At 70.0% G+C, this 57,671-nt stretch carries 30 protein-coding genes (2 of these 30 running past the window's edge); 21 read left to right on the forward strand and 9 right to left on the reverse strand.

Annotated elements, in window-relative coordinates; all coding sequences use genetic code 11:
* The 5 genes from PKF00_RS09825 to PKF00_RS09845 form a co-directional block, all read right to left on the reverse strand.
* On the reverse strand, positions 1-4,826 hold the 5' portion of the coding sequence (locus PKF00_RS09825) for a non-ribosomal peptide synthetase (protein ID WP_271217101.1). 787 nt of this gene lie to the left of the window's left edge; the window shows 4,826 of its 5,613 coding nt (coding positions 1-4,826); the start codon lies at positions 4,824-4,826; its stop codon lies beyond the left edge, outside the window.
* Between the two features lie 18 nt (positions 4,827-4,844).
* Positions 4,845-17,108: a non-ribosomal peptide synthetase gene (locus tag PKF00_RS09830; protein WP_271217102.1), complete on the reverse strand. Its 12,264-nt coding sequence runs from the start codon at positions 17,106-17,108 to the stop codon at positions 4,845-4,847.
* A gap of 468 nt (positions 17,109-17,576) precedes the next feature.
* Positions 17,577-20,768, reverse strand: coding sequence for a non-ribosomal peptide synthetase (locus tag PKF00_RS09835; RefSeq protein ID WP_271217103.1), 3,192 nt, complete (start codon positions 20,766-20,768; stop codon positions 17,577-17,579).
* The gene (locus PKF00_RS09840) at positions 20,765-27,058 is read right to left on the reverse strand and encodes a non-ribosomal peptide synthetase (protein ID WP_271217104.1); all 6,294 of its coding nucleotides are present in this window, start codon (positions 27,056-27,058) and stop codon (positions 20,765-20,767) included. The genes PKF00_RS09835 and PKF00_RS09840 overlap by 4 nt, the downstream gene beginning before the upstream one ends.
* Positions 27,055-29,001 carry an ABC transporter ATP-binding protein gene (locus tag PKF00_RS09845; RefSeq protein WP_271217105.1) on the reverse strand — a complete coding sequence of 649 codons (1,947 nt, stop codon included), beginning with the start codon at positions 28,999-29,001 and terminating at the stop codon, positions 27,055-27,057. Before PKF00_RS09845 ends, PKF00_RS09840 begins: the two co-directional genes overlap by 4 nt.
* A 327-nt stretch (positions 29,002-29,328) precedes the next feature.
* On the opposite strand from PKF00_RS09845, the gene PKF00_RS09850 reads away from it, so the two are divergent.
* The 8 genes from PKF00_RS09850 to PKF00_RS09885 all read left to right on the forward strand — a co-directional run bounded on the left by PKF00_RS09850 (position 29,329) and on the right by PKF00_RS09885 (position 41,656).
* Complete coding sequence (locus PKF00_RS09850) at positions 29,329-31,476, forward strand: acyltransferase family protein (protein WP_271217106.1); 2,148 nt, start codon at positions 29,329-29,331, stop codon at positions 31,474-31,476.
* A 115-nt stretch (positions 31,477-31,591) separates the two neighbouring features.
* Positions 31,592-32,839, forward strand: a complete 1,248-nt coding sequence (locus PKF00_RS09855) for a sensor histidine kinase (protein WP_271217107.1) — start codon at positions 31,592-31,594, stop codon at positions 32,837-32,839.
* A gap of 466 nt (positions 32,840-33,305) precedes the next feature.
* Positions 33,306-34,118: a PIG-L deacetylase family protein gene (locus PKF00_RS09860; protein WP_271217108.1), complete on the forward strand. Its 813-nt coding sequence runs from the start codon at positions 33,306-33,308 to the stop codon at positions 34,116-34,118.
* A gap of 39 nt (positions 34,119-34,157) precedes the next feature.
* Positions 34,158-35,762 (forward strand): ArnT family glycosyltransferase, encoded by a 1,605-nt coding sequence (locus tag PKF00_RS09865; protein WP_271217109.1) that lies wholly within the window; start codon positions 34,158-34,160, stop codon positions 35,760-35,762.
* A 161-nt stretch (positions 35,763-35,923) separates the two neighbouring features.
* Complete coding sequence (locus PKF00_RS09870) at positions 35,924-36,622, forward strand: ABC transporter ATP-binding protein (protein ID WP_271217110.1); 699 nt, start codon at positions 35,924-35,926, stop codon at positions 36,620-36,622.
* On the forward strand, positions 36,622-39,015 hold the full coding sequence (locus tag PKF00_RS09875) for an ABC transporter permease (protein ID WP_271217111.1): 2,394 nt from the start codon (positions 36,622-36,624) through the stop codon (positions 39,013-39,015). The genes PKF00_RS09870 and PKF00_RS09875 overlap by 1 nt, the downstream gene beginning before the upstream one ends.
* 501 nt (positions 39,016-39,516) lie before the next feature.
* Entirely contained in the window at positions 39,517-39,978 is a 462-nt protein-coding gene (locus PKF00_RS09880; RefSeq protein ID WP_271217112.1) for a methyltransferase domain-containing protein, read from the forward strand.
* An 88-nt stretch (positions 39,979-40,066) separates the two neighbouring features.
* Positions 40,067-41,656 carry an MBL fold metallo-hydrolase gene (locus tag PKF00_RS09885; protein ID WP_271217113.1) on the forward strand — a complete coding sequence of 530 codons (1,590 nt, stop codon included), beginning with the start codon at positions 40,067-40,069 and terminating at the stop codon, positions 41,654-41,656.
* A 325-nt stretch (positions 41,657-41,981) separates the two neighbouring features.
* Here the strand turns inward: PKF00_RS09885 and PKF00_RS09890 are convergent, their stop codons facing one another.
* Entirely contained in the window at positions 41,982-43,607 is a 1,626-nt protein-coding gene (locus PKF00_RS09890) for an FAD-binding oxidoreductase (RefSeq protein ID WP_271217114.1), read from the reverse strand.
* A 279-nt stretch (positions 43,608-43,886) separates the two neighbouring features.
* Here PKF00_RS09890 and PKF00_RS44640 point away from each other — a divergent pair, with 279 nt between their 5' ends.
* The 13 genes from PKF00_RS44640 (at position 43,887) to PKF00_RS09945 (ending at position 54,807) form a co-directional block, all read left to right on the forward strand.
* Positions 43,887-44,189 carry an alpha-hydroxy-acid oxidizing protein gene (locus tag PKF00_RS44640; RefSeq protein WP_369011168.1) on the forward strand — a complete coding sequence of 101 codons (303 nt, stop codon included), beginning with the start codon at positions 43,887-43,889 and terminating at the stop codon, positions 44,187-44,189.
* A gap of 22 nt (positions 44,190-44,211) precedes the next feature.
* Positions 44,212-44,637: an acyl-CoA thioesterase gene (locus PKF00_RS09895; protein WP_271217115.1), complete on the forward strand. Its 426-nt coding sequence runs from the start codon at positions 44,212-44,214 to the stop codon at positions 44,635-44,637.
* Between the two features lie 58 nt (positions 44,638-44,695).
* Positions 44,696-45,925 (forward strand): 3,5-dihydroxyphenylacetyl-CoA synthase DpgA, encoded by a 1,230-nt coding sequence (gene dpgA / locus PKF00_RS09900; RefSeq protein ID WP_271217116.1) that lies wholly within the window; start codon positions 44,696-44,698, stop codon positions 45,923-45,925.
* A gap of 11 nt (positions 45,926-45,936) precedes the next feature.
* Positions 45,937-46,587 (forward strand): enoyl-CoA-hydratase DpgB, encoded by a 651-nt coding sequence (gene dpgB / locus PKF00_RS09905; protein WP_271217117.1) that lies wholly within the window; start codon positions 45,937-45,939, stop codon positions 46,585-46,587.
* Positions 46,584-47,888 (forward strand): (3,5-dihydroxyphenyl)acetyl-CoA 1,2-dioxygenase DpgC, encoded by a 1,305-nt coding sequence (gene dpgC / locus PKF00_RS09910; RefSeq protein WP_425582142.1) that lies wholly within the window; start codon positions 46,584-46,586, stop codon positions 47,886-47,888. Before dpgB ends, dpgC begins: the two co-directional genes overlap by 4 nt.
* Positions 47,885-48,718, forward strand: coding sequence for an enoyl-CoA-hydratase DpgD (gene dpgD / locus PKF00_RS09915; RefSeq protein ID WP_271217119.1), 834 nt, complete (start codon positions 47,885-47,887; stop codon positions 48,716-48,718). The genes dpgC and dpgD overlap by 4 nt, the downstream gene beginning before the upstream one ends.
* Before the next feature lie 48 nt (positions 48,719-48,766).
* Positions 48,767-49,228 (forward strand): cation:proton antiporter domain-containing protein, encoded by a 462-nt coding sequence (locus PKF00_RS09920; RefSeq protein ID WP_271217120.1) that lies wholly within the window; start codon positions 48,767-48,769, stop codon positions 49,226-49,228.
* Between the two features lie 179 nt (positions 49,229-49,407).
* Complete coding sequence (locus PKF00_RS09925) at positions 49,408-50,694, forward strand: aminotransferase-like domain-containing protein (protein WP_271217121.1); 1,287 nt, start codon at positions 49,408-49,410, stop codon at positions 50,692-50,694.
* A 216-nt stretch (positions 50,695-50,910) separates the two neighbouring features.
* Positions 50,911-51,981, forward strand: a complete 1,071-nt coding sequence (gene hppD / locus PKF00_RS09930) for a 4-hydroxyphenylpyruvate dioxygenase (protein ID WP_271217122.1) — start codon at positions 50,911-50,913, stop codon at positions 51,979-51,981.
* A complete protein-coding gene (locus PKF00_RS09935; protein WP_271217123.1) occupies positions 51,974-53,152 on the forward strand; it encodes an alpha-hydroxy acid oxidase in 1,179 nt (392 codons plus the stop codon). The genes hppD and PKF00_RS09935 overlap by 8 nt, the downstream gene beginning before the upstream one ends.
* Before the next feature lie 166 nt (positions 53,153-53,318).
* On the forward strand, positions 53,319-53,507 hold the full coding sequence (locus PKF00_RS44645; RefSeq protein WP_369011162.1) for a DUF2786 domain-containing protein: 189 nt from the start codon (positions 53,319-53,321) through the stop codon (positions 53,505-53,507).
* Between the two features lie 170 nt (positions 53,508-53,677).
* The gene (locus PKF00_RS09940) at positions 53,678-54,040 is read left to right on the forward strand and encodes an antibiotic biosynthesis monooxygenase family protein (RefSeq protein ID WP_271217124.1); all 363 of its coding nucleotides are present in this window, start codon (positions 53,678-53,680) and stop codon (positions 54,038-54,040) included.
* A 116-nt stretch (positions 54,041-54,156) separates the two neighbouring features.
* Positions 54,157-54,807 carry a DsbA family oxidoreductase gene (locus PKF00_RS09945; RefSeq protein WP_271217125.1) on the forward strand — a complete coding sequence of 217 codons (651 nt, stop codon included), beginning with the start codon at positions 54,157-54,159 and terminating at the stop codon, positions 54,805-54,807.
* 92 nt (positions 54,808-54,899) lie between these two features.
* On the opposite strand, the gene PKF00_RS09950 is transcribed toward PKF00_RS09945, so the two are convergent.
* From PKF00_RS09950 to PKF00_RS09960, 3 genes are all read right to left on the reverse strand, one after another.
* On the reverse strand, positions 54,900-55,490 hold the full coding sequence (locus tag PKF00_RS09950) for an MFS transporter (protein ID WP_271217126.1): 591 nt from the start codon (positions 55,488-55,490) through the stop codon (positions 54,900-54,902).
* Between the two features lie 154 nt (positions 55,491-55,644).
* Entirely contained in the window at positions 55,645-57,024 is a 1,380-nt protein-coding gene (locus PKF00_RS09955) for a cytochrome P450 (protein ID WP_271217127.1), read from the reverse strand.
* A 270-nt stretch (positions 57,025-57,294) separates the two neighbouring features.
* On the reverse strand, positions 57,295-57,671 hold the final stretch of the coding sequence (locus tag PKF00_RS09960; RefSeq protein WP_271217128.1) for a hypothetical protein. It continues 514 nt past the right edge of the window; 377 of the gene's 891 nt are visible here — the last part of the coding sequence; the start codon falls outside the window, past its right edge; its stop codon occupies positions 57,295-57,297.

The raw sequence follows: 57,671 nt of genomic DNA on the forward strand, positions 1-57,671 counted from the left end.
CCACTTGATCGCCGCCGCTCGCCGACGACGATCAGAGTGCCCGCGGATGACCAGCGGGCGAGCAGGCCCGTGGGCAGCATGCGCCGCCCGGTGGCCCCGAAGGGGCAGGCCGTCGTCCGGTCGTCCGGACCCGCGTCCACCGCAGGACCAGTGAGGTAGAGATCTCCGACACCCCCGGCGACGGCGGGGTGCAACTGGTCGTCGAGCACGAGCGCGCCGAGCGGACCGCCCTCGGCCAGGTCGGCGGCCACCGGGGGCACCGCCCCGGACCACTTCGCCGGCGCCTCGGCCGGACGTCCGCGTTCGGCGTCGTCCAGAAGGACGTCCAGGTCGCTGACGCGCCGCCGGGGATCCTCCGCCACCTGCTCCAGGACGCTGACCAGCCGCCGTGCCAGCGACTCGGCCGTGGCCTGGTCGAAGAGGTCGGCGGCGTAGTGGAGGACGCCCTCGATGCCGTCCTCGTTGTCGTCCTCGTCGCGGCGCTCGGTGAGCCTGAAGGCGAGATCCAGCTCGATGGCCTCCGGCCCGGCAGGTTCGACGCTGGTGCGCAGGGCGGGCAGCTCCGTCGCGTCCCACGCGCCGATGTCCTCCTCGTGCACCTCCAGTCCCACCTGGAACACGGGATGGCGAGAGAGCGAGACCGGCAGGTCGAGCAGCTCGGTGATCCTGGCGAAGGGCACGTCCAGGTGCTGGCGCGCGGACCGGATCGCCTCCTGCGCCCGGGTGACGACCTCCAGGAAGTCCGGGTCGCCCGAGACGTCCGTGCGCAGGGCGAGCGGGCGGGCGAACGGCCCGATCATCGGCTCCAGGTCGATGAGGTCGTCGTCTCGCGGCAGCGTCGTGCCGATCACCAGGTCGTGGCCCGCCCCGAGTCTGGTCAGCAGCATGGCGAGCGCGGCGTGCACGATCTGGAACGTGTGCGCGCCGGCCGAGTCCACCGCCTCCACCAGCCTGGCGTGCGCGCCGGCGTCCAGTCGCAAGGAGACCGTGCCAGCCCGCCGCGACGAGACGGCCGACCGGGGGCGGTCGAACGGCAGCACCGTCTCCCCGTGGATGCCCGCCAGATTGTCCCGCCAGAACACGATCTGCTCGTTGATCAGGCTGTCCTCATCGCGCTCGCCCTCGAGCAGGCGCCGCTCCCAGATCGCGTAGTCGGCGAACTGCAGTGCCAGGGGCGCACGCTCCGGTGCCCGGCCGGCGCGCCGCGCGCCGTACGCGGCCGCCAGGTCCCGGAGGAACACGTTCAGCGAGTCGTCATCGGCGAGGATCCGGTGCACCATCAGGTGCAGGATGTGCTCCTTGTCGGAGAGTTCGAACAGGTCGCTCCGCCACGGCACCTCCCGGGTGAGGTCGAAGACCGACTCGCGCAGCCCGGCGAGCAACCTGGGGAGATCCTCCTCGGTGGCCGGGACCGGGGTCAGGTCTACCGGCAAGGCGTCGTGGATGTGCTGGTGAACGCTCTGCGCGTGCCCGGGGAAGGTCGTCCGGAGGATCTCGTGCCGCGCCGCGACGTCGCCGAGCGCCGCTTCGAGCGCGAGCACGTCCAACCGGCCGCGCAGGCGCAGCGCGACCGAGGCGTGCAGGCCGGCGGCCTCCTCCCCGGGGCTCGCCAGCAGCCAGGTGCTGAGCTGCCGAGCGGTGACGGGCACCCGGCCCGGCCGTTCGGCGGGTTCCAGCGCGGGGCGTGACTTCGCGGCCAGCGCCCGGGCGATGCCCGCGGGTGTGGCCGCGGAGAACAGCTGCCGGATGGGCAGGTCCGCGCCGAGCTCCTCACGGATGCGCGCGATGAGCCGCATGGCCAGCGCCGAGCTTCCGCCGAGATCATGAAAGGCGTCGTCGACGCCTACCCGGTCGACGCCGAGGATCTCGGCGAAGAGCGCGCACAACACCTTCTCGGTCTCGCTCTCCTGCGCCTTGTCCGACGCACGTCCCACGAGATCCGGTGCGGGCAGGGCCCGGCGATCCACCTTGCCGTTGGGCGTGACAGGCAGAGCGGGCAGGGCGACGACTGCCAGCGGAACCATGTACGCGGGCAGGACCAGGGACATTCGCCGCCGGATCTCCGCCGGCCCCGCATCGGTTCCGTCGGAGATGAAGTAGCCGACCAGGCGCTTCTCCCCCGGCTGGTCCTCCCGCGCCATGACGACTGCCTCGACCACCCCGCGCTGGGCCGCCAGCACGGCCTCCACCTCGCCCAGCTCCACCCGGTAGCCGCGGATCTTCACCTGGTCGTCGGTGCGGCCGACGAACACCACCTCGCCGTCGCGGTTCCAACGCGCCAGGTCGCCGGTGCGGTACATGCGCTCACCAGGAGAAGAAGGGGCCACGGAGGCCGGCACGGCCACGAACCGCTCGGCCGTCAGGTCCGGTCGGCCGAGATAGCCGCGGGCCAGCCCTGTGCCTGCGATGTACAGCTCGCCCGTCACCCCCGGCGCGACCGGGCGCAGGAAGGCGTCGAGGATGTAGATTCTGCGGTTCGTCATGGGACGGCCGATCGGCAGTTCCCGCCCGACCGTCTCACCGGGCTCGATCGGCTTCCACGTCGCGCACAGGGTGGTCTCGGTCGGTCCGTAGGTGTTGCGCACCCGCAGGCCGGGCAGGGCCCGCCGCAGGTTCTCCACGGACTGCGCCGGAACCACGTCGCCACCGGTCCCGATCTCGACCAGGCCCGCGAAACACTCCGGGGACGATTCCGCGAGGGCGCGGAAGGTGCCGGCGGTGAGATGGACGAAGTTCACGCCTCGTTCGACGGCCTGTCTCACGCCGCGCGCGTCCAGCACTCCGGGCTCGGTGAGCACGACCCGGCCACCCATGGCGAGCGGCACCCACATCGCGTAGAGCGAAGGGTCGAACACGTGCGTCGCGTGCATCAGCACGCCGTCGCCCGGGCCGATCTGCCAGCCCTCGTCGCCCGCCAGGCCGGCCACGGCCCCATGGGGGATGCCCACGCCCTTCGGCAGGCCGGTGGAGCCCGAGGTGTACATCACGTACGCCAGGTCGTCGGCGCTCAGCCGGATCTCCGGCGGCGTGGCGGCGCATCCGTCCACGGCCGCGCGGGTCTCCGGCGCGTCGAGGACGATCGCGTTCTCCGGCGCCACTCCCCTGGTGGCCTGAGTGCACAGGACGGTCGAGACGCCGGAGTCGGCGAGAATGTACGCGATCCGCTCGGCCGGGTACTCGACGTCCACCGGCACGTACGCGGCGCCCGCCTTCCAGATCGCCAGGAACGCGATCAGCAGGTCAGACGACCTGTCCATGGCCACGCCGACGCGGTCGCCACGGCCGACGCCACGACCGGCGAGGTGGCCGGCCAGCCGGTTCGACGCCTGGTCGACCTCGGCGTAGGTCAGGTCCGTGCCGCCGGCGTCGGTGATCGCCACCGCGTCCGGCGCCGTGGCCACCCGCCGCCCGAACATCTCGATCACGGACTTCCCCGGCTCGGGTCCCGCCGTCGCGTTCCAGTCCTCCACCACCAGGGCGAGCTCGGCCTCGCTCAGCAGCGTCAGACGGCCGACGAGGACGTCGGGCTCGGCGACCAGCCGCTCCAGCACGCGGGCCAGCGCGCCCACGACCGATTCCGCGGCCGCCTGGTCGAAGAGGCCCCGGTCGTAGTCGAGGATGAGCGGCATCTCCTCGCCGGGCCCGGTGATCAGGGTGAACGGGTAGTGCGAGGAGTTGCGTCCCCGCCGCACTGGGCGCAGAGTCAGGCCGCCGTTCTCCTCCGCCCGGCCGAGTCCCTGGCGGGGGAAGTTCTCGTAGATGACGAGCGTGTCGAAGACCGCCCCGGGTCCGACGGCGGCCCGTACCTCCTGCAGGCCGAGATGCTGGTGGGCCATGAGCGCCGACTGGCTGCGCTGCAGCTCGGCGAGCAACTCGACGACCCGTCGGCCGCCTTCGAGCCGGACACGGACCGGCAGGGTGTTGAGCAGCTGTCCGACCATCGACTCCACGCCGGCCAGCTCGGCGGGCCGCCCCGAGGCGGTCGCGCCGAACACCACATCGGTGCGGCCGGCCAGCTGCGACAGGACCATGGCCCACGCACCCTGGACGACGGTGTTCACGGTGAGGCCGTGGCCGCGCGCCAGCCGCGCCAGCTGGTCGGTCAGCTCCGTGGAGAGCTCGATCACCGCGGTGCCCATGTCCGGCACGCGGGCCGGATCGGCCGGGGCGACGAGAGTGGGCGTGTCCAGTCCGGCGAGTTCCGCTCGCCAGGCCGCCCGGCCCGCCTCCTTGTCCTGCCGGCCCAGCCAGGCGAGGTAGTCCCGGTAGGACACGGCGGGAGGCAGTCCGGACGCGTCGCCGCCCGCCGCGTAGATCGCGGCCAGCTCGCGGTGCAGGATCGGCATCGACCAGCCGTCCAGCAGGACATGGTGCAGGGTGTGCACGAGCCGGTGGCTCGCCGGGCCGAGCCGGATGAGGTGCAGCTTCATCAGGGGCGCCGCCTCGATGGGGAGACGCTCGGCCAGCTCGTCCGCCGCCAGCCGGTCCGCCTCGCTGTCGAGGACGTCGTCCGGCAGCCCGGACAGATCCGTCTCGCGCCATGGGATCTCGGCGTCCCGCGCGATGACCTGCACCATCTGCGCGCCGCTGACATAGCGGAAACAGGCTCGCAGGGCGGCATGCCGGTCCACGAGCGCCTGCCACGACGCCCTCAGCCGCCCGGCGTCCAGCGGACCGTCGATGCCGTACACGGTCTGCACCGTGTAGGTGTCCGGCCCATCGTCGTCGAGGGCGGTGTGATAGAGCATTCCCTCCTGCAGCGGCGAGAGGGGCCAGACGTCTTCCACGCTGGAACGCGGCTTCGCACAAGTATCGTCAATGGTCACGATCTGCTCCTTATGGAGTCATCCGCCGGCCGGTCCGGCCTCGAGTTGGTCCAGCTGATCAGGCGAAAGATCCACGAGCGTGCCGCCCGGAGGCTCCGGTTCCCCGGCGCCCTCGCCGGCGGCCGGGAGCTCCTTGACGACCGCCGCCAGCCGTTCCGCCGTCTTCTCGTCGAACACCTGCCACGGGTTGAGGTCCAGCCCTTTCCGGCGGGCCAGGGCCGACAGCTGCATCGAGGTGATCGAGTCGCCGCCGAGCTCGAAGAAGCTGTCGCCGGCGCCCACGCTGTCCAGTCCGAGCACCTCCGCGAACAGCTCGCACAGCTTCGCCTCCATGGCCGAGCGCGGGTCGCGTCCGGACGACGACCTCGCGACATCGGGGGCCCGCAGCGCCCGGTGATCGACCTTGCCGTTCGGGGTCAGGGGCATCGCGTCCAGCGGGACGAATGCCGCCGGCCTCATGTGCTCCGGCAGGCGTCCGGCCGCGCTCTCGCGGAGGGCGGAGATCAATGCGCCGTCCTGCCCGGCCTCGGCGGGCACCTGCTCGGTCGCGGGGACGACATACGCCACCAGGTGCTTCTCACCCGGACCGTCTTCGCGGGCGACGACCGCCACCTGGGCGACCCCCGGATGGTCCGCCAGCACGGCCTCGATCTCACCCGGCTCGATCCGGTATCCGCGCACCTTGACCTGCGCGTCGGCCCGCCCGGTGAAGACCAGCTCACCTTCCCTGGTCCAGCGGGCCCGGTCGCCGGTGCGGTACATGCGCTCACCAGGACGCGCGGGGTTCACGGAAGCCGGCACCGCGACGAACCTCTCCGCTGTCAGGCCCGGACGTCCGAGGTAGCCGCGTGCGAGCCCGGCCCCCACGACATACAGCTCGCCGGTCACACCTGGCGGCACCGGCTGCAGGAAGGCGTCGAGCACATAGGCCCGCATGCCGGTGATCGGGCGGCCGATGGGGACCGCGTCGCGTCCCGGAGACAGCGGGGAGCTCATCGTCGCGCATACGGTCGTCTCGGTGGGCCCGTAGGCGTTGATCATCCGGCGACCCGGCGACCAGCGGTCCACCAGCGCGGGCGGGCATGCCTCGCCGGCCACGACCAGGGTCTCCAGGCTGTCCGGCAGGTCGTCCTCGACGGCCAGCACGCTCGGCGGCACGGTGACGTGGGTGATGCCCCACCGGCGTACCGCGTCGCCCAGCGACACCCGGGGCGGCATGCTCTCCGCGTCGGCCAGCACGACGGTCCCGCCCGACAACAGGGCCACGCACAGCTCGGAGACGGCGGCGTCGAATCCAAGAGCGGCGAACTGCAGGATCCGCGAGGCGGACGTGACGCCGAAGCGCTCGATCTGCGCGCTCGCCAGGTTGCCGAGCCCGGTATGGGTGACAAGGACCCCCTTGGGCACGCCCGTCGACCCCGATGTGTAGATCACATACGCCCCATCACCGGCCTCCACCCACGGCAGCGCAGTCCGCGGATCGGCGGCGAGCGGCCCGTCCAGCACCACCACCGCGCCCGCGAACTCCTCCGGGACGGCCTCCCGGGTCTCCGTCGTGCACAGCAGCACCTCTGGCGCGGAATCCGCCAGGATCCAGGTGATGCGCTCGCCCGGGTAATCCGGGTCCACCGGAACGAACACCCCGCCCGCCAAGGACACCCCGACCAGTGCCACCACCAGCTCGGCCGACCGCCCCACGAGCACGCCCACCCGCGTCTCGCGCCGCACGCCCAGCACCGCCAGCAGCCGCGCCAGTGTCTCCGTCTCGTCCAGCAATCCGCCGAACGACAGGCTCCGGGCCGCGTCCACCACCGCCACCGCGTCCGGCGACCGCTCCACCTGCCGGCGGAACAGCACCGGCACCGACTCCGCGGCAAGCGGCACGCCGGTCCGGTTCCACTCCTCCACCACCAGGCGGCACTGCTCCGGACCGGTCAGGCCCACGCGCCCGACCGGCACGCGCGGCTCGGCCACCACCTGTTCCAGCGCCCGGAGGATCGACGCGAGCATCTCCTCGGCCTCGGTCCGATCGACCACGTCCGGCCGGTAGATGAACTCGCCATGGACGCGGCCCGCCACGGACGCGCGCATGGACAGCGGATAGTGTCCTGTGTCGTTCGGGATTCCCGCGGGCCGCATGACGAGCGCGTCGGGGCCTTCGGGCCGGGGCGCCGGGGGCGGGTAGTTCTCGAACACCACAATCGTGTCGAACGCCGCGCCCGGACCGGCGAGCTGGTTGATCTCGCTCAGCCCGACGTGCTGGTGCGGCATGCACGCGACCTGCCGTTGCTGCAGGTCCGCCAGCATGTCGAGGAACGGTTCCGCACCGGCCAGGCGGGCCCGGACCGGCAACATGTTCATGAACAGGCCGACGGCGGACTCGACGCCGGGGATCTCGGGCGGGCGCCCGGCCACCGCGGCGCCGAAGACCACGTCGTCGCGTCCGGTCAGCCGGGCCAGGTGCAGGGCCCAGATCCCCTGGAAGAGGGTGTTCGCCGTCACGCCGTGACGGCCGGTGAACTCCACCACGCGCCGGCTCAGCTCGTCGTCGAGTTCGAACCCGACGCGTTCGGGCTCCAGGGGTGTAGTGATCGTTTCCGGCGGCACGACGTGGGTCGCCTCGTCGAGACCCGCGAGTTCGGTCCGCCACGCCTCCCGGGCGGCCGCCTTGTCCTGGCGAGCGATCCAGGCGAGATAGTCGCGGTACGACGTCGCGGCCGGAAGCGCCCGGCCGTCACCGCCGGATTCGTACGCGCTCAGCACGTCCCCGATGATCAGCGGCAGGGACCAGCCGTCGGCCACGATGTGATGGGAGGTGAAGACCAGCCGGTGCCGGCGTTCGCCGAGGCGCACCAGGTGCAGCCGCAGCTGCGGTGCCCGGGTCAGGTCGAACCGCTCGGCGTGCAGCTGCTCCGCGAGCCGGTCGAATTCGGCGAGCGCCTCATCCTCGGGCAGATCGGACAGATCGGTCTCCCGCCAGTCCAGCGTCGCCTCGCGGGCGATCACCTGGACGGCCGCGCCGGACCCGAGCTGGTGGAAGCTCGCCCGCAGGGCGGGGTGCCGGTCGAGCAGGACATGCCAGGAGGCGCGGAAACGGGCGACGTCCAGCGGGCCGTCGAGGGCGAGCTTGCGCATGCCCGCGTAGACGTCCGGACCGCGCTCGTCGGCGGCGTGGAACAGCAGGCCCTCCTGGAGCGGAGACAGCGGCCAGACGTCGAGCAGGTCCGGTACGGCGGCCTCGACCTCCGCCACGTCCGGCTGCGTCAGCGAGACGAGCGGGAAGTCGGAGGGCGTGTGCCCGCCGGCGCCGGCCTCGCCGACGTGTGCGGCGAGGCCGGTCAGCATATCCAGCCATGCCTTCGCGAGCGACTCCGCCTCGGCCTCGCCGAGAATCCGCCCGGCCCAGGTCACGGTCAGGCTCAGCTCAGGTCCGTCCGCGCCGTCCAGCACGGCCGCGTCGATCTCCACGGCGTGCCGCAACGCCGTGTCCGGCTCCGTCGTGCCGCCAATGGTGCCCAGCAGCTGCCAGGGCTCCGCGGCGCCCTCGGACCGGGACGGGAAGCGGCCGAGGTAGTTGAACCCGATCTCCGCCTTCGGCAGCGCCGCGAGAGCCTGCCCCGTCTCGGCGTTGAGATAACGCAACATCCCGTAGCCGAGCCCGCCGTCAGGCACGGCCCGCACGTTCTCCTTGACCTGCTTCAGCAGGCGACCGGCCGCGCCGCCACCCGCGATCACCTCGGCCGGATCGATCCCCGTCACCTCCAGCCGGAGCGGATGCACGTCGGTGAACCAGCCGACCGTCCGCGACAGGTCCATCTCGTCGATGGGCTGACGGCCGTGACCTTCGACGTCCACCACGACCGTGGTGCCGCCGCGCCGTTGGGCCACCGCGCCTGCCAGCGTCGCCAGCAGCACCTCGTGGACACCGCAGTGGAAGGCCGAGGTGGCCTTTTCCACGAGCGCGCCCGTCCGGTCATGCGGCAGCGTCCACGACCTGCGTCCCGCGGTCGAGACGGTGTCGCGCGCCGGGTCGAGCCCGCCCGACCGCGGTCGCGCTCCGTCGAGGATCTCCGTCCACGTCTCCAGCTCCGTGGTCCGGCCCACCGCCTGATCGGCCAGCGTGCGCGCCCAACGCCGGAACGAGACGTCGACGGGATCGAGCACTGGTTCCCGGCCGGCGGTCACGGCCTCACATGCCGCTTGCAGGTCGGGCAGCAGGATTCGCCACGACACGACGTCCACCACGAGATGGTGCGCCGCCACGACGAGCCGTCCCACCCGTCCTGGTCCCGCGTCCACCCAGACCGCCCGGATCATCACGCCGGCATGGGGATCCAGCCGTGCGGCCGCGTCGTGGGCGCAGCGATCCGCGATCTCGTCCACGTCACCGGTGCCGGCCTCGACCCGTTCGACCAGCGTCGCCGCGTCCACCGTTCCGCGCTCGGCCACGACCAGCCGGGGCTGCGCGGCCTCGGCCGGAGCGATCCGGCTGCGCAGCATGTCATGTGCGTCGATCACCGCGCCCAATCCGGCCGCCAGCGTCTCCACCGACAGGTCGCCGGGCGCACCGGCGGTCACCCACTGCGCCAGGGCGCCCCGGGTCATCGCGTGAGGATCGCGTTCGAGCAGTGCCCGCATCACCGGCGTCAGCATCACCTCGCCGACGCCGTCGGCGACGCCCGCCCGCCTCTCACCGCCGCGCTCGGCGACCACCGCGATCCCCGCGGGCGTCTTGCGCTCGAAGACGTCCTTCGCGCCGAAGACGAGATCCTCGCGTCGCGCGCGGGCGGCCAGCCGCATCGAGAGGATCGAGTCCCCGCCCAGCTCGAAGAAGCTGTCTCCGGCCCCGACCCGCTCCACGCCCAGGACCTCGGCGAACAGTCCGCACAACACCCGCTCGGCCTCGGTACGCGGCTCCAGGCCCGCCGCCTTCCCTGCGAACTCGGGGACGGGCAGAGCGGCACGGTCGACCTTCCCGTTGAGCGTCAGCGGGAGGCCGTCCAGCGGCACCACCGCGGCCGGCACCATGAATTCCGGCAGCCGTCCCGCGAGGTGCCCGCGTACCGCATCGGGATCCAGTCCCGAGCCCTCTTCCGTGGTCACGTAGGCGATGAGCCTCTTCTCGCCGGGACGGTCCTCCCGCGCCACGACGACTGCCTGCGCGACGTGGGGAACCTCGGCCAGCGCCGCCTCGATCTCCCCGGGCTCGACGCGGTAGCCCCGGATCTTCACCTGCGAGTCGGCCCGCCCGGCGAAGATCAGCTCGCCTTGGTCCGTCCAGCGCGCCAGGTCGCCGGTGCGGTACATCCGCTCGCCGGAGGCCGAAGGATCCACCGAGGCGGGCACCGGGACGAACCGCTCCGAGGTCGCTCCGGGGGCGCCCAGATAACCGTGGGCCAGGCCCGCGCCGGCGATGTAGAGCTCACCGGTGACGTCCGGTGCCACCGGCTGGAGGAAATCATCGAGGACGTACACCTGCCGGCCGGCCAGCGGACGGCCGATCGGCAAGGTGCCGCCCGTTTCGGCCCACGGCTCGATGAGGTGCCAGGTGGCGCAGAGGGTGATTTCGGTGGGGCCGTACAACTGCCGGACCCGGACCTCCGGGCATGTCCGGCGCACCCGTGCGACGGACTCGAGCGGAACCACGTCCCCGCCGGTGAGGACTTCGCGCAGCCCGCTGAAGGAGTCCGGCGACTCCTCTGCCAGCACCCGGAAGGTCCCTGCCGTCAGATGGACGGTGGTCACGCCCCGTGCGATCGCTTCCCGCAGCCGCTGCGCGTCGACCGCGCCCGGTTCCGCGACCGTCACGCAGGCTCCGCTGACCAGCGGCACCCAGATCTCGAGCAGCGAGGCGTCGAACGCGTGCGACGCGTGCATCAAGACGCGATCGCCGGCGCCCTGCGACCAGCCCGGGTCGCCGGCCAGCGCCGCGACACTTCCATGCGGCACCGCGACGCCCTTCGGCACCCCGGTCGATCCGGACGTGTACATCACGTAGGCCACGTCATGTGCCCCGACCGCGAGCGGTGGCGCCTCGTGCGACTCTCCCTCGGTCGCCGGTGCGTCCATGACCACCGGCTCGACCCCGTCCGGGACCGCGTTCCGTGTCGCTCCCGCGCACACCGCCACCGATGCGCCGGCGTCGGCCAGCATCCGCTCGATGCGCTCCGCGGGGTAGTCCGCATTCACCGGTACCTGCGCGGCCCCCGCCTTCCAGACCGCGAGCAGGGCGACGATCAGGTCCGCGCCGCGTTCCATCAGCACGCCGACGCGGTCGCCGCGCCGCACGCCCCTCGCGGCCAGGCGCCCCGCCAGCCGATCCGATTCCCGATCGAGGCCGGCGTAGGACAGGGTGCGTCCGTTGTCGATGACCGCCATCGCGTCCGGCGCCGCGTGGGCCTGGCGCCGGAACATCTCCGGCACCGATGAACCGCCGGCCGCCGCACCGGCCGAGTTCCAGCGCTCCGTCACGGAGGCGCGCGTGGACTCGCTCGTCACGCCCAGCCGGCCGACGGGAAGCGAGGGCTCCGCCACCACCCGGGCCAGGACTCGCACGACCTGCCTGGTGATCTCGGCGGCCATGTCCCTGTCGATCGCGTCGGGCCGGTAGTCCAGCTGGATCCGCAGGCGGGCGCCCGGGATGACGCTCACGGACAGCGGATAGGTGGTGCCGGTCCGCGTGCGGATGGAGCTGATCGTGACGCCACCGTCGTCGAGACCGTCGGCGTCCAGCGGGTAGTTGACGACCATCATGATCGTGTCGAAGATCGCGCCCGGCCCCGCCGCCTTCTGGATCTCCGGCAGCCCCAGGTGCTGATGCTCCGTCAAGGCCGACTGGCGCCTCTGCAGGTCCTGGAGCAGGTCCAGCACCGGCACACCGCCGTCGAGGCGCACCCGGACCGGAACGGTGTTGATGAACATCCCCACCATCCGCTCGACATCCGGCAGCGCGTCCGCCGGGCGCCCGGACACGACCGTGCCGAACACCAGATCCGTACGTCTCGCCAGCCGCGCCAGCACCAAGGCCCAGGCGCCCTGTACGACCGTGCTCAACGTCAGTCCATGACCACGTGCGAAGCCGGTGAGGGCGCGGGTCGCCTCCTCGGACAGCCATTCGGCGTGCCCGTCCGGCATCACCGGCGCCTTGCCCACGTCGAAGCCCACCACGGTCGGCTCGTCCAGCCCGGCGAGTTCGGAGCGCCACGCCGATCGTGCCGCGTCCTCGTCCTGGCGGCTCAGCCACGCCACGTAGTCCCGGTAGGAGGGCGGCGTGGGCGCGTCCCGTCCGCCCGTGTAGGCGGTCACCATCTCGCCCAGAAGGATCGGTGTCGACCAGCCGTCCACGAGCACATGGTGCGACGTCACCACGAGCCGGTGCCGCGCCGCGCCGAGACGGATCAGCAGCAACCGGAGCAGCGGCGCCCTGCTGACGTCGAACCGCTCCGCCTCGTCCTCCGCGAGCAGGCGTTCGACCTCCGCGTCCGCGTCCGCCTCATCGAGCTGCGACAGATCGGCCTCACGCCACGGGACAGCGGCCTCGCCCACGACGACCTGCACCGTCTCGCCGGATCCCAGCTGGTGGAAGCTGGTCCGGAGCGTTTCGTGCCGGGCGGCCACGGACTTCCATGCCGCGCACAGCCGTTCCGCGTCGAGCGGCCCGTCGAGGTCGAGGATCCGCTGGGTCTGGTAGACGTCGACGCCGTCCTCGTCGAGGGCTCTTTCGAAGAGGATGCCTTCCTGGAGAGGCGACAGCGGCCAGACGTCCGTCAGACCTGGTGCCACGGCCTCCAGCTCGTCCACGTCCCGCTGCCGCAGATCGACAAGATCGAAGTCGGACGGTGTGTGCCCGCCCGCGCCGGGAGCGCCGGCGAGAGCGGCGAGACCGGCCAGCATGTCCAGCCAGGCCTCGCCGAGCCGCTCCACCGTGGCCTGGTCGAGATCCTTACCATCGACGGCGAGCCTCAGCCGGGGGCCGGCCGGTGTGTCCTGAACGTCCGCGCCGACCTCCACGGCGTGGGATCGCACCATGTCCGGCCCGGCCGCTCCCCCGCCGAGAGACCCTTCGCACACCTGCCACGCGGTGTCCCCGGAGGCGACGCTGGACCGTCCGAGATAGTTGAATCCGATCTGGGCCGACGGCAACTCGGCCAGCCTGGCCGCGGTCTCGGGGTTGAGATGGCGCAGCAGCCCATAGCCGAGCCCGTCGCCGGGCACCGCTCGCGCCTGCTCCTTCACGGCCTTCAGCAGTTCCCCGGCCGCCGCGTCCCCGGCTGCCACCGCTCCTGGGTCAACGCCGGAGACGTCGAGGCGAACCGGATGAACGCTGGTGAACCAGCCCACGGTACGCAGCAGATCCTCTCCGTCGGCGGCATGGCGGCCATGGCCTTCCACGTCCACCAGAATCCCCGGGCCGGCACCGCGCCACCGCGCCACCGCACCCGCCAGGCCCGCCAGCAGGACGTCCTGCACCCCGCAGTGGAAGGCTCCCGGCACGCGCGCCACCAGGTCGCGCGCCTCGGTGCCGGACAGTGTCCGGGACCACGACGCCGACTGCCCGGTGTGCCGCTCCAGCGGCAGGCCGGCGCCTTCGAGCACGTCGGCCCAGTAGTCGGCTTCGGCCACGGTGTTCTCACTGAACGCCTGTCCGGCCAGCCGCCGCGCCCATTGCCGGTACGACGTCACCGCGGGTTCGAGGACGGGGGTTCCGCCGGAGACCGCCTCGTCGTACGCCGCACGCAGATCCGACAGCAGGATGCCCCACGAGACCGCGTCAACGGCCAGGTGATGCACCACCAGGGCCAACCGGCCCGGCTCGGCGTCGCCCGCGTCCACCCACACGGCCCGGACCATGATGCCCGCAGATGGGTCCAGCATGCCCGCCGCCGTCCTGACCTCGCGCTCGGCGATCTCAGCGGTGTTCCCGTTCCCGGCGGCCACCCGCGTCACCAGGCCGGCCGCGTCCACGGCACCCGGCTCGGCCGCCGTCAGCCGTCCGCCGGGCTCCACCCGGGCCCGTAGAAGATCATGCACGTCCAGGACGGCCTGCAGGGCATTCGCCAGCGCGTCCGGGGCGAAGCCGGCCGGGGTGACGATGACGCGCGCCTGCGCGAAACCGGGGCGCACCGCGTCGTCCCCGAGGGCACGCATCACCGGCGTCCTCGGGATCTCCCCCACGCCCGTCTCCCCTGCGGAGGGTCGCCGCGCCGGGGCCGCCTTGGCCAGCGCCGCCAGGCGCTCGGGGGTCCGGTACTCGAACACCTGCCGCGGGGTCAGCGGGATGCCATGGCGACGCGCGCGGGCGGCGACCTGCATCGACGAGATCGAGTCCCCGCCCAGCTCGAAGAAGCTGTCTCCGGCCCCGACCCGCTCCACGCCCAGGACCTCGGCGAATACTTCGCACATGGTCCGCTCGGCCTCGGTGGCCGGCTCCCGGTCCACAGCCTCAGAGGCGAAGTCCGGCTCGGGCAGGGCCCGGCGGTCCACCTTTCCGTTGCCGGTCAGCGGCAGCTCATCCAGCACCAGCACCGCGGCCGGAACCATGAATTCGGGCAGCGTCGCGGCGAGTTGTTCGCGTATCCGTGCCGGGTCGAGGTCCCGCCCCGCCTCGGCGACCACGTAACCGATCAGGCGCTCTTCCCGCGCGGACACCACGGCCTGGCCGACATCTGGAAGGCCCGCGAGGACTGCCTCGATCTCGCCGGGCTCCACCCGATAGCCGCGAATCTTCACCTGGTCATCGGCACGTCCGGCGAACGCCAGCGCACCCTGATCCGTCCAGTACGCCAGGTCTCCGGTCCGGTACATCCGCTCGGCGGGAACGAACGGATCGGCGACGAACCGCTCGGCCGTCAATGCCGGGCGGCCCAGATAGCCCTGCGCCACACCGGACCCGGCGATGTACAGTTCGCCCGTCACCCCCGGGGGCACGGGCCGCAGGAACGCGTCGAGGACATAGACCCGCCGCCCGGCGAGGGGACGCCCGATCGGCAGCACCGGCCCCGTCGGTTCGCCCGGCTGGAGCAGCCACCATGTCGCGCACAGCGTGGCCTCCGTGGGGCCGTAAAGATGGCGCACACGGACGTCCGGGCACGCCCGCCGCACCCGCTCCACCGCCGCGAGCAGCACCTTGTCCCCGCCGGTCAGCACCTCGCGCAGACCGGCGATCGACTCCGGTGACTCCTCGGCCAGCACCCGGAAGGTCCCCGCGGTCAGGTGAGCGGAGGTGACACCGCCGGCTATGTGCCCGGCCAGGGCCTCGCCGTCCACCGCGCCCGGCTCGGCCAGCACGACCCGGGCGCCCGACAGCAGCGGCACCCACAGCTCGAACAGCGAGATGTCGAAGGCGTGTGAGGCGTGCATCAGCACGGCGTCCTCGGGGCCCACGCCCCATCCCGGCTCGCCGACCAGCGCCGCGACATTGCCGTGCGATACCGCGACGCCCTTCGGCCTCCCCGTCGATCCCGACGTGTACATCACGTAGGCGAGGTCGTCCGCCCGCGCGCCCGCGGAGAGCCGGGCGTGCTCCGCCACCGCCCGCTGCGTCTCCGGATCGTCCAGGACGATCGGATCGAGCCCGCCGTCCAGCACGGCATCCCTGCACGCTCGCTCGGACACCACCGCCGCCGGCTCCGCGTCCGCGAGCATGAACTTCACGCGTTCCGCCGGGTAGGCGGGATCGATCGGCACGAACGCCGCTCCCGCCTTCCACACCGCGAGCAGCGTCGCGATCAGGTCGGGTGAGCGTCGCATCACCACGGCCACCCGATCCCCGCGCCGGACGCCCCGGCCGCTCAAGTAGCCGGCGAGCCTCTCCGCGTGCTCGGCCAGTTCGCCGAACGGAACCGCCCGCTCTCCCTCGACGACCGCCACCCGGTCACGGCCGCGCTCCACCTGGCGGTCGAACAGCTCCAGGGCCAGATCGCACGGCACCACGTGGGATGCCGCGCTCCATATGTTCACCACCAGCTCACGCTCGGCCGCGCTCGTCACGTCGACCTCGGCCACCGCGATGTCGCCCGCATCCGCCAGCTGCCGCAGAATCCCGGTGAATCTCTCGATGATGGCGAGCGCGGTTCTCCGGTCGAAGAGGTCCGTCACGTAATCGAGATTGAGCAGCATCGACTCGCCGGGGACGGCGACCAGCGTCAGCGGATAATGGGCGGCTTCCCGGCCCTGTTCTATTCGAATGCCAAAGGCTTCCGCGGCATCTGATTCGCGAAGCTCACGGGGAAAGTTCTGGAAAACGAGCAAGGTGTCGAAGATCGCGCCGGCGCCGGCCGCCTTCTGAATGTCCGCCAGCCCCACGTACTGGTGGGGAATGAGCGCCGACTGCCGTTTCTGCACATCCGCCAGAAGTTCGATGACCGGCGTCGAACCGTCCAGCCGCACGCGTACGGGAACGGTGTTGAGGAACAGCCCCACCATTCCCTCAACGCCGGGCAGACCCGGCGGGCGCGCCGAGACCACCGCGCCGAACACCACGTCCGTCCGGCCTGCCAGCTGTGCGAGCAGCAGCGCCCACGCGCCCTGCACCACCGTGTTCAGCGTCAGCCCATGGGCACGGGCCAGCTCGCTCAGAGATCGCGTGAGGTTCTCGGGCAGCTCGACCGTGATGTTCTCCGGCATGGCGGGCGCCCGCCCCGGGTCGGCGGGCGCCACCAGCGTCGGCTCCTCGACGCCCCGCAGCTCTGCCGCCCATGCCGACAGCGTCCGCTCCTTGTCCTGCCTGTCCAGCCAGGCGAGGTATTCCCGGTACGACGTCACCGCGGGCAGGTCCAGCGGGCTGCCGTCGGCCGCGTACAGCATCGACAGCTCGTTGAACATGATGGGCATCGACCAGCCATCCATGATCGCGTGATGGCTGGTCATCACCAGGCGGTGGCGGTCGCCGGCGAGACGGATCAGGGTCAGCCGCAGCAACGGCGCCTTGGCGAGGTCGAATCTCCTCGTCCTGTCCTCCTCGGCCAGCGCTCGTACGGCCTCCTCGGGCTCGCTGAGGTGGGAGAGGTCCACCTCCCGCCACGGCAGTTCCACCTGCCTGGCGATGAGCTGCACCGTCTCACCCGATCTGCGCTGCCGGAAACAGGCCCGGAGAGCGGCGTGCCGCGCCAGGAGCGCCTCCCATGCGGCACGCATTCTGTCCGCTTCCACCGGACCGTCCAGGTGCAGGATCCAATGGCCCACATAAAGGCCGGGCCAATCGTCGTCGTAGGCCGTGTGGAAGAGCAATCCTTGCTGGAGTGGTGACAGCGGCCAGAAATCCTCGATGCGAGACTGAGCCATTGACAGATATCTCCCTCGATCATCAAAGCGCCCGCGAGGGAATCATCCATGGATGGCTCTGACCCGGACAATCTGTCCAGCCGTGACCGGCTCCGGGTGATGTGATCTTCGGGTGTCCGGCCTGAAGGGAACTGGTGCGCGCGGAGCTGATCGCTCTGACGCGCGCACTCATGGCCGGGAACGTGGCCGTCGAAGGCGCAGGTGTGTGCCGCGCACCTGCTGCGCGATCTGGAGGACCGCGCCGGGACCTACCCCGGCGCGCTCTGGCCCCGCCGGCCGCGGACGGCCTTGCGCGGCCTCGTCCACACCGCCGGCGATCTCTGGACGTCAGCCGGCCCGGTCACGGCCTGACGCTCCAGCGCGGGCGTACCCCGGCATGCCTCTGAACGATCACACGCGTCACGGGCCGTGGTGCCCGGGCACGCCGGCGCGGGCGGCCGGCACACCGTGCTCGGCCGCCGGTTTCGATCAGTGAAGGGAGTGACGTTCGTCGTCGAACTCGGCCTCGAACTCCTCTATCTCGTCCTGGTCCAGGTCGAGAAGGTCGGAGTCCGAGGGGGGATCAGCCGGACCTGCCGCAGGCTCGCCTCCCAGGTCGACGATCGTCGCGAGCCCCGCGGGCGTCCTGTGCTCGAACACCTCCACCACGGTGAAGGGCATTCCGGCACGCGTGGCCCGCGCCGCCAGCTTCACCGAATAGATGGAGTCCCCGCCCAGCTCGAAGAAGCTGTCGTCCGGACCGACCGCCGTCACCCCGTGCAGTCCGAGCACCTCGGCGAAGAGCCCGCACAACGCCCGCTCGACCTCCGTACGCGGCTCCCGGCCGGAGACACGCCCGCCGAAATCGGGATCCGGCAACGCCTCCCGATCCACCTTCCCGTTCGCCGTCACCGGCACGGCATCCAGCACCACCACCGCCGCCGGCACCATGTACTCCGGCAACACCCTGGCGACCCGCTCACGCAGCCCCACCGGATCCACCCCGCCACCCGACACCACATAACCCAGCAAACGCCCCTCACGCGCCACCACCACCGCCTGATCCACCCCCGGCTGCCCCGCCAGCACCGCCTCGACCTCACCCGGCTCCACCCGATACCCACGGATCTTGACCTGGTCGTCATCCCTCCCGGCGAACACCAGCTCACCCTCACCCGACCAGTACGCCAGATCCCCCGTCCGATACATCCGCTCACCGGCAACGAACGGATCCGCGACAAACCGCTCAGCCGACAACGGCGCACGACCCAGATAACCGCGGGCCACCCCGATCCCGGCCACATACAGCTCACCGGTGATCCCCGGCGGCAACGGCCGGAGGAACGCGTCCAGCACGTACAGCCGCCGGCCCGGCAGTGCCCGGCCGATGGGCAACGTCGGCCCCACCTCGTCACCGGGCTCGATCGCCTTCCACGTCGCGCACAGCGTGATCTCCGTCGGGCCGTAGGTGTGCAGGACACGGAGCCGCGGGCACGCCCGTCGCACCCGCTCCACCACATCGGGCGGCACCACGTCTCCACCTGCCGCCACATAGCGCAGCCCTGAGAACGACTCCGGCGATTCCTGCGCCAGCGCGCGGAAGTGCCCCGCGGTGAAGTTCACCGCGGTGAGACCGTCGGCCACATGCGCGGCGAGCCGCTCCGCGTCGACCACCCCCGGCTCGGCGATCATGACCCGCGCACCGGACACGAGCGGCACCCACACGTCGTACAACGAGGCGTCGAAGGTGTGCGGAGCGTGCATCAGCACCGCGTCGCCGGGCCCGACGCCCCACCCCGGATCTCCCGCCAGCGCCGCGACGCCGCCGTGCGGGACCGCCACACCCTTCGGGGTCCCGGTCGATCCGGAGGTGTACATCACGTAGGCGAGGTCGTCCGCCCCGACCGGGACGAAGGCGACCTCGCCGTCGTCGACGTCGTCCACGAAGATCTGCCGGTAGCCCGGCGGCACCACACCCGAGGTCGCCTCTTGGCACACCACCATCGCGACCGCGGAGTCGGCCAGCATGAACGCCACCCGGTCCGCCGGGTAGTCCGGATCGACCGGTACGAACGCCGCTCCCGCCTTCCACACCCCGAGCCATGCCGCCAGGGTCTCCGCCGACCGCCCCAGCACCACACCGACACGGTCGCCGCGGCGCACACCGCGATCCGTCAGCGCCCGCGCCAGACGGCCGGACCACACGTCAAGCTCCGCGTACGACCAGGCCAGGCCCCCGGCCGTGACCGCCGTGGCGGCGGGCGCCCTTTCCACCTGCCGCCGGAACAGCTCCACCGCGGACGCCGTGCCGATCGCCTCGCCCGTGTCGTTCCACCGCTCGACCACCAGCTCGCGCCCCGCATCACCGATCACGTCCAGGCGGCCCACCGCCGTCTCCGGCTCGGCGATCATCCGCTCGAGGACACGGGCGACCCCGTGCAGAGCCTCCTCGGCGACGCGGGCGTCGAGCATCCCGGGCCGGTACTCCACGTCGGTCTGGAGGCTCTCACCCGGCATGATGCCGAGGACGAGCGCGTACGGCGCCGACTGATGGAACTCCTTGAGGATCAGGCGCACATCGCGATCGGAGTCCGCTCCCACCCCCGGATCGACGTAGTTCTCGAACGACACGACCGTGTCGAAACTCACCCCGGAAAGCTTCTGGATCTCCTGCAGTCCGAGATGCTGATGCGAAATGAGCGTGGACTGCCGCTCCTGCAGCTCCGTCAGCAGCTGGACGACCGACTGCCTGCCGTCCAGCCGGACCCGCACCGGCACGGTGTTGATGAACAGCCCTACGGCCTGCTCCACGCCGGGCACCTCCGCCGGACGCCCCGAGACCACCGCGCCGAACACCACGTCACGACGGCGCGTCAGCCGGGCCAGCACCAGCGCCCACGCCCCCTGCACCAGCGTGTTCAGCGTCAACCCGTGACCGCGGGCGAACTCCACCAGAGCGGAGGTGAACTCCGGCGAATAGCTGAGCACCTCCCGCACCCGCCGCCCCGGGGTCTTCCCGGACCTTTCGGCGATCCCGAATGTCGAACGGCCGGCGCCGGCCAGCTCCGCACGCCATGCCGCGCGGGCGGCCTCCTTGTCCTGCCGGTCCAGCCATGCCAGATAGTCCCGGTAGGAGCCGGCGGGCCGCAGCCCCGAGCCGGCGCCTCCCGCCGCGTACAGGTCGAGGAGTTCGGACTCGAGGATCGCCCGCGACCACCCGTCCATGACCAGGTGATGGCTCGTCGTCACGAGACAGTGCCGCTCCGGAGCGAGCCGGATCAGCACCTGCCGCAGCAGCGGAGGCTTCGCCGGGTCGAATCTCGTGGCGCGCTCCTGCTCCGCGATCACGCCCGCCTCGGCCAGCGCGTCCTCCTCGGCCAGGCCGGAGAGGTCGCGCTCCGACCATGGGAGCTGCACCTTCCGGGGGATGAGCTGGACCGTCTCGCCGGACTTCCGCCGGTGGAAGCACGCGCGAAGCGCCGGATGCCGGTTGAGGAGGGTCTCCCAAGCCATGCGGAACCGCTCGGTGTCCAAGGGCCCTTCGATGATCTGCGTCTGCTGGATGAGGTAGAGGTCAGGGGCCTCATCGAGTGCGGCGTGATAGAGGATTCCCTCCTGCATCGGTGACAGCGGCCAGACTTCCTCGAGCGCCGATCCTGCGGATGTGGTCGGAGTGTTCACGATGCCTGGCCTCCAGACAGTTCCGCTGCTATTGCTTCGAAGCTCTCGATCTCGTCCTGGTCAAGGTCGAGGAGGGCGAAGTCGGACGCGGTGTGCCCGCCCGCAGAGGGATCATCCGCCTGGCGGGACAGCCCGGACAACATGTCCAGCCACGCCCGGCACAGCCCTTCGATCTCGGCCTCCTCCAGCAGGTCATTCCGCCAGTCCACCGTGAGCATCAGCTCCGGGCCCTCCGGCGTGTCGTGGACGACCGCGTTGCACTCCAGCGCGTGCGGCAGGCCCATGCCCGGATCCATCGAACCGCCGATTCTCCCGACCGGCTGCCACGCCCGCGCTCCGCCCTGGTCACCGGTGACGAACCGGCCCATGTAGTTGAACCCGATCTGCGGCGACGGCAGGGCCGCCAGGACCGGGCCCGTCTCGGGATTGAGATACCGCAGCAACCCGTAGCCGAGTCCGTCGCCGGGTGCCGCCCGCGACTGCTCCTTGACCACCTTCAGCAACTCTCCGGCCGCTCGGCCACCGGCCGGCACAGCCGCCAGATCGATCCCCGCCACGTCCAGGCGCACCGGATGCATGCTCGTGAACCAGCCCACCGTTCGGGACAGATCCATCCCCTCGGCCGGATGACGCCCGTGGCCTTCCACGTCCACCAGGACCCCGTGGTCACCGTGCCAGCGCGCCACCGCTCCCGCCAGCCCTGCCAGCAGAACCTCATGAACGCCGCAGTGGAACGCCACCGGGACCTTCCCCACCAGGACCGACGCCTCGGCCCCCGACATCACCCACGACCGTGAGCGCACGCCGCCGACCGCATCACGCCCCGCGCCCGGGCTCCGCCGGCCGATCGGCCGATCCTCCTGACCGACAGTCGCTCTCCACGTGTGCAGCTCCCCGACCCGCTCCCGCGAGAGCGCCGACTCCTCCAGGAGAGCCGCCCAGCGCCGGAACGACCCCCACACCGGTTCCAGCACCGGATCGCGCCCCTCGGCCACCGCCTCACACGCCAGCCGCAGGTCAGGCACCAGAATCCGCCACGACATCCCGTCAACCGCCAGATGATGCACCACGACCGCCAGCCGCCCCGTCCGCGCCGGCCCCGCGTCCACCCAGACCACCTGCGCCACCACACCCGCTGCCGGATCCAACCGCTCCACGGCCTCCCGCACCGCGCGCTCCACGACCTCGTCCAGCGCATGGCCGGCGCCCTCTACCCGCGTGACCAACCTGGCGGTGTCCACCGACCCGCGCTCGCCCACCGCCAACCAGCGACCCGCCTGGTCATCGACGACCCGCAACCGCAGCATGTCATGCGTGTCCACCACCGCCGCCAGTCCTGCGGCCACCACGTCCACCCGCAGCTCCGGCGGCGCACCCAGCACCACCCACTGGGCGAACCGCGACCCCGCGACCCCGTTCCCCAATGCCCGCATGACCGGCGTCCACGCGATCTCTCCCACGCCGTCTGCCGGACCTGTCGCAGGCTCGCCTCCCAGGTCGACGATCGTCGCGAGCCCCGCGGGCGTCCTGCGCTCGAACACCTCCCGCGCGCCGAAGCGCATTCCCTCGCGGCGAGCCCGCGCCGCCAGCTGCATCGAGGTGATCGAGTCCCCGCCCAGCTCGAAGAAGCTGTCGTCCGGACCGACCGCCGTCACCCCGTGCAGTCCGAGCACCTCGGCGAAGAGCCCGCACAACGCCCGCTCGACCTCCGTACGCGGCTCCCGGCCGGAGACACGCCCGCCGAAATCGGGATCCGGCAACGCCTCCCGATCCACCTTCCCGTTCGCCGTCACCGGCACGGCATCCAGCACCACCACCGCCGCCGGCACCATGTACTCCGGCAACACCCTGGCGACCCGCTCACGCAGCCCCACCGGATCCACCCCGCCACCCGACACCACATAACCCAGCAAACGCCCCTCACGCGCCACCACCACCGCCTGATCCACCCCCGGCTGCCCCGCCAGCACCGCCTCGACCTCACCCGGCTCCACCCGATACCCACGGATCTTGACCTGGTCGTCATCCCTCCCGGCGAACACCAGCTCACCCTCACCCGACCAGTACGCCAGATCCCCCGTCCGATACATCCGCTCACCGGCAACGAACGGATCCGCGACAAACCGCTCAGCCGACAACGGCGCACGCCCCAGATAACCGCGGGCCACCCCGATCCCGGCCACATACAGCTCACCGGTGATCCCCGGCGGCAACGGCCGGAGGAACGCGTCCAGCACGTAGCAACGGCCGCCGGCGACGGGTTTCCCGATCGGGACCACGTCCCGGCTCGCCACCAACGGCATGCTCATCGCCGCGCAGACCGTGGCCTCGGTCGGCCCGTACGCGTTGACCAGCCGCAGTCCCGCCGACCAGCGATTCGCCAGGCCCGGCGGGCAGGCCTCCCCCGCCACCACCACCGTCTCCAGCCCGGCCGGCAACGCGTCGGCGGTGGCCAGCACTGACGGCGGAACCGTCACGTGCGTGACCTCCCACCGCTGCAGCGCCTCGGCCAGTGACACCGCCGGTGGCAGAGTCCGCTCCGGCGCCATGACGAGCCTCGCCCCCGACAGCAGCGCCATCAGCACCTCCGACACCATGGCGTCGAAGCCCAGCGCCGCGAACTGCAGGACTCGCGACGACGGCGACACGGCGAACCGGTCGATCTGCGCCATCGCCAGATTCCCGAGCCCCGCGTGTGTGACGACGACCCCCTTCGGAGTCCCCGTCGATCCCGACGTGTAGATCACATAGGCCGCGTCACCGGGACGCACCCGCGGCAGTCCCGCGTCGCCGCCCCCCGCCAGATCCAGCTCATCGACCGCCACCAGCCGATCCTCGAACTCCTCCGGCACCGCCTCCCGCGTCGTCCCCGCGCACAGCACCAGCGCGGGATCGGCGTCGGCCAAGATCCACCTGACGCGCTCAACCGGGTACGCCGGATCCACCGGCATGAACGCGCCGCCCGCCAAGGACACGCCCAGCACCGCGACCGCCCACCACGCCGACCTCCCCACCATCACGGCCACCCGGGTCTCCGGCCCGATCCCGCGTGCCCTCAGCTCGGCCGCCAGCCCCGTCGCCCGCTCCCACAACCCCCCAAACGACAGCTCACCGTCGCCGTCCACCACCGCCACTTCGTCCGGCCGATCCTCCACCACCCGCCGTACCAGCACCGGCAGCGGCTCCCCCGCCGCCATCGCCCGTTCCGAGCCGCCGTCCCAGGGCTCACCCACACCGATCCGCCCGACCAGCCCGTGCGGATCGGCGGCCATGGTCGTGAGAGCGCTGGTGAACCACCCCAGGATGGACTCGGCGACGCTCTCCTCGACCTGCCCGTGCCGGTAGACGAGCTGGATCCTGAAGTGATCTCCCGGGATGATGCCGAGGGTCAGCGGATAGTGGGTCCCCTCGATCGTGCCCAGAAAGGTGAACTGGCCGGCGAAGTCCCGCGGGTAGTTCTCGAAGACCAGCAGCGTGTCGAACACCGCGCCGTGTCCTGCCGCCCGCTGGATCTCCGGCAGCCCCAGATGCTGATGCGGTGTCAGGGCCGTCTGCCGCGCCTGCAGGTCACTGAGCATGTCCACGACTGACTGCCCGCCCCGCAGCGGCACCCGGACCGGAACCGTGTTCATCATGAGGCCCGGCACCGACTCCACATCCGGGAGCTCGGCGGGACGGCAGGCGACCGTGGTGCCGAAGACCACGTCGGTCCGCCGCGCGAGCCGCGCCAGCACCATCGCCCACGCGCCCTGCGCCAGGGTGTTCAGCGTCAGCCCGTGGTCGCGGGCCAGCTCCGTCAGCCCCGTGTAGAGGTCCGGTCTCAGGAAGGCGATGCGATATTCGTAATCCGTCCCGGCGCCGGTCGTGGCCGCGGCTTTCGCGATCGGCGCGGGCCCGTCGAGGCCGGACAGCTCCGCCCGCCAGGCCGCACGCGCGGCGTCCTTGTCCTGCCGGTCCGACCAGGCCAGAAAGTCCCGGTAGGTGGACGCGCCCATGCGATCGGGGAGACGACCGCCGACCGTGTACGCCTCAGCCACCTCGTTGAGGATGACCGCCACCGACCAGCCGTCGGTCAGGATGTGGTGATGGACGACCAGCAGGCGGTGCCGGCCCTCGCCGTAACGGACCAGCACCAGCCGGAACAGCGGTGCCTTGGCGAGGTCGAACCGCTGCTCCTGTTCCTGCCTGACCAAGGTCTCCACGGCCGCGTCGACATCGCTCGCGTCGGCCAGCTCCACCTCCCGCCACGGCAGGACGACGTGCCCGGCGACGGCCTGCAGTATCTTCCCTGACGCGCGTCGGTGGAAGCTCACGCGAAGCTCGGCGTGCCGGGCGAAAACCGCTTCCCACGAGGCCCGCAGCCGGGCGGCGTCCAGCGGCCTCACCAGCTCCAGGATCCATTGCGCCTGGTAGATGTCGCGCCCCTCATCGTCGAGGGTCGCTTGGAAGTACAGCCCCTCCTGGAGCGGTGCGAGCGGCCAGACCTCCTCGGCGTCCGGGACGGCGATCCCCAGCTCCGCCTCCTCTTCCGCCGTGAGGGTGATCAGGGGGCCATCGGCGGGCCTGCCGGCCGGTACGGCGCCCGCGACGGCCGCCAGCCGTGCGGGAGTCCTCTCCTTGAAGATCTGGGAGGGCGTCACCAGCAGACCTGCCCTGGAGGCACGTGCCGCCAGCCGGATCGCGACGATCGAGTCTCCGCCCAGCTCGATGAAACCGTCATCAACCCCTACGCGCCTCCCCTCCGGTTGAAGGAGCTCGGCGAACAGGTCGCACAGGACGCGCTCGGCGTCGGTGCCGGGTTCGCGGCGCGTCGCGGCCGTCGCGAAGTCGGGCGCGGGCAGCGCCCTCCTGTCCACCTTGCCGCTACCGGTCAGCGGCAACGTGTCCAGTGTGACCAGAGCGGCGGGAACCATGTACTCCGGCAGCGACGCCGCCAGACGCTTGCGCAGCAGTACGGGATCCACGTCCCCGTCCGCGACCACGTAACCGATCAGGCGCCCGTCGATCGCCCCCACCACAGCCTCGCGGACGTTCGGCTGAGCGGTCAGCGCGGCCTCGACCTCACCCGGCTCGATCCGGAATCCGCGGATCTTCACCTGGTCATCGGCCCGGCCCGCGAACAGCAGCTCATCGTCCGCGCTCCACTGGGCGAGATCCCCCGTCCAGTACATCCTCCTCCCGGGCGCGGACGGATCCGCCACGAACCGCTCCGCCGTCAGCCCCGCCCGGTCCAGGTAGCCGTCCGCCAGACCGGCGCCGGAAAGGTACAGGTCACCGACCACACCGGGCTCCACCGGCCGCAGTGACGCGTCGAGCACGTGGGCCCGGCGGCCCGGAAGCGGACGGCCGATCGGCAGGACGGGACCCACGACGTCACCCGGCTCCAGCAGATGCCACGTCGCGCACAGGGTCGTCTCCGTCGGGCCGTACAGGTGCCGGATCCGCGCACGGGGGCAGGCCGCCCGCACCCTTTCCACCGCGTACGCGGGCACCACGTCACCACCGGTCAGCACCTCACAGAGGTTCGCGAACGATTCCGGCGACTCCTCCGCCACCGCGCGGAAGCTGCCCGCGGTGAGGTGCGCCTTCGTCACCCCGGCCGCGACCGCCTCGCGCAGGCGCCGGGCGTCCACCGGACCCGGCGCGGCGATCACCACACGGGCGCCCGACACCAGCGGCACCCAGATCTCGAAAAGGGAGGCGTCGAAGGTGTAGGGCGCGTGCATGAGGACCGCATCGCCGGGTTCCATCCCCCAACCGGGGTTTCCCGCCAGCTCTGCGACGCTCCGATGCGGGACGGCCACGCCCTTCGGGGTCCCCGTCGAGCCGGACGTGTACATCACGTACGCCAGATCCCCCGGGCCCACCGTGACCGCCGGTGTGCCGCCCGCGCCCTCCTCGGTGAACTCGATCGACTCGACCCCTTCCGGTACCGCGTCGCGCGTCGCGTCCGAGAACACCATCAGGGAGATCCCGGAATCCGCCACCATGAACGCCACCCGCCGGGGAGGATGGGCGGCGTCCACCGGCACGTACGCCGCCCCCGCCTTCCATACGGCGAGCAGCGTCACCACGAGGTCCGCCGAGCGGTCCATCATCACCGCGACGCGATCGCCCCGGCGAACGCCCCGGCCGATCAACCGCCCGGACAACACTCCGGCCAGCTCGTCCAGCCGCCGGTAGGTCAGGACCCGGTCCCCGTCGACCAGGGCCACCGCATCGGGTGTCCGCTCCACCTGCCGGGCGAAGAGGTCCGGCACCGTCGGTGTGGCCCGCGCTCCGGCGCTCACCGTTCCCCTCCGCCGACCACCTGCTGCACCGGCTCCGCCCCGTCGTCCGATCCCGGCCGGGTCCCGTTGCCGCCTGACTCGGCGAACTGCGTGTGATACAGGTCCGCGTAGAGACCGCCTTCCGCCAGCAGCTCCTCGTGCGTCCCGCCTTCCCGGACCCGCCCGCCGTCGATCACGAGGATGCGATCGGCCTCGCGGATCGTGGACAACCGGTGGGCGATCACCAGTGAGGTACGGCTGCGCAGGGCTGTCGCGAGCGCCCGCTGGACGGCGGCCTCCGACTCCGAGTCCAGGTGGGCGGTGGCCTCGTCGAGCACGACGACCGAGGGTGCTTTGAGCAGCAGCCGGGCGATCGCCAATCGTTGCTTCTCCCCGCCCGACAGGCGATGACCACGATCGCCCACGACGGTGTCGAGCCCACGGGGCAGGGAGGCGATCAGGTCCCAGATCTGGGCCCCTTCGCATGCCTCGACCAGTTCGTCCTCGGTGGCGTCGGGGCGAGCGTAGAGCAGGTTCGCCCGGATCGTGTCGTGGAAGAGGTAGGTGTCCTGGCTGACCACCCCTACCGTTTCGCGAAGCGAGTCGAAGGTGAGGTCCCGCAGATCGTGTCCGCCGACGCGAACGGTCCCGGAGGTCGGGTCGTACAGCCGGGACACCAGGTGCGTCAGGGTGCTCTTCCCGGCGCCGGACGGGCCGACGAGCGCGGTGAGGGTTCCGGCCGGCACGTGCAGGTTCACGTCGCGCAGAACCTCTTGGGTCACTTCACCGCGCTCCTGCCCGGTGCGCACGTTCTGTTCCAGCGACGGCAGCGAGACCTCGTCCGCGCTGGGATAGCGGAACGAGACGTTCTCGAACTCGACGTCCGATGCCGCGTTCGCCTTGAGTCCGACCGCGTCGGGGCGTTCCTCGATCAGCGGCTTCAGATCGAGCAGCTCGAAGATCCGGTCAAAGGTCACCAGGACCGTGAGCGCGTTCTCCTGAATGCTGGCCAGCTGGGTGATCGGCCCGAACAGGCGTCCCAGCAGGGTGGCCAGGGCGACCAGCGTGCCGAGCTGGAACGCCTGCGCGAGCACGAGCCCGCCGCCGACCCCGTAGACGAGCGCCGTGGCGAGCGCGGCCATCAGCGCGAAGATGGCGGGGGCCATCCGGCCGTAGAGGGTGGCGCTCACGGCGAGCCCGCGGATCCGGCCGGCACGTTTCTCGTACTCGGCCATCTCCTCGGCCGGACGGCCGAAGAGCTTGGACAGCATCGCCCCCTGAACGTTGAACCGCTCCTGCAGCAGCCCGGCCAGGCCGGCGTTCTCCTCCATCAGCCGTCTGGTGTAGCGCTGCATCCGCCGTCCCACGTACGACCAGGGCACCACGAACACCGGGATCAGCAGCAGCGCGAGGAGGGCGACCAGCCACGACAGGTAGAACAACTCGGCCAGCACCAGCACGACCGTGACCGCGCTGGCGGCCGCCACCAGCATCTGGGTGAACGCCATCTGCGTCATGACCAGCTCCGTGTGCAGCCGGCCGACCAGCACGCCCGACTGGGTGCGGGTGAAGAACGCGATCGGCAGTCGCTGGATGTGGTCAAGTGCCTGAACCCGGAGGTCGTAACTGACGCCCTGCCCGATCTTGCCGGAAATGTAGGCCGACACCAGCTGCAACAGCGCGCTCATCACAGCGAGCCCGGCGGCCAGGCAGGCGAGAAAGATGACGAGCTCAAGGTCGTTTCCGAGAACGCCTTTGTCGACCAGGTCCTTCAATATCAAGGGAGACGCGACGACGAAGAGTGAATCCATCGCGGTGACGAGAGCGAAGAGCGCCACCTTGCCCACGTGCGGACGGAAGTAGCCGAGCACTCGTCGCACCGTCCCCGGGCGGATCCTGGACGGCGCGGGATCATCGCCTTCGTCGCCCTTCAGCAAACCTCCGAACGGCGACACCATGGCCATGCGGATACTCCTCTCACACGCGCACGCAAGTCGGCGATCTCCATCGTGCTGAGCGGAGCCGATGTCCACGAGTAGGTCCAACTGAACATTTCGGGCGCTTGGACGCCTTCGCCGAACCGCTGACCGCGCGGACGGCAGACAGCGGACCGGGCCGGTTCATTTGGACCTACTTGTAGACATCGAGTCCATTGAGCACGCTTGCGATCAAGCTGATCGACTCAGCCCGGACCCGCCCGCTTGCCGTCAACGCCCCGCATCCCATGGCTTTCGTCCGCGCGGGTGCGACCTTCGAGGGCCGCACATCATCTCGATGACTCGGGAGTTGCCATGGTGCGCCCGACACCCGCCGAACTTTCGACCTGCTCATGCGGGCTGACGCCGCACGCCTCGTCGTGTGAGCCGCAAGGCGAACACGCCGGCGGCCGGAGCTCCGCGTCCCGCGCGGACATTCAGGGCCTTCGTGCGATCGCGGTGGCGGCGGTGGTCGCGTTCCACCTGTGGCCCGGCGGACCGACCGGCGGGTACGTGGGGGTCGACGTCTTCTTCGTCATCTCCGGATACCTCATCACGAGCCACCTGCTGCGTCAGCCGGGACACGTCGGCAGGAGACTGCTGGATTTCTGGGCACGCCGCATCCGCCGCCTCATCCCGGCCGCGAGCCTCGCGCTCCTGGTCACGCTCGCCGCGTCAGTGGTGTGGCTGCCGCTCACGGTACTGGGGACGGCGGCGCGTGAGGTGATCGCCGCCGCGGTGTACGCGGAGAACCTGAGGCTCGCGTTCACGCAGGCGAACTACCTCAACGCCGACCAGCCGGACTGGCCCGCGCAGCACTATTGGTCGCTGTCCATCGAGGAACAGCTCTACGTCGTCTGGCCGCTGCTGCTGGGGATGGCGGCCTGGCCTGCCGCCCGGGTGGTACGGGGGCGCCGCCGTCCGGAGAGCTTCACGAGGTGGAGCGCGGTCGTGGTCGGGGGTGTGGTCGTCGCCGTGTCCCTCGCCTGGTCGGTGGACAGGACGGCGGCCGATCCGGCCGCCGCGTACTTCGTGTCGACGACCCGCTTCTGGGAGCTGGCACTCGGCGGGCTGGTCGCGGCGGTGCTCACCGTACGCGCGGCGCCGCGCGCGCGGACGGTCCGCGTCGGGCTCGCGTGGGCCGGTCTGGGCATGATCGTGTGGGCCGTCGTCCGGTTCGACTCCGAGACGGCCTTTCCCGGGGCCGTCGCCCTGATGCCGACGGTGGGGACCTGCCTGGTGATCGCGGCGGCCGCGGACGGTCTCCGCGGCGGACCCGGCCGGCTGCTCGCGTGGCGGCCGGTCCAGTGGCTCGGCGACACCTCCTACGCGGTGTACCTGTGGCACTGGCCGCTGATCATGATCTTCCCGTACGTGCTGGGCCGCTCGCTCACCGTGATCGATTCCTTGGCCGTGATCGCGATGACTCTTCTCCTCGCCGCGTTCTCGCAGCACCTCGTCGAGGACAGGCTGCGCTGGCACCCGGTTCTGGTCCGCAGCCGCAAAGTCACGTTCGCGATGCTCGCGTCGTGCGTTGTCATTGTGGGCGGGGCGGGAGCGGGTGTCGCCGCCTACGCTGACGCCGCCGAACGTACGGCGAGTGCCACGTTCGAGGCCGCAGCCGCACGGGCAGGGGCATGTCTGGGCGCCGGCGTCGTGCGCGACCCGGCGTGCGAGGATCCGGGGCTGCTGATGCCTCCTCAGATCGCCTTGAAGGACAAGCCCGCCGTGTACGCGGACGGATGTGTGAACAAGGAACCGTTCATCGCACGGAACACGTGCACGTACGGACCTGACACCGGCGGCAAGCGCATCGCCCTGGTCGGGAACTCCCACGCCGGGCACTGGGTTCCGGCCCTGGAGAAGGCGCTGTGGAGCGAGCGCTGGCGGCTCACCACCTACGTACAGCTGGCGTGCTACACCGTCGATCAGCCGATCGTCTCGGAAGGCGCGGGGGTCTCGGAGAACTGCCAGAAGATCAACAGGTGGGCGGTCGGGTCCATTGTGAAGGGTGGCTACGATCTGGTGATCATGTCCAACCGTACGCATGAGCCGCTCGCCGACGTCTCGCCCGCCGGTCAGGAGGCCGCGGCCGAGCGGGCCTATCGCGGCACGCTCCGGGCCTTCACCGGGGCCGGCCTTCCGGTGCTCGTCCTGCGGGACACCCCGGCCATGCCGGACAGCGTGCCTCACTGCATCGCCAAACACCCGGACGACATCGACTCCTGCGGCGGTCCGACCGGCGTCGTGCTCCGACCGGATCCGCTCGCCGCCGCCGCCCGCGCCGACACCACCGGCCTCGTCTCCGTGGCGAGCCTCGACGACCTGATGTGCGGCGAGCGGTGCCGCCCCGTCATCGGCGGCCTGATCGCCTACTCCGACCGCAGCCACCTCACCACCACCTTCGCCCGCACCCTGGCGCCCGAAGTCACCGCGGCGGTGCGCGGTGCGCTAACCCGCTAGGCGCCGGGATGTGGTATCTCGGCCGTCAGCCCGTGCGACTCGACCCTCGCCCCGGGCTGCGATCGTCGGTGCCGTGGGCGCCTCCGGCCCGTCCGGGTCTCGTACCATCGGAACAGTGGCCGATCGTCTTCGACGTCTGACAGTCTTCCGCAGCGTACGGCTGCGCCTCACGCTCGTCTACGGCGCGTTGTTCGCCGCCTCCGGGGTGGTGCTGCTCGCCATCACCTATCTGCTCTTCCGCGGCTCCAGACCCTTCGTGCTCGTGGACGGTGACCCTGGCGGCAGATTCCGCGCCTTCGCGCGGCAGCAGCAGGCGGCCATTCTCGAGAACCTGTTGCTGCAATCGCTGATCGCCCTGGCCCTGATGACGGTCATCTCGTTCCTGCTCGGCTGGCTGGTGGCAGGGCGGATGCTGCGCCCGCTGCGGACGATGAACGCCACCCTCAAGCGGATCTCCGCCCATAACGTCCACGAGCGGCTCGCCCTCCCCGGCCCGCGCGACGAGCTGCGCAATCTCGCCGACACGGTCGACGGGCTGCTGGAGCGTCTGCACAGTGCCCTCGACGCGCAGAAGCGCTTCGTCGCCAACGCGGCCCACGAGTTACGCACCCCGCTCGCCCTGGAGCACGCGTTGCTGGAGGAGAGCCTCCTGCATCGAGATTCCGACACCCCGTCCATGCGATCGATCATGGAGCGGCTGCTCGACCTCAGCCGACAGCAGGGGCGCCTGCTGGAATCGCTGCTGACGCTGGCCAAGAGCGAAGGCGGCCTCGATCACCGGGAGCTCCTGGATCTGGCGGAGATCGCCGAGCGCACGATACGCACGATGGAGGGGACCGGCCCCGGGACTGACGGGAACAGTCCCAGGGCCGGCGCGAGTGCCGGCCTGAGGGCTGACGGGAACAGCCCCACAGTCGGCGCGGCAACCGATTCCTGGGCCAACGGGAAGCCCTCCGGGGACGGTTGCCCACACCCCCGACTGGTGACCGGGATCGCATACGCCCCTACGATGGGCGACCCGGCACTGGTCGAACGGCTCATCACCAACCTCCTGGACAACGCCACGCGCTACAACGTGCCCGGCGGCCAGGTGGAGATCTCCACCCGGATCGAGGGCGGCAAGGCCGTCGTCTCCATCGCGAACACCGGTCCGGTGATCCCGACCGAGCAGGTCCAGCGCCTCTTCGAGCCCTTCCAGCGACTCGACCGCACCCGCGTCGACGACCACCATGGCCTCGGGCTGTCCATCGTCCGCGCCATCGCCGTCGCCCACGACGCCACGTTGACCGCGGACGCGCGGCCGCAGGGTGGCCTCTCGATAGAGATACGCTTCCCGCTCATGCCGCGCGCAACGCGACGGTAGACGCCATCCGAAACGCCCTGCGAGACGCCGCGAACGCGTCGATCAAGGCGGCCGAGGAAAGGTCGTGCGGCCGCGTTCTTCTCCCTCATGTTCTCCCGCCCAGTGGTTGCGTTGACACCATTTCTAGGCGGCAGACGGTGACAGGGCGGTCAGAGAACGTGTGACTTCGGTGTGACCGCGAATGTCAGACGGGAACCTCGCTCACGCACTCTGCGCAATCGCGGGGGCGGCGCAGAAACAATCGTCCACCCGCTCGCCGGGGACAGCGGCGAACAAGGCGCCCGGCACGACGCCCAGTGACGAGCCCGCGCCCCGCCGGCCCCGTCGCTGCCGAGCCAACGTACGGCGCGCCCAGCGTCTCCAGGAAGCCCGGAAGATCCCGCCTCCCAGAACGGCCCGCACATGAAAGGTCCCGTCCAGTCTCGATCCATTGCAACGGGGCAGGGCCGACACCAGACTGATCACCATGCTGCAGGACGCCGACCGAACCCGGATATTAGCAATCTCCCCGCATTTGGATGATGCCGTCCTATCCATCGGAGCCAGCCTCGCCCAGGCGGTGCAGGACGGTGGAAAGGTGACGGTCTTCACGGTGTTCGCCGGTAGCGCGGCACCCCCCTATTCCCCGGCGGCGGAGCGATTCCATGCACGCTGGGGTCTGTCGCCGACCGAGGACGCACCGCTTCGTCGACGAAACGAAGACATCGCCGCCCTCAATCATCTCGGCGCGGACCATCGGCATGGCCGATTTCTTGACGCCATCTATCGAAAGTCACCGGACGGCCAGTGGCTGCTGCACCACGACGGAGGTTCGACAGTCCGCCAGCAGTCGCCGGTGAACAACAACGATCTGGCTTCTGCGATCAAGGATGACATCGAGTCCGTGATCGCAGAGTGCGAGCCAACGCTCCTTCTCACCTGTGTGGCCATCGGGAATCATCCCGACCACATGGTCACGCGAGATGCCACGCTGCTCGCGGCGGGCGAGAGAGGCATTCCGCTGCGGCTCTGGCAGGACCTCCCGTACGCGGCCTACTCCTCGGACATGGCCGAACTGCCGAGCGGCCTCCGGCTCGACTCTCCGGGCCTGAGCTTCGTCCAGGAAGAGGCGCGGGCGCGGAAATTCCAAGCGATGAAGCACTACGCGACGCAGTTGTCGGTGCTCGACGGGCCGAATAAGAATTTGTTCACCAGGCTGGAGGAGCATGCCCGGAGCGCTTCGCCAGACGGCGGATACAACGAGACCACCTGGCCGGTCATTCGCTACGCGGACAAGTGAAGGCAGCGAACCGCCGAAGGATACGTCAGGGAGTTCCTCATGTCGGAAGTCATCCTGAGTCCGCCGTCCGCGTGCCGGGATCCCGCACCCGCCGACAGATCCCCCCGCTGGGCGGTGTGGCGCTCGCCGCCCGGTCAGCCGTGGTGGGCCCGGCCGGCGCTGCTCTGCATCGCGGCCACGGCACTGGTGCTCTATGCCTGGAATCTGCCGCTGGTCGACTACGCGCCGAGATACTCGGACGCCGTCAAGAGCATGTCCGAGAGCTGGAAGGCGTTCCTGTACGGCACCGTCGACGTGGAGGCGACCTACACGCTTGACAAGCTCGCCGGGGCCTTTGTCCCGCAGGCCGTCGCGGTCAAGATCTTCGGCTTCCACGCCTGGTCCCTTGCGCTGCCGCAGGTGATCGAGGGCGTGATCTCGGTGCTGGTGATGTATCGGATCGTGCGGCGATGGGCGGGTGTGGTGCCGGGCCTGCTCGCCGCCGCCGTCTTCACCATCACCCCCGTGGCCGCGTCCATGTTCGGGCACAGCATGGCCGACGGGGCGCTGGTCATGTGCCTGGTGCTCGCCGTCGACTCCTATCAGCGTGCCGTCATGGAAGCACGGCTGCGGTCGCTGGTCTGGGCCGGTGTCTGGGTCGGGCTGGGTTTCCAGGCGAAGATGCTGGAAGCGTGGATGATCCTCCCCGCCCTGGCGATCGGTTATCTTATGACCGCGCCGATTGAACTGCGCCGTCGGCTGCGGCACTTGGGAATCGCCGGGGCGGTGACGCTCGTGGTGTCGCTGTCGTGGATCACGCTCTATACCGTCACTCCCGAACCCGACCGGCCTTACATCAGTGGCACCACGAACAGCAGCGCCGCCGCGATGGTGTTCGGTTACAACGGTCTCGGGCGCCTGGGCATCAACCTGCCCGGAGCCCTGCCTCCCAACTACATGGGCTCGGTGATCGGCCCGGCGCCTCCGAAGAAGTCGGCGCAGCGGCCCCGGCCGGGCCCCGGCGTCGTCATACCCGAAATAGGCATCCAGGATGGGGGCGGCTGGGGCAAGCTGTTCGGCGGCCGCCTCGGCGTCGCGTCCGGTTGGCTGTATCCGCTCGCTCTTCTGACCCTGCTGTGCGGGCTCTGGTGGTGGCGGGCCGAGCGTACCGACCAGGCACGCGGCGGAATGGTGATGTGGGGTGTGTGGCTTGTCACCTTTTCCCTGCCCTTCAGCGCGGTCTTTGTCGTCCCACACAGCGCATATGTGGCCGTACTTGCACCGCCGATAGCTGCTTTGTCCGGAATTGGCATTGTGATGTTCTGGCGGGCGTTCCGGGGCGGAGGCAGGGTAGCGTGGATATTTCCGCTCGCGATCGCGGCCGAAGTGGCATGGAGCGCCTGGCTGTGGTCCTTCTATCCCACCTTTCTGCCGTGGGCGCTGTGGGGCGCGTTCGCGCTCGGCGTGGTCGCCGTCGTCGCGCTCGCTCTGGCGCGACTGGTCAGGCCCACCCGAAACTCCCTGGTCAACGCCGGACTCGCCATTGGCGTCGCGGCCATGCTGGCCGCGCCCGCCACGTGGTCCGCCTCTGTGCTCGACCCGAGGTACGGAGGAAGTTCCTTCGACGCCAATGCCGGACCAGCGGCCCGGACCCCTGGGGGCTGACCAGGGAATCTCAACCCTTTATCATGAAATTCAGGACATGGCGGCCTTGAGTGGCAATATCCGCGCGGTGCCCTGTTTCAATTTGAATCGATGGTGCCCAGTCGAGCGCTCGTCTACGCTGGCATGCCGACTGTACGCAAGCACAATCGAAGGGTGCTTCTATGACCGGCCAGCGAGCCGCTGTGGAAACCGTGGCGGCCAGCGCGCGGAATCTGACCAAGATTTACGGCCAGGGCGAAACTCAGGTTTATGCCCTGCGCGGCATCGACCTCGACCTCCCGCGAGGAAAGTTCACCGCGATCATGGGGTCGAGCGGATCGGGCAAGTCCACGTTGATGCACTGCCTGGCCGGGCTCGACAAGGCGAGCGATGGCAAGGTCACCGTGGGCGGCACCGATCTCGGATCGCTCGACGACGACGCGCTCACGGTCTTCCGCCGTGAGCACATCGGCTTCGTGTTTCAGTCGTTCAATCTGCTGCCGATGCTCACGGCGTTCCAGAACATCGTGCTCCCGCTTGAGCTCGGTGGCAGGCGGGTTGACAACGCGGCGACCGAGCGCGCGCACATGCTCGCCGAAACCCTCGGCGTGGCCGACAGGCTCGGCCACCGGCCCTCGGAGATGTCCGGTGGCCAGCAGCAGCGGGTGGCCATCGCCCGGGCTCTGATCACCGGGCCGGATCTGCTGTTCGCCGACGAGCCCACCGGAAACCTGGACAGCACCACCTCGGCGGAGGTCTTGGGCTACCTGCACAAGTCGGCACGCGAGCTGGGCCAGACCGTCGTGATGGTCACCCACGAGCGTGACTCGGCGGCCTACGCCGACGGCGTGGTCACGCTGGAAGACGGGCGGATCGTCTGATGCGCACCTTCTTTCTCGCGTCGCTGCGCACCCATATCCGCAGGTACGTCGCGGCGGCGATCGCGGTCACCGTCGCCGTGGCCTTCGTCGTCGGGGTCGGCGTGCTCACCACCGGGGCACAGACCGGAATCATGGCCGGCTTCGGGGCGCCGTTCCGCAATTCCGACTACGTGGTGTCCAAGCTGAGGAACGAGGATGCGTTCAAGCTCGTCGAGCGTCATGGCGAGAACGCATCACCGCTCGGCAGAGCCATGCTGACGGTGCGCGCGGGTGGCCGGTCCTACCCCGAGATGGGCGTGGGGCCGGTCGCCGCCTCAACGGACTTACGCTGGCAGAAGCTCACCTCGGGCCGTTTCCCCGAGCGCAAGGGCGAGGCCGTGGTGGACTTGTGGGACGCCCAGAACTGGGATGTCTCCGTCGACGACCGCATCCGGATAGGCGAGGGGGCCACGGCAGCCGATTTCACCGTGGTCGGCATCGTGCAGGCGCCTTCTCCTGTGGCGCAGGCCTCGGTGTACGTCACCTGGCCGCAGCTCGTGCGCTGGGCCGACGATCCCTCCCTCGGCGTCTACACAGTGACGGTGCGGGGCGCGGTCGGCCCGGTCCCCGAGGACGCGAAGGTGCAGACCCCGGAGCAGGCCATCGCGGACAGAACGGCACAGCTCCAGAACGGGGTGGACACCTGGTCATTGCTGCTGCTGCTCTTCGCCGGCATCGCGGTGTTCGTCTCGATCCTGGTCATCGCGAACACGTTCTCCATTCTGCTGGCCCAGCGATTGCGCGACTTCGCACTGTTGCGCTGCGTGGGTGCGACCCGGCGCCAGGTGACGAGCTCGGTACGCCGGGAGGCGGCCGTCGTCGGCCTGCTCGCTTCACTGGCCGGCGTGCTCGTCGGCATCGGACTCGGCTACGGGCTCATCGCCTTGATCAAGTCCCTTTCACCGATCACACCGATCGCCTCCCCGCCACTGCCCGCGCCGTGGCTGCTGGGCGGGCTCGCCATCGGACTGACGGGCACCCTGGTCGCGGCCTGGCTGCCGATCCGGCGCGTGGTGCGGGTGAGCCCGCTGGCGGCGCTGCGCCCGGACACCGCGACCGACCCGCGTACGGCCTCGGGGCGAGCACGGCTGGCGCTCGCCGCCTTCCTGTTGATCGCCGGGCTTCTCCTGCTCGTGCTGGCGATGGTGTGGCACAGCACGGTGCTCATGCTGGCCGGCGGCGGTTCGATGTTCATCGGCGTACTCCTGTTCGGTCCGGTGCTCATCCCCCGTCTGATCCAGATCACCGGTACGCGCTTCGGCCCCATCGGGCAGCTCGCGACGAAGAACGCCGTGCGCAATCCGCGCCGGACCGCCACCACCACCGCCTCACTCTTGGTCGGTATCACCCTGATAACCGCCGTCCTTACCGGGATCAACACCACATCCACGGCGCTGAACGAGGAACTCGACGGCCAGCACCCCGTCGACGCCGCGCTCGTCTCGACCGGCAAGCCGTTCTCCGACGACCTCCTCGACAAGGTACGCCGCACCTCCGGGGTGGATCTGGCCATCACAGTGGACGGCGCCGTCGCCACGGTCTCCGGCCTCGACAAACCGATCCCGGTGATAGCCGCGCCGGACGCCAAGCAGGTGGCCCGCGACGGCGGGGCGTTCGCCCAGGTGGAACCCGGCGTGATCAGACTCGATGAATCCGCCTTCCGTCAGCTGCGCCTCCAGGCCGGCGACAAGGTCAAGGTCGCGGTCGGCGAGCGGCGGGCTGTGCTGCGGGTCTCCATCGGCACCGGCTGGGGCCTGGAAGCCATCGTCGCGCCGGAGACGCTGGCCCAGCTCACCGACTCTTCCGCGCCACGTGCCATCTGGATCCGCGCATCCTCCGACGCCGACTCGGCGCGGCTCGTCGGTGATCTGGGCGACCTGGCGGCTCCGGCCGGCGCGAACGTGTACGACCAGCTGGAGGCCCGTGAGACGGAGAACGCGCCGCTGAGGATCCTCACCTGGGCGATCGTCGCCCTGCTCGGCTTCTCCGTGGCGATCGCCCTCGTCGGGATCGCCAACACCCTGGGCCTGTCCGTTCTCGAACGCGTTCGCGAACACGCCCTGCTGCGCGCGCTCGGCCTCACGCGCAGGCAGTTGCGGCAGATGCTGGCCGCCGAGGCCGTGCTGCTCTCACTGGTGGCCGCCCTGCTCGGCACCGTGATCGGGATCGGGTTCGCCTGGGTCGGCTACGAGACTTTCGTGAAACAGGCTCTCACCAACGCCACCATGCAGGTCCCATGGCCACTACTCGGGGCCGTCCTCCTCACCGCCGCCCTGGCGGGGCTCCTCGCCAGTGTTCTCCCGGCACGCCGGGCCGCTCGGGTGACGCCGGCCGCGGGGCTTTCCTTCGAATGAGGCCGCGTTCGATCAAGCGGTATCGGGAACGGGGACAAGGACAGTGAGCGCGCTGGACAGGTAGCCGCGGACGGCGTATCGCTGCTCGGTGGCCTTGCTCGGTGGACCTTCTCCGATCGGGGCCAGGGTGCGACAGCGCCCTGGTCCCGATCGCGGGCGAGGCCGACGGCGTCGTCGTCCTGGCAGGGATCGTGCACCACCACGCGCGCAGATTGTCCCCGAGACCGACCGGAGCGGCAGCCACGCCCGCCGGCCGTGAGCGCGGTGCGCGTCTTGCCGTAGCGGCATGGCCTTGCGGGACGTGTCCGGCGATGCCGCCCTCAGCCCCCTCATCCGGCCAGGCCGGCACCTTGCCCTGCGAGGCCGGCCGCTCACGCGGCCGGACGGCCTCCGCCTGCAACGCCGCATAACCCCATCACCCGCCGCCCTGACTGGTTATCCCCGGGAGTTGTCCAACCTCCTGTCGTGCCAACGTCGAATCCCTATGAGTAGGTTGGCGCAATGGGGAGCAAAGCAGAGCATGAACCGATTCGGCCCGCCCACGCGGATATTCTGCCGGCCCCGGTAGGCGAAAGAGGCGTGCTGTGTGAATTTTACGACGAGAACGCCTCGGACATCTTCCGGGATTTGGAGGCGGACGCGGGCGGCACGGAGGAAGCACATGGTTTTTCCGCGCTTATTCGCCCGGCGTCGGAAGCGGTCCTGGAGCTCGGGGCCGGAACCGGCAGACTGACAGTTCCGCTCCTGGAACTCGGCTGGGAGGTGACCGCCCTGGAACTGTCGACCGCGATGCTCGCCACCCTGCGGATGCGGTTGGCAGACTCGTCGGCGGACCTGCGGGATCGGTGCACCGTCGTTCACGGAGACATGACCGCCTTCGACGTGGTCGCGCGGACCCCACTTCCCGGGGTGCGTAATCACGAACTGGTGCTGGAGGCACAATTGAGCGGCCAACCCTCATAGTGGACGACGCGCCCTCGAGCGCCCCGGGGAAGCGCTTGTGAGTTCTCGAAGGCACTTCTCGGCAGTCATTCGATAGCGAGGAGCAGAAGTGAACGAGGAGCCCCTCTTTCTCCGGCCCGACACCATTATCGAACCGTTGGCCAACAGGTTCTATGCCACGATGTACGCGACGGCCCCCATCATGGCCGCCATGAATCTCGCTTTCCGGAACATACCGATGCTGGAGTCCTACCTCGCATCCCCGGAATGGCATTTCGCAGCCGCTCGCGATCCGAAGTTCCGCGGCGGATTCTTCGTCAACATCGAGGAGAAGCGGAAGAACGAGGTCGAGGCGCTGCTCGCCGCCATCCGGCGGGACCGCGCGGACATGATCCGGTTCGCCGAGGCGATCGCGGAGGCCGAGAAAATCGTCCGCGAGGAAGCGACCGGTTACGATCTCAGGCCGCTCTACCCGAAGCTGCCTCCCGAGCTGTCGGGCCTGGTGGAAATAGCCTATGACACCGGCAACGCGGCCTCGCTTCACTTCCTGGAGCCGCTCGCCTACAAGAGCAAGGCATTCGCCGAGGACTGCCAGTCCGTTCAGATCTCAGTGGAGACCGGAATCGAGCGGCCGTTCGTGATGAGCACCCCGCGACTGCCCTCACCCGACGTGCTCGAGCTGGACATCCCGTTCCGGCACCCAGGTCTGGAGGCGCTCTTCCAATCCAGGATCCGGCCCACCACTCTGGCCGCCCTCCGCGAGGCGCTGGAGCTCGGCGACGCAGAAGCGGGCCGGCTCGCCGACCTGCTGGTCCCGGAGCCCGCGCTCGCCACCGACCGCCACATCGCGGCCGGAGCCCGGATCCGCTATTGGGGGCACGCCTGCCTGCTCATGCAGACGCCTGACGTGGCCATCATGACGGACCCGTTCATCAGCGCGGACACCAGCGCGACCGGTCGCTACACCTACAACGACCTGCCCGACCACCTCGATTACGTCCTCATCACGCACGGGCATTCCGACCATCTCGTGCCCGAGACACTGCTGCAACTGCGCGGCCGGGTGGGCACGTTCATCGTGCCGAGAACCTCGCGCGGCAACCTGTGCGATCCTTCCCTGGCGCTCTATCTCAGGACCCTCGGACTCCCCGCGATCGAGGCGGATGACTTCGACGAGGTCGAGTTCCCCGGCGGGAAGATCGTCTCCACCCCGTTCTTCGGCGAGCACGCCGATCTCGACATCCGCGCCAAGTCGACATACTGGATCAACCTCGGTGGAAAGTCGATCTGGGTGGGCGCGGACTCCTCCGGCCTCGACCCGGGTCTCTACCGCTATATCCGCCGGCATCTCGGAGCGGTCAACATCGCCTTTCTCGGAATGGAATGCGATGGCGCTCCCCTGAACTGGCAATATCAGCCGTTCATCACCAAGCCGTTGCCGAAGAAGATGAGTGACAGCCGCAAGATGTCCGGCTCCAACGCGGAGCAGGCGAGTGCGATCGTCACTGAACTGGGCGCCGAGGAGGCCTACATCTACGCGATGGGCGAGGAGAGCTGGCTCGGCCACGTCATGGCCACCAGCTACAACGAGGACTCCTACCAGCTCCAGCAGATCGCCGAGTTCGAGGCATGGTGTTCCAACAAGGGCGTGAAGGCCGCCCATCTGCTTGACCAGCATGAATGGCACTGGTCGTCATGACGTCCTGCCGAATCGATGCCGGCTTGAGCAGGTCGTTGAAGACGGCGAGGATCTGCCGGTAGACGCGGTGGCCGGGGCAACGGGAGGCTGCCCGCCGGGTTCAGCGGGGGCGTGATCCTCCTCGGCGAGGGAGACGAGGGCGGAAGGCCATCGTCCCGCCACGTGCCGAAGGAGCGGGCTTCCCCTGAAGTCAGGCAGCCGCCTGACTTCAGGGGAAGCTCCGCCGCCCTGGTGGCCGTCACCGGCGGGTGATCTGGAGGGATCAAGGCCGTAGCTCCAGATCATGATCCAGGAACACCCGCTCGGCATCACCGATCGCGCGACATCAGGGCCGGATCGACAACGCGTGGTGGAAGTGGTTGCGCGGGTCGTAGGCCGCCTTCACCCTGCGCAGCCGCGGGTAGTTCTCCTTGTAGTAGAGATCGTGCCACGGCACGCCCGAGGTGTTCTGCTGCGGATCCGCGAGGTCGCTGTCGGGATAATTGATGTACGCCCCGTCATTGATGTCGTTCGGCACCGGAACTCCGCCGGTCTCGGCGTACACGTCGGCATAGAGCTTGCGGACCCACTGCAGATGCCTCGCCTCGTTGCGGGGATTCGCCCATCCGGTGATGTAGTTCACCTTGAGTATCGCGTCGCGTTGCGGCAAGGCGGTGGTCGCCGGGTCGACGGTGTTCACCTTGCCTCCGTACCCGATCAGCCAGACGGCGCCGTAGTCGATCCCGTCCATGTGGGTCATGTTCTCGTACACGGCCTCGATCTGCTGGTCGGTCAGCCGCTTGCGCAGGTAACCGGCCTTCGTCTTCGACCCAGGAGCCTTCCCCCCTCGCCCCGGCGAGGAGGCCAGCCATCTCTCTTCGATCGGCTCGGACACCTCGACCGACGGGATGCCGTCGATCACCGCTTCGATATGCGCGTCGAGCAGTCTCCGAGCGTCCGGCCGGGTGTTGTCCACCTGAATGGGCATCATGAAGCCGCTCTCGCCCATGCCAGGGACCTTGTTCCCTATCATGAGCTGACTCCACAGCCCGGTATACGGCGAATCGGGAGCGCTGTTCTGCTCGTACCACTCTCCGTGGTTGCGCAGCAGCCGGGAGAACGCCGCCTTCGTCATTCCTTCCCAGTCGAAGGTCACCGTGCTCATGAGCAATGTCGCGGGCGGCTTCGGGAGCAGCCGCTCCGGATCCCGGCCGACCTGCTCCGGCACCCGCATCCAGTACTTCGTGACCACGCCGAAGTTTCCGCCGCCACCGCCGGTGTGCGCCCACCACAGGTCGTGATGGGGGTCGTCGCGCTCACGGGTCGCCACGATCACGCGCGCCTTGCCGTTCCCGTCGACGACGACGACCTCGACCGCGTACAAGTAGTCGACAACGGAGCCGAGCTGCCGCGACAGCGGGCCGTAGCCGCCCCCGCAGATGTGTCCGCCGACGCCGACCCCACCGCAGACCCCACCCGGTATGGTCACGTTCCAGCCCATGTAGAGCTTCTCGTACACGTCCGAGAGCGTGTTGCCCGGCTCGATCAGGAACGCGTTCATCGACGGGTCGTACGCGATCTCGGTCAGCAGCGACATGTCGATGATGACCTTGACGTCGGGGTTGTCGACGAAGTCCTCGAAACAGTGCCCGCCGCTGCGGACGGCGACCCGCTTGCCGTCGCGTACCGTCTTCTCAACGGCATCGACCACATGCTTGGTGGAGCCGACCAGCTGGATGTAGTCGGGCTTGCCGCTGAAGCGGCTGTTGGCGCCGCGCAGGTTCAGGTTGAGGTAGCGGGGGTCGTCCGGAGTAACCTTGACCGGGCCGGCTGGCTGCAGGCAGCGCTCGTCGCGCTGCTCCGGTCGCCCGGACGCGGCGTCGGCCTGCGCGGCGTCCGCTCCGGTGCCGCCGGTCACCATCGCCGCGGCGCTCCCGGCGATGGAGGCGCCTAGTAATTTACGTCGATTCATCCCTGTCACATCGGCGACGTTACCTTCGGTTTGAATCAATCAACTCGCTGTCTGACTGGACGTAAGCCCTCTCTCTCCACGTCGTGACCGTACGTCCGCGTCCATCGCCTATAGATTTCCGATCTCTGAAGATACGGTCGCCCTTGTGCGCCACGGCACCCACGCGGGGTCAGGGAAGACGTGCGGTGACAAGCCCGGCGAGCCGGGAGACACCCGCCTCGATCAGTTGTCGCAACGGGGTGAACAGGACGCCGTGGTCGCGGACGATGCGGTCCAGCGATCCGCGCGCTCAAAGGGGACCGCGCCGTCAAGGCGGGTGCCGGCGGAAGCGGGGTGTCCAACCCCGGAGGCCGTCAGTTGGACGGCGCCGTGCCCGGGAGCGAGATGCTCGGCGAGATCGCCGCCGCGCTCTCCGGCGGCTGCGAGGTGCCGCTGGAGCCGGCTGAGCACAAGGCCCCCGGTACGGCTGCGCCCGGCCTCGGGCAGACGTCCTACCTGATCCAGTTCCTTCCAAACGACTGGGAACAACATGGGACATCCACACGATCAAGAGTCCGACAGCCGAGGCCGGCCCCCGGCTGACGGCACCCGCCGGCTGGTCGAGATGAAGAGCATCCCCGAGAAGCACATGTACTACCGCCAGGTGCGTTTTTCCGATATCGACGCCCACGGCCACGTCAACAATGTGCGATTCCTCGAGTATCTGGAGGACGCCTGGATCGCCCTCTATCTCGACAATACGGCCGTGCCGCCGGAGGACCGCGACGGGGTGCCCACCGTGGGGTTCGCCATCGTGCGCCACGAGATCTTCTATCGTCGCCCGCTCAGGTTCCGGCATGGGTCGGTGCGGGTCGAGTCGTGGGTGACCAAGATGAACCGGGTCACCTGCGAGATGGCCGCGCAGATCTGCTCGGACGGGGAGGTGTTCGTCGAAGCCCGCTCGATGATCATGGGCTTCGACGCGCAGACCGCCAAGCCGCGGCGCTTCACCGTCCACGAGCGCACCTTTCTCACGCGTTACCTGCGCTGATTGCGACTCCCCCTGACGCTGTTACTCCTTTTGCCATTTCTCAGGGCGTTGGACGATCTTGACCGTCGAGATCGGCCGAGCCTACCTTCACGGTGTTCGCTGCGACCGGAAAGGTGAGAAAAATGGCCGCGTCCGAGGTCAAGCAAGTGCTCCGGAGCAAACTCAGGACATGGGGGTGGATGTATCGATGACGACCAGCATTGCGTCGGCAGAAGCCCTTTCCGCCCTCACAGAACTGACCGAGATCACCAGATTCGCCGGCGTGGGGACAGCTGTTTCCGCCACGTCCTATTCGCAACCCGAGCTGCTCGAAATCCTCGGCATAAGGGATCCCAAGATCCGATCGCTGTTCCTGAACAGCGCGATCGATCGGCGTTTTCTCGCGCTTCCGCCTGAGGGCCGGGACGGGACACGCGTGGCGGAAGCGCAGGGTGATCTCCTGGAGAAGCACAAGAAGATCGCTGTCGACATGGGGTGCCGGGCGCTCGAGGCCTGCCTCAAGTCGGCGGGCGCGACGCTGTCTGACATCCGTCACCTGTGCTGTGTCACCTCGACCGGTTTTCTGACCCCCGGCCTGAGCGCGCTGATCATCCGCGAGCTCGGCATCGACCCGCACTGCAGCCGCGCCGACATCGTGGGCATGGGATGCAACGCGGGGCTGAACGCGCTCAACGTGGTCGCGGGCTGGTCCGCGGCGCACCCGGGTGAGCTCGCCGTCGTTCTGTGCAGCGAGGCGTGTTCCGCTGCTTACGCACTGGACGGGACCATGCGGACCGCGGTGGTCAACAGCCTGTTCGGCGACGGATCCGCCGCCCTCGCCGTCGTCTCCGGTGACGGGCGCGTACCCGGTCCGCGCGTCCTGAAGTTCGCGAGCTACATCATCATCGACGCGGTCGACGCGATGCGCTACGACTGGGACCGCGACCAGGACCGGTTCAGCTTCTTCCTCGATCCGCAGATTCCCTACGTGGTCGGTGCGCACGCCGAGATCGTCGTGGACAAGCTGCTGTCCGGTACGGGGCTGCGCCGCAGCGACATCGGCCATTGGCTGGTGCACTCCGGCGGCAAGAAGGTGATCGACGCCATCGTCGTCAACCTCGGCCTGAGCCGGCACGACGTCCGCCACACGACCGGTGTGCTCCGCGAGTACGGAAACCTCTCCAGCGGCTCGTTCCTCTTCTCCTACGAGCGGCTCACCGACGAGGGCGTGACCAGGCCGGGAGACTATGGCGTGCTCATGACCATGGGGCCCGGCTCCACGATCGAAACGGCGCTGGTCCAATGGTGAGTGGCAGTGAGATGAACGGCGAACTGGAGCTGAGCTTCGACGGCGCTCAGTCGCCGGCTGCGTCGGTCGAGGCGATGAACGCCCTCTGCGACCGCGCCGAGGACCATCGAGCACCCGGCCCGGTCATCGTCCACGTCACGGGCGTGCCGCGCCCGGGCTGGCCGAAGGGCCTGACGGTGGGCCTGGTCTCCAAGTGGGAACGGGTGGTGCGCCGGTTCGAACGGCTCGGCCGGCTCACCGTCGCCGTGGCGTCAGGCGACTGCGCGGGACTGTCTCTGGACCTCCTCCTCGCCGCCGATGTCCGGATCGCCGCTCCGGCGACCCGGTTGCTGCCCTCCTGGGCCGGCGGCGCCACGTGGCCCGGAATGGCCGTTTACCGGCTCACCCAGCAGGCGGGTACGGCCGGCATCCGGCGGGCCGTGCTGCTCGGGGCGCCGATCGACGTCGGCCGCGCGCTCGCCCTCAACTTGATCGATGAGGTGTCCGAGGACCCGGCGGCGTCCCTGGCCGGCCTGACCGAGCTGGCCGGCGCCATGGACGGCGCGGAGCTGGCGATTCGCCGGCAGCTGATATTCGAAGCCGGCTCGACCACTTTCGAGGACGCGCTCGGTGCTCACCTGGCCGCGGTGGACCGGGCCTTACGACGGGAGACCCTCTCGTGACGACGGATTGGCCGGCTCTGCCGCTCAGGTCGCCGCTCGCCCTCTGTGCCCTGACGGTGGAGGCGCGGCGAGTCGATGACCTGCTCGCTCGGCTGCCGGCGCCTTCTGCCAGGACCTCCGCCCAGCGCGATGCCGCGTCCTCGGCACTCGACAAGGTGAGGGGGATGCGCGCGGACTATGTGGAGGCACACGCCGAGGAGATCTACGCCGAGCTCACCTCCGGCCTGACAAGGCACCTGCGCATCGACGAGCTCGTACGCGCCGCCGCCCGGGCCTATCCCGGCCTGGTGCCCACCGATGAGCAGATGGCGGCCGAGCAGTCGCGGCAGCAGGCGGAGAAGGAAGGGCGCGAGATCGATCAGGGCATCTTTCTGCGCGGGATCCTGCGTGCCCCGAAGGCGGGCCCGCACCTGCTCAACGCCATGCTCCGGCCCACCCCCAGGGCCCTTCAGCTGCTCCCTGAATTCGCCGAGTCCGGCGTTGTGCGGATGGAGGCGGTCGAGCTGCGGCGCCGCGACGGTGTCGCGTACCTGACCCTGTGCCGGGATGACTGCCTCAACGCCGAGGACGCTCAGCAGGTGGACGACATGGAGACCGCGGTCGACCTGGCGCTGCTCGACCCCCGCGTGCGGGTGGGGCTGCTGCGGGGCGGCGAGATGAGTCATCCTCGGTATCGGGGACGACGGGTGTTCTGTGCGGGCATCAACCTCAAGAAGCTGAGCGCGGGCGACATCTCCCTCGTCGATTTCCTCCTGCGCCGCGAGCTGGGCTACATCCACAAGATCGTTCGTGGTGTGTTCACGGACGGTTCGTGGCACTCGAAGATGATCGACAAGCCCTGGGTGGCGGCCGTCGACTCCTTCGCCATCGGCGGCGGGGCTCAGCTCCTCCTGGTCTTCGACCATGTGCTGGCGGCGTCCGACGCCTACATCAGTCTGCCCGCGGCGACGGAGGGGATCATTCCCGGGGCCGCGAACTATCGGCTCACCCGGTTCACCGGGCCACGCACGGCCCGGCAGGTGATCCTCGGCGGGCGCCGGATCCGGGCGGACGAGCCGGACGCGCGGTTGATGGTCGACGAGGTCGTCCCGCCGGGGGAAATGGACGAGGCGATCGATCGTGCCCTGGCCCGCCTCGATGGAGATGCGGTGCCGGCCAACCGGCGCATGCTGAACCTGGCCGAGGAACCGCCCGAGGCGTTCGGCCGCTACATGGCCGAGTTCGCCCTGCAGCAGGCCCTGCGCGTCTACGGCAAGGATGTCATCGGCAAGGTCGGCAGGTTCGCGGCGGGATCGGCATGAGCGATCCCCGAGTGCGCTACGAGAAGAAGGAACACATCGCCTACGTGACGATGGACCGGCCCCACGTGCTGAACGCGATGGACCGGCGGATGCACGAGGAACTCGCCGAGATCTGGGATGACGTCGAGGCCGACGACGACGTCAGAACGGCCGTTCTGACCGGCGCGGGAACGCGTGCGTTCTCCGTCGGCCAGGACCTCAAGGAACGCGCGCTGCTGAACGAGGCGGGCACGGAGGCCACGACGTTCGGCAGCCGGGGGCAGGCGGGTCATCCCCGGCTGACCGACCGTTTCACCCTGTCCAAGCCGGTGGTCGCCCGGGTGAACGGCTACGCGCTGGGGGGCGGCTTCGAGCTGGTGCTCGCCTGCGACATCGTCATCGCCTCCGAGGAGGCGGTCTTCGGCCTGCCGGAGGTCCGGCTCGGCCTGATCCCCGGGGCAGGAGGCGTGTTCCGGCTGCCGCGGCAGCTGCCGCAGAAGGTGGCGATGGGCCATCTGCTGACCGGGCGCCGAATGGACGCGGCAACGGCGTTCCGGTACGGACTCGTGAACGAGGTCGTACCGCCTGATGAGCTGGATCGGTGCGTGACCGGATGGACGGACAGTCTCGTGCGCGGTGCTCCGCTGTCCGTTCGCGCGATCAAGGAGGCCGCCATGCGGTCGCTCGACATTCCCCTGGAGGAGGCATTCGCCACGTCCTATCCCTGGGAAGAGCGTCGTCGGCGGAGCAGCGATGCGATCGAGGGCGTCCGGGCCTTCGTCGAGAAACGGGACCCGGTCTGGACGGGGATCGCGGGTGAAGGACGGCCGGCGGGCGCTGCGCTCCCCTAGGACGGGCGGGATACCGGGCCCTGTCGGACAGCTGTCCCACGGGCCGACATGATTTCCCCGCACTTGCTGCTGCTCTTCTTCGTTCAGGTCGCGGCCCTCCTGCTGCTCGCGTTGCTCCTGGGCCGCCTGGCCGTACGGCTGATCCGGCGGCAGGGCGCCACGGCCGCGCGGGTGAGCGCCTCCGGGTTGCTCATACCGATGGCCTTCGGCATCGGCGCCGGCCTGGTGCTGCCGGCCGAGTTCCGCGGAACCGGCGGACCGGCCGTCTTCGCCCTCTTCCTCGGGGTGGCGATGTGCGTCAGCGCGATCCCCGTGATCGCCAAGACGCTGATGGACATGAACCTGCTCCATCGCAACGTCAGTCAGCTCACGCTGACCGCCGGCATGATCGACGACGCTTTCGGGTGGGTGCTGCCTTCGGTGGTGACGGCGATGGCCACCGCCGAGGAGGAGGCCCGCCTGCTCACCTACGGGCTGCGATCCAGCGGGGCGGGGGACGACGTGCGGTGACGATGGGTCACAGCGGCGAGCGGCCGCCTGACATGACTATATGTCCACATCGACATAAATACGTCCGTCCAGTTATCGGCCCTCGCTCCAAATCCTTTGGGCCGCCGGGCGGGCATCCGGCACGATTCTGCCCAGGTCGCACTTGACGCCTGGTCGGCGAAGGGAAAACCCTTGCTCCCATGGACTCCAACGTGCTTTCCCATCAATTAAGCAAGGAAACGCTGCACGGATCGCTGACGGACCCGGCCATCGAGTCGATGAATCTGCTGAACGAGATAGCCGACAGATACCCCGACGCCATTTCCATGGCCGCCGGCCGACCGTACGAAGAGTTCTTCGACGTCAGTCTCATCCACGACTATCTCGAGGCCTACCGCGACCATCTCCGCGACGACCGGAGGATGGACGATGCCGGGATCAGCCGCATGCTTTTCCAGTACGGGACCACGAAGGGGATCATCTCCGACCTTGTCGCGCGGCACCTCGCCGAGGACGAGAACATCGAGGCCGACCCGGAATCCGTGGTCGTCACTGTGGGCTTCCAGGAGGCCATGTTCCTGGTGCTTCGCGCGCTGCGAGCGAGCGAGCGGGATGTGCTGCTCGCCCCCACCCCCACCTACGTCGGCCTGACCGGAGCGGCGCTGCTCACCGACACACCCGTCTGGCCGGTGCGATCCACCGGGAACGGCATCGACCTCGATGACCTGGCCCACCAGCTGGAACGCGCACGGGAACAGGGCGCGCGGGTCCGGGCCTGCTACGTGACACCCGACTTCGCCAACCCCACCGGCACCAGCATGGACCTGCCCGCCCGCCATCGCCTCCTGGAGATCGCCGCGGCCCACGGCATCCTGCTCCTGGAGGACAACGCGTACGGGCTCCTCGGACAGGACCGCCTCCCCACGCTGAAGGCCCTCGACCAATCGGCGACCGTGGTGTACCTCGGCTCCTTCGCCAAGACCGGCATGCCCGGCGCCCGGGTCGGCTATGTCGTGGCGGATCAGCACGTGGCAGGGGGCGGCTTGCTCGCCGACGAGCTCTCGAAGCTCAAGGGCATGCTCACCGTGAACACCCCGCCCATCGCCCAGGCGGTGATCGCCGGCAAGCTGCTGCGCAACGACTTCAGCCTGGCCAGGGCCAACGCCCGTGAGACCGCCATCTACCAGCGCAACCTCCACCTCACGCTGGGCGAGCTCACCCGCCGGCTCGGCGCCGCCCCCGGAGTCACCTGGAACGCGCCGACGGGCGGGTTCTTCATCACCGTCACCGTGCCCTTCGTCGTCGATGACGACCTGCTGGAACACGCCGCCCGCGACCACGGCGTGCTGTTCACCCCGATGCATCACTTCTACGGTGGCAAGGACGGGTTCAACCAGCTCCGGCTGTCGATCAGCCTGCTCACCCCGCAACTGATCGAGGAGGGCGTCTCCCGGCTCGCCGGGCTCGTCACCGCACGTCTCCCCTGACCCACGTCTGAGAGTGCGTTCCGCGAGCCGATGTCGCCGGGTTCGGCGCGCCACTTGGGCGGCAGGTCGTGCACGACCCGGCCTGCCGACCGGCGGTAACGCTATAAACCCCGACGATCACCCTGCGAAATCACGTGAATAGGCTCGCAAACCGCATTTTCAGACCGTCCAATGGACACAGTGCGGAATCTCCCCGCCCGGCCGTAGCGTCGGAATATGGAATCGCTTCCGCCTCTCGCCGTTGATTACGTCGAAATGTACGTAGCGGATCTGCAGGTCGCCACTCTCCCCTGGACCGATCAATACGGCTTCGCCATCGTGGGCACGGCGAACACCGCCGACCACCGCAGCGTCGCGCTCCGGCAGGGCCGGATCACCCTGGTCCTCACCCAGGCCACGTCCGACCGGCATCCGGCTTCGGCCTATGTGCGAACGCACGGCGACGGGGTCGCCGACATCGCCCTGCGGACCCCGGACGTTGACGCCGTCTTCACCCATGCCGTGGCCGCCGGCGCCCGCCCCGTACGGTCCCCGTCCCGTCACCCCGGCCCGGGGCCGACATGCTCCACCGCGATCGGCGGCTTCGGCGACCTGCTTCACACTCTCGTCCAGCGGGAGCCCGGCGACGGCCCCGGCCTGCCGGTCGGCTTCTCCGACGCCCCACCCCCGGACACGTCCGGCGCGGACACGGGGGAACTGCTCGACATCGACCACTTCGCCGTGTGCCTCCCCACGGGCGAGCTCGACATCATCACCGACTTCTACATCGCCACACTCGGCTTCAGCGAGACTTTCAAGGAACGCATCGAGGTCGGCACCCAGGCCATGGAGTCCAAGGTGGTGCAGAGCGCCTCCGGCGACGTCACGCTGACACTGATCGAGCCGGATCCCCTGGCGGACTCCGGCCAGATCGACATGTTCCTCGAACGTCACGCCGGCGCCGGAGTGCAGCACGTCGCCTTCTCGTCCGCGGACGCCGTACGCGCCGTGAGCACCCTGTCCGAGCGGGGCGTCCGGTTCCTCAGCACGCCGGACAGCTACTACGACCTGCTCGAATCACGGATCCTGATCCGGGATCACACGGTGGACGAGTTGCGCGCGACGGGACTGCTCGCTGATGAGGATCACGGCGGACAGCTCTTCCAGATCTTCACGGCATCCACCCATCCGCGCGAGACCCTCTTCTTCGAGGTCATCGAGAGGCGGGGAGCCCGCACCTTCGGAGGCGCCAACATCAAGGCTCTGTACGAGGCCGTCGAGGTGGCGAGGTCCCAGCAGCGTGTATGAGCCTCCCGTCTGCCTCGCCGAGTTCGAGGAGATGGCTGCCAAGGTCCTCCCCGGCGACATCCGGGATTTCATCGACGGCGGGAGCGGCCGCGAGCAGACCCTCCACGCGAATCGGGCCGCTTTCGACCGGGTGTTCCTGGTGCCGCGGGTGCTCCGTGACGTGTCGGCCTGTTCCACCCGTGCGACGCTGCTGGGCCGCCCCGCGGCGATGCCGGTGGCCGTGGCTCCCGTCGCCTACCACCGGCTCGCGCATCATGACGGCGAGCTGGCGACGGCCCGGGCGGCGCGGGACGCTGGTGTCCCGTTCACCGTCAGCACCTTGAGCAGCGTCCCGGTGGAGGACGTCACCGCCCTGGGGGGACACGTCTGGTTTCAGCTCTACTGCCTTCGGGACCACGCCGCCACCCTCGGCCTGATCCGCCGGGCGGAGGACGCGGGGTGCCGGGCGTTGATGCTCACGCTCGACGTGCCCTGGATGGCCCGCAGGCTACGGGACATGCGCAACCAGTTTCGCCTGCCCCCGCATGTGCGGCCCGTGCACCTGACGGCGGGCTCGGAGACCGAGGCTCATCGGGGTGCCTCGGGCGGCTCCGCGCTGGCCGCGCACACGGCCATGGAGCTTTCCGCCGCGGTGGACTGGTCGTACCTCGAGACCCTCCGGGCCGCCAGCGGACTCCCGCTGATGGTCAAGGGGATTCTGGACCCTGAAGACGCGCGCCGCGCCGCGGACATCGGCGTCGACGGCATCGTGGTCTCCAACCACGGAGGACGTCAGCTCGACGGCGCCATAGCCAGCCTCGACGCGCTGCCAGGTGTGGCGGAGAGCGTCGGGGACCGCTGTGAGATCATGCTCGATGGCGGCGTCCGGTCGGGAGCCGATGTCCTCAAGGCGCTGGCGCTGGGGGCGTCGGGTGTGCTCGTCGGACGCCCCGTGATCTGGGGTCTGGCCGCGGACGGTGAACGGGGCGTCCGTACGGTGCTCGACCTTCTCGGTGCCGAGATCAAGGACGGGCTCGGCCTGACGGGCTGTGGCGACGTCGCCGCCGCCCGGGCACTCAAGACCACCTGGCCCGGCACTTCCGGCTCGGCACTTTCCCCGATCTCGGACAAGGGTTGTGGCGCAACGGCTGGCAGCCCGCCGACGTGGTCAGGATCGCGGCCAGACGGCTGACCGACTGGCACGGGCGGGCGGCGGCCGACCTCACCGCCTGGGAGCTGCGCGGTTACGCGCCAGCCACGGTGGACGAGCGCTGGCGCGACCAGCTCGCCCGCCCGGGGCCGCTCGCCGTCCGGTCCGGGCACGCCCGCACGGGGTCAGCGAGAAGACGTTCGCGCGGGTGCGGGCGCTGCTCGCCAAGGCGGAGTCGACGACGTACGAGGCGGAGGCGCAGACGTTCCCGTCGGCGTTCGCCTCCAGGATCGGGGAGCGGCTCGCCGAGGCCACGGCGGCTGGAGCGAGCCCTCGGCCATCAGGGCGAGGATCTGGTTCTCGGCGAGGGGCGAGCGCGGATCGCGGTGACGGGTGAGCAGGCAGCGGACGACCTCGGGTCGATGACGCAGCCGCCGGTGACGTCCCGCTCGATGTCGTCGGCGAACTCGTGCACCTCCAGGACGCGGTCCTTGATCTCAAGTGTGCTTGAGGTTGCACGATAGGGCCAGAACCCAAGCCCGCACACGGTCATGAGGGAGCGCCTGCGTGAGCACCGATCACGGCTTCTACTCGATCATCGACTACACCGTCGACAGTGCGCGGACCCAGCGTGAGCTGGTGGACGCCTTCGCCGAGATCCAGGAGCGGTGGGTGCGTTTCCACCCCGGCTACCGGTCGGCGCGCCTCCACGTGAGCACCGACGGCACCCGTGTCTACAACATCGTGCACTGGGAGAGCGAGGCGGACTACCGCGACTTCGTGGAGACCTCCGACACGGAGGGCCGGGTGGCGGCCATCCAGAAGGCGCTCGACGGCCTGTCCGGCTGGGCCGAACCTCGCATGAGCGGCCCGCCCACCTACACCGTCGTCCGCGAGGTCGGCCCAGGACCGCGCAGAACCGACTCCTGATCCAAGCGCCCTGCCCGCCTCCCCCTCCGGCAGGGGCGCGACGCGGTCCGCGTGGCCTTCGGCCCGGCCGGCGCGACGTTCACAGCCAGAGCACCGCCAGAAACAGGAGGACATCCATGAGAGTCGAGATTTACGCCGACGTTCTGTGCCCGTGGTGCTACATCGGCAAGAGACGTCTGGCCGCGGTGCTGGCGGAGGTCGTCGGCCGCGAACGGCTGGAGGTCGTCTGGCGCAGCTATGAGCTCTCCCCCGGGGCAGGCCGGGTCCCCGGCCCGACGGCCGCAGAGGCGATGGCCGAGTGGTGGGGTGAGCAGGCGTCCGCCAGGATCTCCCGGATCCAGGCCCTCGGCGCCGCCGAGGGCCTGGATCTCAACCTGCACGTCGCCCGCCCCGTGAACACCTTCGACGCGCACCGGCTGTGCCATCTGGCCGCCGGCCGCGCCCTGGCCGACGAGATGATGGAGCGTCTGCTCCACGCTTACCACACCGAGGGGCTCGACGTGGCCGACCAGGGTGTCCTGGAACGCCTGGGCGTCGAGGCCGGGCTCAACGCCGACGAGGTGCGCGCCGTCCTGACCGGCGACGCGTACGCGGAGGCCGTCAGGGCCGACGAGCGCCGCGCCGCCGAGCAGGGGGTGACCGGGGTTCCCTCGGTGGTGATCGGCGGAGGGCCTCCGGTCTCGGGCGTCCAGCCGCCCGCGGAGCTGCGGCGGCTGCTGGAACTCTCCCTGGCGGACTCGCGGGCCGCGGATTCCGCTCACAGGTGACCCCTGGCGTGGGAGGCGGGAGCGTCCACGCCGGAACGGCCTCCGGGGCCGGCGGGAAGGCCGAAGGCCACGCCGAGTTCGGGCGTCCCGCCTCAGGGACAGGCCTCGGGGACAGGAGCGGAACGCGGCGTGAGAACCATGACCGCCGCCAGGACCATGAGGACAGACAGGGCGTCGAGCAGGAAAATCGAGCTGTAGGAGAAATGGTCGTCGACTGCCGCGCCCAGCCCGGGCCCAAGGAGCAGGCCCGCACCGGCCGCCGTCAGCGGCGCCACCGCCGCTCTCCCCACCTGACCGGGAAAGGCTGCGGCCACGAGCCCGGAACCCGCCCGGACCGCGATCGCGGCCGTCAGGCCCTGCACGGCCCTGCCGCCGACCAGCAGGACGGTGTAGACGTCGTGCCCGCCGATCGCCATGCCGGCGTCGAAGGCGAAGGCGCACAGCACGGAGGCGAGCCCGAAACCGGCCAGCCCGGAAAGCAAAACTCCTCTACGGGGCCCCACGGGGATCAGTACACCCAATAAAGCCAATAAATACGCATAAATTGGCCAGGTAAAAACGGCGAGGCTCACCTGAGAGTCGAGGGCGACCGGCGGCAGAGCGGCGTCGAGCACTCTCACGTTCACCGAGAGAAGAAGAACGCCCGTGGTGAGGACGCCGAGCGTCCGCCATCGTTCCGTCATGCGCCGGACCCTACCAAAGGGCCCTTGTGCTTATTATGCCGTTATTTGTTTTATAGTCAGCGCTCTCCCGGAAACAGCGAGCGCTCGGCCGGCTGATCGCCGCAGAACGAGACGGATGTGCCGGCCGATGGCCGGTGACCGGGGACGGGTGTCGTCATCGGCCCGTCGTCCTGGCGGTGACGACCATGGAGAGGCGGTCGGGGCGGGGGTGGATCGCGTTGACCTCGCGGACCTCCTCCGCGCGGTGGTCGTCGGCGTGGCGCAGTTTCCAGCGGGGCAGCAGCGCCGCGGCCGCGACCAGGAGTTCCGCCCAGGCGAAGTGCTCGCCGATACAGCGGTGACGGCCCTCGCCGAAGGCGATGAAGGAGCCGGCGGGCAGGGGTTTGACCCGCTCGGGCAGCCACCGGTCGGGGTCCAGGCGGTACGGCTCGGGGTAGACGGCCGGGTCGCGGTGCAGCGCGGTGGGGCTGTAGCCGAGCTCGACCCCGGCCGGTATCTCCACCCCGCCCAGGGTCAGGGACCGGGTGGTGCGGCGCATCAGCATCAGCAGTGGGTGCAGGCGCAGGATCTCCTGGATCACCCGGCGGGTGTAGCCGAGCCGCCCGATCGCCTGGTCGAGCGGGGCGCCGTCGCCGCAGACGGTCTTCACCTCGGCGAGGAGGCGTTCCTCGACGCCGGGGTTGCGGGCCAGCTGGTGCAGGAACCAGGCCAGGGTGGTGGCGGTGGTGGCTATCCCGTTGATGAAGATGCCGACCGCCTCGTCGCGGATCTGTCGGTCGCTCATCGGCTCGCCGGTCTCGGGGTCGCGCGCCGCCAGCAGCACGCCGATCAGGTCGCCCTCCCCCGCGGGGTGCCCGCGCCGGTGCGCGATGACCTCGTCGACGACCCGGCGGACGTCGTGGGCGGCCGCCTCGAAGCGCCGGTTGACCGGCAGCGGGAAGCGCTCCAGGAACACGGGCAGCTGGGTGCGCACCATCAGGTTGTCCAGGATCGCGGGCACCGCGGCGCGCACGGTCTGAACGGCCGCGGGCTCGACGCTCGTCCCGAACATGGCGTCGGTGGTGTTGGCCATGATCAGGTCGGTGGCGACCTGGCCGACGTCGATCGTCTGACCCTCGTGCCAGGAGTCGGCGAGTGCCTGGGTGTTGCGGTGCATCGTCTCGACGTAGCCGCCGATGCCGCTGGGGCGCAGCGGCGGCTGCAGGAGCCTGCGCTGGCGCAGGTGCGCCTGCCCCTCGGCGACGGTGAGCCCGTTGCCGTGCAGCGGGCGGACCCGTTCGAACAGGATGCCGCGTTTGATGCTGCGGGCCTGGGTCACCAGGATCTGGTGGACCAGCTCGGGCCGGGTCAGCATGTACACCGGCAGGGTGCCGATGTCGATGCGCACGATGTCACCGAGGGCGGTCAGCGACTGCAGGAAGGAGAACGGACGGCGCAGCAGCGACATCGAGTGCCCCAGCAGCGGCAGCCTGCCGGGCGCGACCGGCAGGTCGGACAACCCCCCGGTGGCGGGGGCGGCGACGGCTTTGGCCATGGGTCCTCCCGACGCGAGCCGTACTGCGAGGCTTCTCCCGAGTGGAGACGTCGCCCCCAATCATGGGGAAACATGCGGTGGTCACATATGCACGGGCAGTGACACCTTGGGAGTCGCCGGTGCCGTCGCCCTCCCCTTCGGGGCAGTTTCCCGCCGCGACGGCACCATGACCCGCCGCCGGTCGCCGAACGGACGCCGCGGACCGGCGCCACCGTCCTGGGCGGCGCGCCAGGCCGCTCGGGTGAAGCCGTGGCGGGCTTCGATCTCCGGTCAGGGTGCGAGTTCCACTCGGATGTCGGTCCTCGAGTCCGGCAGCAATATCATCGTCTCTCCGTTGTGACGCCTCCAGGTGGCCGGGAGCAGGAACCAGTGCCCTCCTGTGTGCATGAGCAGGCGCAGACCGCTGTACCGGAAGGTGAAAGCCGCCTTCGAACCGCCGAGCTCCCTCACGCGGACCCCCAGGCCACTGATCTGCAGGCGGTCGCGGCTGTACACGATCGCCTGAGACTGGAAGGGCAGCGAGGATTCGATCGCGCGGGCGGCGGCGGTTCCGTTCTCGTACGCCTTGTTGGTCGTGGCCCAGAAAGCAGCGCCCAGGGCGAGTGAGACGATCAGGGTACGGCGAAGGGTTCGTGTTGCGGCAAGGC

The sequence above is a fragment of the Streptosporangium carneum genome (assembly GCF_027922005.1).
In the GTDB taxonomy this organism is placed as follows: domain Bacteria; phylum Actinomycetota; class Actinomycetes; order Streptosporangiales; family Streptosporangiaceae; genus Streptosporangium; species Streptosporangium carneum.

Bases quoted from the DNA above. Each gene is read 5' to 3' on its own strand.
- dpgB (WP_271217117.1), top strand. From the start codon at position 45,937: ATGAACGGCGAACTGGAGCTGAGCTTCGACGGCGCTCAGTCGCCGGCT.
- PKF00_RS09830 (WP_271217102.1), bottom strand. From the start codon at position 17,108: ATGGCTCAGTCTCGCATCGAGGATTTCTGGCCGCTGTCACCACTCCAG.
- PKF00_RS09945 (WP_271217125.1), top strand. From the start codon at position 54,157: ATGAGAGTCGAGATTTACGCCGACGTTCTGTGCCCGTGGTGCTACATC.
- PKF00_RS09845 (WP_271217105.1), bottom strand. From the start codon at position 29,001: ATGGCCATGGTGTCGCCGTTCGGAGGTTTGCTGAAGGGCGACGAAGGC.
- PKF00_RS09890 (WP_271217114.1), bottom strand. From the start codon at position 43,607: ATGAATCGACGTAAATTACTAGGCGCCTCCATCGCCGGGAGCGCCGCG.
- PKF00_RS09865 (WP_271217109.1), top strand. From the start codon at position 34,158: ATGTCGGAAGTCATCCTGAGTCCGCCGTCCGCGTGCCGGGATCCCGCA.
- PKF00_RS09925 (WP_271217121.1), top strand. From the start codon at position 49,408: ATGGACTCCAACGTGCTTTCCCATCAATTAAGCAAGGAAACGCTGCAC.
- dpgD (WP_271217119.1), top strand. From the start codon at position 47,885: ATGAGCGATCCCCGAGTGCGCTACGAGAAGAAGGAACACATCGCCTAC.
- PKF00_RS09920 (WP_271217120.1), top strand. From the start codon at position 48,767: ATGATTTCCCCGCACTTGCTGCTGCTCTTCTTCGTTCAGGTCGCGGCC.
- PKF00_RS09860 (WP_271217108.1), top strand. From the start codon at position 33,306: ATGCTGCAGGACGCCGACCGAACCCGGATATTAGCAATCTCCCCGCAT.
- hppD (WP_271217122.1), top strand. From the start codon at position 50,911: ATGGAATCGCTTCCGCCTCTCGCCGTTGATTACGTCGAAATGTACGTA.
- PKF00_RS09950 (WP_271217126.1), bottom strand. From the start codon at position 55,490: ATGACGGAACGATGGCGGACGCTCGGCGTCCTCACCACGGGCGTTCTT.
- PKF00_RS09955 (WP_271217127.1), bottom strand. From the start codon at position 57,024: ATGGCCAAAGCCGTCGCCGCCCCCGCCACCGGGGGGTTGTCCGACCTG.
- PKF00_RS09870 (WP_271217110.1), top strand. From the start codon at position 35,924: ATGACCGGCCAGCGAGCCGCTGTGGAAACCGTGGCGGCCAGCGCGCGG.
- PKF00_RS09850 (WP_271217106.1), top strand. From the start codon at position 29,329: ATGGTGCGCCCGACACCCGCCGAACTTTCGACCTGCTCATGCGGGCTG.
- PKF00_RS09880 (WP_271217112.1), top strand. From the start codon at position 39,517: ATGGGGAGCAAAGCAGAGCATGAACCGATTCGGCCCGCCCACGCGGAT.
- PKF00_RS09895 (WP_271217115.1), top strand. From the start codon at position 44,212: ATGAAGAGCATCCCCGAGAAGCACATGTACTACCGCCAGGTGCGTTTT.
- PKF00_RS09875 (WP_271217111.1), top strand. From the start codon at position 36,622: ATGCGCACCTTCTTTCTCGCGTCGCTGCGCACCCATATCCGCAGGTAC.